Source organism: Magnetospira thiophila, assembly GCF_054657015.1.
The window spans coordinates 1,297,874-1,354,498 of record NZ_BAAHXF010000002.1 but is presented as its reverse complement, the minus strand read 5'-3'; the positions used below and the strand labels follow the sequence as shown (position 1 = coordinate 1,354,498).

Here is a 56,625-nt window from a genome sequence, read left to right as displayed (position 1 = left end):
TGATGACGCCCAGACTGCGCCCGGACAAATCCTTCAAGCTGCTGAAGAATTCCCCTTCCTTGCGGGTGGCGATGACCACCGGAAAGGTGATGTAGGGCTTGGTGAAATTGAGGAATTTCTCTCGCTCAGGGGTTGCCGACATGGCCGGGGAAATATCCACACCATCCCCCTTCAGGCCATCGAGGACTTGCGTCCAGCTTAGGCCATACAGGGGCTGGATTTCGATTCCCAGTCGTTCGGACAGGGCCTCCATGTAGCCCGAGGAAATACCGCTATATTTGTTCTGATTGTCCAAAAATGAAAATGGCGGCCAGGAGAAGTCGTCCCCCAGACGAATGCGGGGGTGTTGCTCAAGCCACCGGGCTTCCTCGGGAGTCAGGGGGACACGTTGAGTCTGATTGCCCTGCGTGGAACGGAGGGGAACCCATTTCTCGCGTAGCCTTCGGCGCTCCTCGTTGGTCAGGGCATCCAGGCCTTTTTGCAGGATATCGCGCATAATGCGGTTGTGCTTCAGGACGCCTATGTGCAGTTCGCTCTCTTCCGGGCGCTTGAGCCAGACTTCATCGACGAAGCGAATATTTGGAATGACCGTCTCGTCGAGAACATGGGAGATCACCCCAAGGCTGCCGATAAAGGCATCCACCCGACCGAAAGAGACCTCCTGGAGACCCTCTTTCACGTTTTTGACCGGGAACTGTCGGATGTCGGGATAGCGCTCGCGCATGATATCGGCGGTGGCAAAACCCTCGATGACGGCGACGGTTTTACCTTTCAGGCCGTCCAGACCGGTGAGGGCTTCATTGCTTTCGTGAGTCACGAGAACCGACGCGTTGCTGGCATAGGGGCTGGTGAAGAGCATGGTTGTCTGCCGCTCAGGGGTCAGATAGACCGCCGGCAGAATATCAATTTCTCCGGCATTGAAGCGCTCTACCAACTCCGTCCAGGTGAAGCCATTGGTGAATTTCAGTTTGGCGCCGACCTTTTCGGCGATGGCGCGAATCATGTCGATGGACAGGCCCATGGGATCGCCATGTTCGGCGAAATCGAACGGCGGCCAATCCAATTCGTTGGCCACGGTCCAGGTGGGGTGGGCGAGCAGCCATTGACGTTCTTCCAAGGTCAACCGCACCCGCTCGGTCGATCGGGCGGCGTCCGCGGCGTCGTATTTGCGGTAGATCTCGTTGACCAGACCGTCCGACACCATCTCATTGAGAGTCTGGTCCAGGGCGGCAAAGAGGCCCGGGTGCGCGGTCTTTTTGGAAACGCCGTAATAGTTGCCGATGGTCAGGGTATGACGATAGGTGGCGAAACTGTAATCGGCGAACCCAAGTCCGACCAGGGCACTTTCCAGGGGAGGACGATCCAACGTGGCGACCGTATCCACCCGCCCGTCGATGAAGGCACGGACCATTTCAAAATCGCCGTCGAGGGAAAGCTTTTCGATGGCCTCGTCACGATCGAAGCGGTCGAAGTAGGCGGTCTTGGGCTTGACCCCCACCTTGAGGCTGTGCAGATCCTCGAAGGACTGGATCTTGCCCTCCTCGCCCTTGTGCACCAGAAAGACGATCTCCTTCTTCTGCATGTCGAGGGGGCCGGCGAAATCGACGAAGGATTCGCGATCCGTCCGACGGATGGTCCGTGGCACGATGTCCACCGTGCCGTCGCGCAGCCCCTCCAGACTTTGGCTGAACGGCACCACGCGCCACTGAACATCGTAACCGTTGAGGGCGGCGGCTTGTTCGAGGATCTCTTTCAGCGGGCCGGAAATCTGCTCGCCCTCGACAATCATCTCCGGCGGGCGATGTCGGAAATCCGCGTGCAAGAGCTTGTCTGCCGCCAGGGCCAGACTCAACGGGCCGAACAGCAACAGAGTTGCGAGCGCCAACCCAAGAAGCCAGCGTCCAGCGATCGGTGCGGCCTTCATCAACGTTCCAATCCCCGGAAATCAATGAGTATTAATAGAACGCCCTGGATGGAAGAGTAAAGTGTCAATACAACGAATCGGATTGAAAAACCGGCTCGAATCGCTCCATCGTGGGGCCAACTTTCTGTAACCCGACACTCGGTATCGGTCGCAAGGAGCCTTGCGGTCCGAGCGCGGATCGTCGAACGTTGCGCCAAGGGCTCTCGTCCCCCCCCCTTGAAGCCATGTTTGGAAAGTCAACGGAACCATGAAAACATTTGCCATCTATAGCGGGGCGGCGCTTGCCGAGATCGCCGGGTGTTTCGCCTTCTGGGCCTGGTTGCGGCTCCATAAGCCGATCTGGTGGGTGGGGCCGGGACTGCTCTCCCTGGCCCTGTTCGCCTATCTTCTGACCTGGATCGATAGTGCCGCCGCAGGGCGGGCCTATGCCGCCTATGGGGGCGTGTACATCGCCTCGTCGTTGCTGTGGCTGTGGGGTGTCGAATCGGTGCGTCCGGACCGCTGGGATATCTCGGGCGTCACGCTCTGCCTGATCGGGGCCGCCCTGATCATCGCCGGGCCGAGATAGGCGGCTGCGGACGATCAGGCGTTCCGGGCCGACAGATGTGCCGCGATGGACGCGAATTCATGGCGTGCATGCCGGTCGAGCCAGTCCTCGACAAAGGACAGGACATGATGGAGGTCCAGAGCTTCAGGCGCCCGCTGCCAGGTGTTGCTGAAAATTTCAAACTGCGAGGCGATATTCCGATGATCCTTCACATGTTCGGAAAAATCCGGGAAATCAATGTGCCGCAGGATATCCTCTTCCCGTTGCAAATGCTTATGCACCAGATCGTTCAGGCGGACCATGAAATGATCAATGGCCTTCAGGTCGGCCTCCGTGCTCAGCAAGGCACGCAACCGGTTTACCAAATCGACCAATGTCCGGTGGTCGAAGTCGATCAGCGGATGGCCGGTCTCCCAGCTTTCGTCCCAAACCAGGGCGCTCATTGGGCGGTCCCTCTCAGGCGGTTCTTGTAAGGATGTCGTTGTCGTCGTGTCATCCATCCGTCATGCTATCATCATCCCGATGGTGGGGGGAAGCGGTGATCGCATGTTGATGAAAACCGAAAATTCGGGACGTCCGTTCTGGCCCTATGTGGTGCATCATGTGGCCCATTGGGCCGGACACACCTATTTCGCCGAAGTGCTGGCGGACATGGAGGTCTGGTGCGAGGAAGATTGCCAGGGCGGATTCCAGGTGGATCTGGAATGGGTCGGCTTCCAATTCCGTGGGGATCGCGACCGCTTCGCCGCCCGTTGGGGCGCTAAATCCCTTCCGGGATGACACCGTTCACGACGATCTGCCAGCCGATCACGCTCAGCGGCGCGGCCCGGTCGGCCCAGGCCTTCAATCCCACCAACTCCTTGGGGGTGATGCTCCAGGCGGCGACCAGCGGGGCCATGACGTCCTGCTCCTGCGGGGCATACTTGTTGTCCGACATGACCAGCACGTAGAGTTCGAGCAAAACGATCAGGCGGGATTGTCGGGTATCGAAAATATCCACATTGGACTTGCCATAGATCTCCTCCGCCGGGGCGCGGACATGGCCGCCCATTTCGGCGATGCGCAGATCCAGGGTCGCTTCTTCTTCCGGGCTGATATGCCCATCGGCCAGAATGACCTTGGTTGCCATGGCGAGAAACGACGCCTTTTGAGGCTCGTTGAGAAGATTCAGGAACATGCTCGGCCTCCACTTTGCACCACTTTAGCGACCTTACTCCGTCTCTCCAAGTCTCTTTTCCGCCAGCCTCTTTTCCGAAAGCGCTGGACGCCCTGGGGCGAGATCGGCGGCCCTCACGCCAAGGTCTTGCAAGTCCTGCGGGATCGGCTGCGCGCACAGCAGGGCCGCCGCCGCGCGTCCGAGGGCCGGAGACGTCATGATCCCGAACCCCCCCTGACCCACCAGCCAGAAAAAACCCGCCCGATTGGGATCGTAGCCGACCACCGGCGTCCGGTCAGGGGCGAAGGTCCGCAATCCAGCCCATTTGCGGCGAATATGCGTGATGGGGGTGCCGGTCGCCTGTTCCGCCCGCGCCACGGCCAGCGCGACGTCCAGTTCTTCCGGTTGCGCATCACAGGGCGGCGAGGGGGTTTCGTCACAGGGCGAGCACAATATGCCACCGGATTCAGGTTTCAGGTAAAAGGCCTCGCTCACATCCAGGTATAAGTTCCAGGAGTCCGGGGCCGGTTCGGGGCGATCATAGACGACGATCGTCCGCCGCAACGGTGTGAGATTGGAAGGCGGCGCGTCGGCCAGGGTGGCCAGATGATCGCCCCAGGCCCCCGCCGCATTGACCAGGATAGGCGCACGCAGGGTCCGGCCCGGAATGTCGATGCACCAGTGTCCTTCCTGCCGCGTCAGACTCCGCACCTCGGCATCGCAGAGCAGTTGCCCCCCCTGGCGGCGCAGACTGCGCAGATAACCTTGATGGATGGCATGGACATCGAGTTCCATGGCGGCGGAATCGAGGACGGCGCGGACGGCGTAACCCTTGCGCAAGGGGGGAAAGCGGCGCTCGATTTCAGGGGCGTCGATGAGGGACAGGGAATCGGTCAAGTCCCGGCTGGTCTCGAAAAGCGCTTCGACCAGGTCCCGCTGATCTTCCCGGCCGGCCTGGACCGCCGGTCGGGGGCGCCACAGGGGCACGTCGGAGAAATCCGCTGGCGGGCCGTCAAAAAAAGCGCGGGAGGCCCGGCTCAAGGCCCGGACCACTCGATTGCCGTAGGTTTCGGTAAAAAAAGCCGCCGAGCGACCGGTGGTGTGGTAGCCTGGATGGCTTTCTCGCTCCAGCAACAGAATCCGCCGGTGCGCCGCCAGGGCATGGCCCAGCGAGGCCCCGGCAATCCCGGCACCGACAATGATCACATCCCAGTTCTGATCCGGCTCAGTCATGCGCGGGGTTTAGGACATGAGGGGAGAAAAGTCCAATGCGTCCTGCCGGAAGTCGGAATAGTGGGCAAGAAAGTCGAAAAATCCGAGATGTCTTGTCGTGAAAGGCTGGTCTTGACGGGCCGGGGGCCTTAGACTTAACAGGAACCAATTGTCGAGGAACGGGGTGGAGACGAATCGCGACGATGAGTGAAAACCCAGCCGAACAGCCGCCTCTGGTGCATATTCTTCTGGTCGAGGATAATCTCGGCGATGCCCGTCTGGTCGAAGAAGTGCTCAAGGAAGGGGCCTATCCTCACGTCATCACCCATGTACGCGACGGTGTCGAGGCCATGGAGTTTCTCCGCCTGGGCGAACAATCCGAGGATCCCGGATTGCCGGACGTGATTTTTCTCGATTTGAACATGCCGCGCATGGATGGCCGCGAGGTGCTGGGGGAAATCAAGTCGGACCCGGTGCTGCGCAGCATCCCGATCATCGTGCTGACGACCTCGACTTCCGAGGCCGACATCATGACCAGCTATGCCCTCAATGCGAATTGCTATGTGACAAAACCGGTTTCCATCGACGCTTTCCTGGAGGTCATGCAGACCCTGGAAACCTTCTGGTTCGGCATGGCGGCTTTGCCGCCCCGGGTCACTTTCAAGGGGCAGACAGGCGTTTCATGACGCAAGCGGACCCGATCCAGATTCTTCTTATCGAGGACAACAAGGCCGACGCCCGTTTGGTCGAGTTGCTGCTGCTTGATGTGCAGTTCAAGTTCGAGATGCACAAGGCGACCACCTTGAAGGAAGGCCTGAGGTTGCTGGCAGACGCGGACGTTCAACCGGATATCGTGCTGCTTGATGTGCAACTCCCGGATTCGACTGGGCTGGATGGCATTCATCATATCCTGGAACAAAATCCCAGCCTGCCCGTCGTGGTGCTGACCGGCAACGATGACGAGAGCTTTGCCGTCGAGGCGGTCAAAAAAGGGGCCCAGGATTATCTGGTCAAGGGCCAGGGGGATGGCGTGCTGATCGCCCGCGCCATCCGCTATGCCATCGAACGCAAGAAGGCGGAATCCAAACTCCATCTGGCGGCGGCGGTCTTCGAGGCGGCCAACGAGGGGATTTTCGTGGTCGATCCGGAAGATCGCATCACGGCCGCCAACCCGGCCTTTTTGAAAATGACCGGCTATTCCGTGGAGGAAATGGTCGGTCGAAAACCGGAATTCATACGCAATGAGATGAGTGCCGACGAGTTGCTGGATGAAATCAATGCCAAGCTCGATGGGCGCGGCAGTTGGGCGGGGGAGGTGACCTGCCACAACAAGAACGGCAATCCCTTCTACGGCTGGATCTCGGTCAGCGGCGTGCGCGATGCCGAGGGTCATCGCACGGAAACCGTCTATGTGTTGCGCGATATCACGGAGAACAAGCAGGCCGAAAACACCATCTGGCATCAGGCCAATTTCGATGCATTGACCGATCTGCCGAACCGGATTCTTTTTACCGACAGGCTGTCGGCGGCCATGGTCCGGGCCCGTCGTACCCACAAGAGCGTGGTGGTCATGTTTCTCGACCTGGATCGCTTCAAGTGGGTCAATGACACCCTGGGGCATCATGCCGGGGATAACCTGTTGAAGCAGGCGGCGGCACGTCTGGTCGAGGCGACCCGGGCCAGCGATACGGTGGCCCGGCAGGGGGGCGATGAATTCACCATCATCGTGGATGAAATCGACGAGGTGCGGAATGCCGAGGTGGTGGCCCGCAAGATCCTGATTGAAATGGCTCGTCCCTTTGATGTGGCGGGCAACGAGGTGTTCATTTCCGGCAGTATCGGATTGACCGTTTTCCCGGACGATGGCGAGACGGTCGAGGAACTGCTGATGAACGCCGATACCGCCATGTATCAGGCCAAGGAGAGCGGCCGCAACGCCTATCGCTTCTTCACGCCGGAGATGAACAACGAGGCCATTGAACGCATTTCCCTGGAATCCGATCTGCGACAGGCCATAGAAGCCAGCGCCATGTCCTTGTGGTATCAGCCGGTGGTCGATCTGGCCCGTCATAAGATCGCCCATGTGGAAGCCCTGCTGCGTTGGGAACATCCGCAACGGGGCATGATTTCGCCGGCCCTGTTCGTGCCCCTGGCCGAGGAAACCGGGCTCATCGCGGAAATCGGCCTGTGGGCCCTTCGCGAAGCCTGCACGCAGATTCATAGCTGGCGGCAGACCGATGCGCCGATCTTCACGGTTGCCGTCAATTTGTCCGCCCGGCAGTTTCTGGACGCGGGATTTGCCGACAAGGTGTTGCGCATTTTGAAGGAAACGGGAGCCGATCCGAGTTGGCTCTCGCTGGACCTGAACGAAGATCTGATGAACGGCAATTCCGTTCAGATCGAGGACACTCTGCGGCAGATTCGCGGGGCGGGCATTCAAATCTCGCTGGATGATTTCGGCACCGGCTATTCGTCGCTCAGTCATCTGCGTCGACTGGCGGTGGATATCCTGAAAATTGACAAGTCCATTGTCGCGGGCGTGACGTCCGATTCCAGAGACGCCAACCTGGTAGAAACCATCGTCGCCATGGGGCATTCCATGGGGGCCACGGTCATCGCCGAAGGGGTGGAAACAGCCGAACAGCTCAAGATTCTCACCTCCCAGGGCTGCGATCTCGCCCAGGGCTTCCTTTTTGGACGTCCGGTCAAAGCCGATTCCCTGCTTGAGGAATGCAAGCGCATTCTGAATTTGGTGGGCTGAATTTTCATTCTTCTCCCATTGACATATATCACTTCGATATATATCAGTCCGTCATAGAGGCGCGGGCCTCCGGGAGAAAGCCATGAAAGCGCATGAAGTCTGTCTTGGCGTGCTGACCTTGGGTGAGGCCAGCGGCTACGAGATTCGCAAGCAATTCGAAGACGGCCCCTTTGCCTATTTTCACGAGGTCAGTCTGGGATCCATCTATCCGGCCCTGTCCAGGCTCAATGCGGATGGATTGGTGAGCTGCGTCCAAATGGCCCAGGATGGACGCCCGGACAAAAAGGTCTATGCCATCACCGAGGCGGGCCGGGCGCATTTCAAGGCCGCGCTGAACAGGTCTCCGGCCCGCGACAGCTTCCGTTCCGAGGCCTCGTTCATGTTGTTTTTCAGTGACCTGCTTTCACCGGCCCAACGGGTGCAGGTGTACGATTTCTATCTCGGTCTGCATCAATCCCACATCAACGAAATGCTTTCTGAAGATTGCGGGCAATCCCTGAAGGACCAACCGAGAGGACGGCAGTTCGTGCATGGGCTCGGCTTGGCCGTTTACCGCGCCATAGTGGACTACATGGAGTCCCAGCGAGACGTCCTGTTACCGGCCGAAGGAAACCGACCATGAAACAATCCTATGTGATCGCGGCTGCGTTGACCCTGGTCGTTGCGGTCTGGATCGGGTCCGGTCTCGGGGCCTCCGAGGAAGAGCCCACGCCACCAGAAATGGCGGCGGCCCCCGTTGAAGCGTCTCCTTTCAAGGTTCGCGTGCGGGAGAGTCAGGCCCGGGATTGGCATCGAAAGCTGTCCCTGTTCGGTCATACGGAGGCCGAACGGTCGGTCGAAATCAGGACCGAAACCGATGGCCGGGTGGAAATGGTCGAGGTGGACAAGGGCGCTTCGGTGGAGGCCGGACAGGTCCTGGTCCGTCTGGTCGCCGACAACCGCAAGGCCCGGCTGGCCGAGGCCCGGGCGCTGCTGACCCAGCGGCAACTGGAGTTTGAAGCGGCGCAGGAACTGGCGGACAAGAACTTCCGTTCAAAAACCAAGCTGGCCGAGGCTCGTGCCGCGCTGGAATCGGCGCGGGCGGCGTTGGATCTGGCGCAGTTGGAACTCGAGCGCATCACCATTGCGGCCCCGTTCGCTGGCATCGTCGACAGCCGCCGTGCGGAGGTGGGCAGCTATCTCAAGACCGGGGATGTGGTGGCGACCCTGGTCGATACGGACCCCTTGCGGGTGGTTGGGGAAATCCCCGAGGCCCAGGCGGTCGATCTGCACCTCGGGGCTCCGGCCACGGCCCAACTGGCCGATGGGCAGACTGTCGAGGGGGTGCTGCACTATTTGGCGGTGACCGCCGATACAAAAACCCGGACCTTTCGCTTCGAGGTTGACGTTCCCAATCCCGACGCTCGGTTGCGCGCCGGGCTGACCGCCCGCCTGATCCTGGATACCGGGGTGGTCCGGGCGCACCTGATTTCCCCGGCCCTGTTGACGCTGTCCGATGAGGGGCAGGTGGGGCTGCGGGGCGTTGACGCCGATGGAACTGTTGTTTTTCATCCGGTCAAAATCATCGACGACACCCAAGACGGCATGTGGGTCGGCGGGTTGCCCGAAAGACTCCGACTCATCATTGTCGGTCAGGAATTCGTCAAGGCCGGACAGACGGTCGAGCCGGTGGCCGGGGACGCCCCATGAAGCATCTGATCGACGCCGCCATCCACCATTCACGGACGGTGCTCTCGACCCTGGTTTTGATCCTGCTGTCCGGGGCTTATGCCTATTCGACCATCCCCAAGGAAGCGGACCCGGATATCAATATTCCGATCATCTACGTTTCGGTGATCCATGACGGCATTTCGCCCGAGGATGCGGACCGGTTGCTGGTCCGCCCCCTTGATCAGGAACTACGCTCCATTGAGGGACTGAAAGAGCTTCGCTCCACCGGCTACGAGGGCGGGGCCAATCTGGTGCTCGAATTCGAAGCTGGATTCGATGCCGACAAGGCGCTGGACGATGTGCGTCAGAAAGTGGATCTGGCCAAGCCGGATTTGCCCGACGAGAGCGAAGAGCCGGTCGTTCAAGAAGTGAATTTCAGTTTGTTTCCGGTGATTGCGGTGATCCTGGCCGGGGAGGTTCCCGAGCGCACCCTGCTGGATCTGGCGCGGGATCTGCAAGATGACATCGAAGGGATATCCACCGTTCTGGAAGCGGAAATCGCCGGGGACCGCGATGAACTGGTCGAGGTTATTGTCGATCCGGTCAAAATCGAGGGCTATGGGCTTTCCACCGGCGGCACAGTCTCTGCGGTGGCGGCGAGCAACCTGTTGGTGGCGGCGGGGGCTCAGGATACCGGGCACGGCCGCTTTTCCATCAAGGTACCCGGTCTGTTCGAGACGGTCGGCGATATCCTGGATATGCCGCTGGCGGTCAGTGGCGACTCGGCGGTGCGTGTGCGCGATGTGGCGGAGGTGCGGCGCACCTTCGTCGATCCGACCGGGTTCGCCCGCGTCGACGGTCGGACGGCGGTGACCCTGGAGGTCAAGAAGCGGACCGGCGAGAATATCATCGAGACCATCGAGGCGGTCCGCGCCGCCGTGGCCCTGGCGCAGCAACAATGGCCTGCGGCCCTGCGCGACCGAATCAAAGTCTCGTTCAGTCAGGACAAATCTGAACAGATCCGCGACATGCTCAAGGATTTGCAGAACAACGTCATCGCCGCTGTATTACTGGTCATGATCGTGGTCATCGCGGCGCTTGGCGTGCGCACCGCCGGTCTGGTCGGGGTGGCCATCCCCGGATCGTTCCTGACCGGTATTCTGGTGCTCGGCGCGCTTGGTATGACGATCAATATCGTTGTGCTGTTCAGCCTTATTCTGGCCGTTGGCATGCTGGTGGACGGGGCCATCGTGGTCACCGAATACGCCGACCGCAAGATGTCCGAAGGCACCCACCGCCGACAGGCCTACGCCCTGGCCGCCAAGCGCATGTCCTGGCCGATTATCGCCTCCACCGCGACGACCCTGGCGGCCTTTCTGCCCCTGGTATTCTGGCCGGGGGTGGTCGGGGAGTTCATGAAATTTTTGCCCATCACCCTGCTGGCGACCCTCAGCGCGTCCTTGTTCATGGCGTTGATCTTCGTCCCCACCCTGGGGGCACAGATTGGCAAGCCGGGCAGTGCCGACCCGGAGACCATGAAGCATCTGACTGCCGGGGAAAGCGGCGACCTGCGCAGTATTCCCGGCCTCACCGGGGGATACCTGCGGGTTCTGGACCGGGTGCTGGATCATCCGGGCAAGGTCTTGCTCATGGCGCTGTTCATGCTGGTCGGGGTTCAGGTCACCTATGCCCACTTTGGCAAGGGTGTCGAATTCTTTCCCGATGTGGAACCGGAAGTGGCCATTCTGCAAATTCGGGCCCGCGGCAACCTGTCGGTCTGGGAGCAGAAGGCGCTGGTCACCCAGGTGGAGAGCCGCATTCTGAACATGAACGAAATCGAGACCATCTATGCCCGCACCGGCACCACCACCCAGAGCGAGGAGGCCGAGGATATCATCGGCACCATCAACCTGGAATTCGTCGACTGGGACAAGCGCCGCAAGGCCGATGTGATTCTGGAGGAGGTCAAACAAAGAACCGCCGATCTGGCCGGGATCATCTTGGACGTGCGCAAACAGGAAGGCGGGCCGCCGGTGGGCAAGCCCATCCAGATGCAGGTGACCTCGCACGATCCCGGCGTGCTGGCCGACACCATTGATCTGTTGCGCAATCATCTGGAACAGATGGCCGGAATCACCGGCGTCGAGGACAGTCGCCCGCTGCCGGGCATCGACTGGGAATTGAGCGTCGATCGGGCTCAGGCGGCCAAATACGGGATCAATGTGCGGATGGTCGGCGATGCGGTGCAGTTGGCAACCAGTGGCATCAAGCTCGGCTCCTATCGCCCCGACGACAGCGATGATGAAATCGACATCCGCGCCCGCTATCCGGAAATCCATCGCACCCTGCGCGAACTGGATCATATCCGCGTCATGACCGACAGCGGCGGCGTGCCCCTGAGCAACTTCGTCGAACGCAGCGCCAAGGCCAAGGTGGGGACGGTCAAGCGGGTCGATGGCGAACGGGTGATGACGGTCAAGGCCGACCTGTTGCCCGGCCTGTTGCCCGATCCCAAGGTGCAGGAACTGCGAGCCTGGCTGAAAAATGCGCCCCTCAATCCGAAGGCCGAAATCGTCTTCAAGGGTGAGGACGAAGAGCAACGCAAGGCCGAGGAATTCCTGGGCCGGGCCTTCATCGTCGCCCTGTTCATCATGGCCATCATCCTGGTCACCCAGTTCAACAGCTTCTATTCAGCCTTTCTGATTCTGAGCGCGGTGATCATGTCGACCATCGGCGTGTTCATCGGGTTGCTGGTCACCGATCAGCCCTTCGGCATTGTCATGGGCGGCATCGGGGTGATCGCCCTGGCCGGGATCGTGGTCAACAACAACATCGTGCTGATCGACACCCACGACCGATTGCTGGAGGTCTCCGGCAACGCCCGAGATGCCATCCTGCGCACCGGCGCGCAGCGTTTGCGCCCGGTGATGCTGACCACCGTCACCACCATGCTCGGGCTGATGCCCATGGTGTTCCGGGTGAATATTGATTTCATCACCCGCGAGGTGACCTTTGGCGCTCCGGCCACCCAATGGTGGACCCAATTGGCCACGGCCATCGTTTTCGGGCTTGGCTTCGCCACCTTGCTGACTCTGTTGGTGACCCCGTCGGCCTTGATGCTGCGGGCCAACGTGAAGGCCTGGCGGGAGCGGCGGCTTCAGTCGGTAGGCTGAACCTTGGAGGTCTCGTCGCCGTCTTCGCCTTCGTCATCCGCGTCGTGCGGATGATGGGTGTCGGCCTCGCGTTTCATGGCCATGAAGGTGCGGACGCTGAACGGCATGGAAATCAGATAGAGGCTGAGAACGATGGTCAGGGTCACCCAGGGGGCGGTGATCAGGGCGGCGATGGTGACGCCAAACACCAGCATCAGCGGCAGTACCCCGTGCTGCGGTATTTTTAGTTTTTTGAACGAATAGGTCGGAATGGGGCTGACCATCAGTCCGGCCACCAGCAGCATGTTGATGGCGACCAGCGCCGGATAGCGCAGGATATCCTCGCCCACCTGTACCGAAATCATCATCGGCAGCAGGGCCAGTCCGGCCGCCGCCGGGGCGGGCACACCGGTAAAGAAGTTCGATGCCCAGGCCGGCATGTCGTTCCTGTCGTCGGCCACGTTGAAACGGGCCAGCCGCAAGCCGCAGGCCAGGGCGAACAACAAGGTGATCATCCAGCCGAAGCGCCCGGCATCCTGCAAGACCCAAAGGTAGAGCAGCAGGGCGGGGGTCACCCCGAAGGAGACGAAATCGGACAGTGAATCCAATTCGGCACCGAACTTGCTGGTGCCTTTGAGCAGCCGCGCGATGCGTCCGTCCAGGGCATCGAGAATGGCCGCCGCCAGCACCGCCAGCAGGGCGATTTCCCATTTTTCCTGAAGCCCCCAGCGGATCGCAGTCAATCCGGCGCAGGTGGCGAGCAGGGTCATCATGTTGGGGATCAACGTATTGACGTTCATCCCCTTGAAACGGCGGCGGCGTGGACGGAACACTAGCGGATCTCCCCTGTGCGTTGGCCCTCGGTGCCGTGCAAATCGGCAATGACCGTCTCGGCGGCGAGGGTTGTCTGTCCTTCGACGACCAGCGGGGCGATGCCCTCGGGCAGATAGACATCCACCCGACTGCCGAAGCGAATCAGGCCGAACCGTTCGCCGGTCTTCATCTCCTGGCCTTCCTGGACGAAACATTTGATGCGCCGGGCGACCAGTCCGGCGATTTGCACAAAGGCAATGTCGCGTGGCGCACCGTGGTTGGTTTCGGCCAGTTGCAGGCGGACCGACTGGCGTTCGTTGAACTCACTGGCCTTGTCCAGGGAAGCATTGAAGAACTTGCCGGGACGATAGGCCAGCTTGAGGATGCGCCCCCCGCAGGGCACCCGGTTCACATGCACGTTGAAGACATTCATGAAGACGCAGACCCGGGGCCGTTCGTCGGGGCCCATCTCCAGTTCCGGCGGCGGCACGGCGCGGTCGATCTTTTGCACCACGCCGTCGGCGGGACTGACGATCAGACCTTCGCGAATGGGCGTCACCCGGTCGGGATTGCGAAAGAAATAGGCGCACCAGGCGGTCAGGATCAGGCCAATCCAGCCCAACGGCTCGGCAATACCACCGAGAATGACAGTGATCACGGCAAACAGCCCGATAAAGGGCCAACCGGCGGGATGGATGGGAACGAGAATCACTTTGAGCATGGATTATTCGGGGCCTTGTGCGGTGGAGGACCGGGGGCGGGGCGAAACGGGAAGCGCGAACACCTGACCAGGATAGATCAAGTTCGGGTCCTTGATCTGTTCCTGATTGGCATCGAAGATAATGGTATAGCTGAAGCCGTCGCCATAGGTCGAGCGGGCCATGCGCCACAGGCTGTTGCCCGGCTGGACCACCACAAAGGCCTCGCCCGGCAGGGCTTCGAGCGGCTCGGCGCGGGAAAAGGGAATGGCGATGCGGGCCAGCACCTTGCCGGCAGCATCCACGGCATCGGCGCGCAGGGTGTACAGGCCCGGTTCGATGGTCGTCTGCGGGATCAGCGACCAGCGGCCCTCGCCGTCGGTCACCGTCTGTCCGAGGAATTGTTGGTTCAGGTAAAGATGGACGATCTCATCGGGACGCGCCCGGCCGCCGACGCTCAGTTGTCCTTGGTCGGTGTAGTCCAGGGAATCGATGGCCAGTCCGCGCGGCCCTTCGACGCCCTTGGAGGGAGTCTGCATGACCCGGGATGGCCCCTGTCCGTTGCGCGGCACCTGGACCACCAACGGTCCACTGTCACCGCCTTGCCGTCCGGCCACGTCGAAGCCCGGTTCCGGCACCACCATTACCACGGCATTTTGTGAGCTTGCTGTGCTGCCGTCGGGGGCGGTGGCGTCGAGGACCAGTTCCCGACTGCCCGGCGGCAGGGGATGGTCGGGCAGAAAGACCCATTCGCCCCGGTCATCGGCGACCACTTCGCCCAGGACCTGATCCTTGTCGCGGATGACCACCTTGGCCCCGGGGCGGGCGCGCCCGGCCATCACCGTATCGCCCTTGGGGTTGATCCGCACCACATCGAAGGTCGGCGAATCGACCGGCGGTTTGTGGTTGATTTTCGGGTTCGGCGACGGGGCGGGCTCTGGGGTTTCGGCCTGAAGCGGCGGCGGGATGACCGGACCCGCCGATTCGACAATCGGTCCCGCTCCCTCATCATCGTTGAGCAGCAGGACATTCAGCCCGATGGCCAGCGCCACCAGAAGAACGCCGATCCCCGCCAGAAGGAGGGGCCGTGCCAGCTTTCCCGAATCGTCGCCCTGGGGCATATCCGTCGTTCTTTCATTTTTGATAATGTAAGGGTAATACCCCGGAAGCGCCGCCGCAACAACGGCCCGATGTTGACCGGTGCGCCGATTTCGCGCAAATAACGGGGCAGATCCAAGAGAGGGAAGAACCATGACCAACGATAGCGCCTCCGCCGCGCGCGGAATCCGGGTCTGGGACCTGCCGACCCGGCTCTTTCACTGGGCCTTGGTGGGATTGGTGGGAGTGTGCATTTACAGCGGTCTGAGCGGCAACGTGAAGCTGATGAGCTATCACATGCTGTCGGGGCAGGCCATTTTGGTGCTGGTGTTGTTTCGTGTGCTGTGGGGGCTGGTGGGGAGTCCGCGCTCGCGCTTCAGTGATTTCGTGCGCGGCCCGAAAGCCATTCTTCAGTATTTGCGCGACCGCCAGTCGCCGACCCCGGGCCATAACCCGTTGGGGGCGGGTTCGGTGCTGGCCATGCTGGCGACGCTGCTGGTGCAGGCGGGCACCGGCCTGTTCGCCAACGATGACATTTTCACCGAGGGTCCCCTGGCGGCCCGGGTCAGCAAGGAACTGAGCGACAGCCTGACCGGCATTCATCACCTGTCGTCGAACCTGCTGATGGCGCTGATCGGCCTGCATCTGTTGGCCATCATCGTCTACCGGCTGAAGGGGGAAAACCTGATCCTGCCGATGATCACCGGGCGGCGCAAGCCGCGCGGCAGTTGGCGCGACCGGCCCTATGCCCCGGGGTGGCTGGCCCTGATCGTACTCGGGCTGGCCGCCGGGGCGGTCTGGGCCGGGGTCACGCTGTAGCAGCGATCTTCCGTTGCAGGTCGGGGGTCCAGGGCCACAGGGGACCGCCACAGGTGGTCGCCAGGGCATGCGGGACCAGTGCCCGCAACAGCAGCCGGTGCGGCTGTTCGCCCGGCATCATGATGCCCTGGGCCGCTGCGGGGGCGAATCCGAAGCGTTCATAGTAGCCCGGGTCGCCGACCAGCAGCACCCGTTCGTGACCCAGGCTCTGCGCCTTGGACAGCGACCGTTCGATCAACTGCCGTCCGATGCCGGATTTCTGAAGTGATGGATCGACCGCCACCGGCCCGAGCAGCAGGGCGGCCTGGACTGAGCGTCCGATGACCACCGGCCAATAGCGGATGGTGCCGACCAGGATGTCCCCGTTCAGGGCCACCAGCCCCAGTTCGGGCAGCGCCGCCACATCCCGCCGATAGGCGTAGGACTGCTTGAGGGTCCGGTCCGGACCAAAGGCGTTGTCGAGCAACGCTTCAATAGGGGCGGCATGTTCCGGCCGCTCGGGGGACAACTGGATCATCTTTCGAATCCTGGCTCAAAGGGGCAAAGCAAAAGGCGCCCGAAGACCGGAAAAACTAAACCTGTAGGGTAATCACAAAACGAGTAGGTCCTGGCGCACGAAGATATAAATCAATCCATGCGTCGTCGGAGGGCGGCAAGACCGCCAATCTGGTTCTTCTGCTCGTTCATGGGCGGCATCATTATCCAAGGCGGGGCTGCTGTCAATGCGGAAAAAAAGGGCGACCGAAGCCGCCCTTTTGCCTTGGGTTTCAAAAGGAAACCTACTTCTTTTGACGGAAATCGTCGTGGCAGGCCTTGCAGGCGTTGCCCAGTTCATTCACCGCATTGCCAAAGTTGGCCCCCTCGGCCTCGGCGACCATCTGGGCACTTTTCCGGAAACCCTCCAATACGACCTTGAAGGCCTCCGGCTTTTCCCAAATCACCGGCAGGGCTCCGGTTTCGCCCATGTCGGAGCCTTCGGGGAACATGCGCGGGGCCTGCATGGCCAGGGCCAGCATGCCCTGGGCGTGCAGCTTGGTTTCCTCGGTATAGGGCGCGCCCTTGGCGACGGCAACCAGGGCACCCATGTGGACCTTTGCGGCGGTGAACATGCTTTGACGGTTTTCGATATCCTTCAGGGTATCGGCCTGCGCCGACGCAACGGAAATCGTCAGGGCGGCGATGGCGGCGAGAGACAATCGAACAAATTTCACGGACATGGCTTTTCCATCCTTGATATATGTGACAAACAGGTGCGCTTGAGAATGGCCCCCAAGATATCTCATATCTAGGCGCTCTCGGGCGGATTTCCACTGGGGTTCGGTCACAGTTGTGTGATTTTTTTGGGGAAAGAGTCATGGAAAACGTCAAAACCATCTGTGTGTTCTGCGGTTCGCGCAGCGGCACCGACCCGGCCCATGCCGAGGCCGCCGCGCGCCTGGGGCAGTTGCTGGCCGAGCGCGGCATCCGTCTGATCTATGGCGGCGGCGGCATCGGGCTGATGGGAATCGTCGCCAAGGCCGCCCTCGACCATGGGGGCGAGGTGGTCGGCATCATCCCGGACTTTCTGTTCAACATGGAAGTGGGCACCCTGCCGCTGACCGAACAGCTTGTGGTCGGCAGCATGCACGAACGCAAGGCCAAGATGTTCGCCCTGTCCGATGCCTTCGTTGCCCTGCCGGGGGGCATCGGGACCCTGGAGGAAACCCTGGAAATCACCACCTGGAAGCAGCTCCGCCAGCACGACAAACCGATCGTCCTGCTCAATACCGGCGGCTACTGGGACCCGCTGACGGCCTTGATGACCCAGGTCATCGACGGCGGCTTCGCCCATCACAAGGTGCGTGACCTGTGGGTCACCGCCGATACCGCCGACGGGGTGTTTGACGCCATTTCCGCCGCCCCACAGCCGGACGCAGTCATCCTGACCAGTCACCTGGAACGGATTTAACAGGCTGCGGAAAAACTCTTCCCTTTGACGACCGGGTATGATTCGATTCCTCCTGAAAGCGACAGGGGGGGCGAGATGCGTGGCAGCGACGTTTGGACGGAGAGCCTGTTTTCGTATGTGAGTTGCGAGGCGCGGGTTCCGGCGAGCCATCCGCTCCGACCGATCCGGGCCATCGTCGATGAGGTGCTGGAGGTCCTGTCGACGGATTTCGAGGGGATGTACGCGAAGGTGGGTCGCCCCTCGATCCCGCCGGAGAAGCTGCTCCGTGCCCTGCTGTTGCAAGCCTTCTATTCGATCCGCTCCGAGCGGCAGTTGATGGAGCAGGTCGGCTACAACCTGCTGTTCCGCTGGTTCGTGGGGCTGTCGATGGATGCGCCGGTGTGGGACGTGACGGTGTTCACCAAGAATCGCGACCGGCTGTTGGAAGGCGAGGTGGCGACCAAGTTTCTGTCGGCGGTGGTGGCGCAGGCGCGTGGCCGCGACCTGCTGTCGGACGAGCATTTCTCGGTGGACGGGACGCTGATCGACGCCTGGGCCTCGATGAAGAGCTTCCGGCCCAAGGATGGCGGCGATCCGCCTCCGGGGCCGGGGCGCAACGGCGAACGCGATTTCCGCGGCGAGAAGCGCTCGAACCAGACCCATGCCTCGACCACCGATCCCGACGCCAAGCTGTACCGCAAAGCCAACGGCCAATCCTCGCGCATGGCCTTCATGGGCCACGTGTTGATGGAGAACCGCAACGGCCTGGTGGTCGGCGCCATGGTCACCCGGGCCACCGGCACCGCCGAGCGCGAGGCGGCCCTGTCGCTGGTTGATGGCTTGGCCGCAAAGGGCCGCATCACCCTGGGCGCCGACAAGGCCTACGACGTCCGCGAATTCGTCCGCGATTTGCGGGTCCGCAAGGTCACGCCCCATATCGCCCGGAACGAGCAGGTGACCGAAACCGGTGACGTGCGCCGCCGTAGCGCCATTGATGGCCGCACAACCCGCCATCCCGGCTACGCCATCAGCTTGCGCATCCGCAAGCGGATTGAGGAGGTCTTCGGCTGGGCAAAGACCACCGGAAATTTGCGCAAGACCCGCCACAAGGGCACCGACCGCGTCGACTGGGTCTTCACCCTGACCGCCGCCGCCTACAACCTCGTCAGGCTGCCGAAGTTGATGGCTGCGGCATGACGATACCCGGACTCTGCCTCAAATCGGCAGAGTCCGGGGAAACCGGCCGCAAAAGCGGCCCGCACCCCCTCGCCGAGGCCACTGAATGGCACCGACCGATGGGGAAAGGGGCCGACCTTCCGCGTTTTTCCGCAGCCTGTTAAGCCGACTTCGAGTTTTTCGGCGCTCTGAGGCTTGACCAACCGCCCGCCGGTTTCAACGACCATCCGTCCTGTCAGGGCGAAGAACCCGACGATGAGTTCCGTTTCGTCGGAGCAGGTCAATGAATCAAGATCCATGGACGGCTCACCAGATGGGCGCCTTGTCGACTCCGGGGGTCATCGCCGCGCTGGAGCCGATCTTGCAGCGCGGAGCGTCGAACCGGGCCACCCAGGCAGCGAAGTCCAGCACCTCCGCCGGGCGCATGACGCAGGCCTCGTTGGCCCAGGGATGTCCCAGTTGCAGGAGTTGGTGTCCCATTTCGTGGGCCACCATGGCTCCGGCATAGGACAGGGCTGCTTCCCGCCCGTAGCTGTCGCCGTTGCGCAGTTCGCGGATCAGTTGGTCTTCCGAGAGATAGGGAAACAGTGTGACCCAGACCGAGGCGCCGAGCCGCGATTGGGGGTTGTATTCGGTCGAGCCGCCGGTGATGCCGCCGCGGATGGAGGTATGGACCGGAATCGACATGTATTCGACGCTGGCCACCAGTTGGTTGGTCAGCACAACCTCCGCCGGAACACCCTGCCGCGCCATAAGAGACCAGTAGCCGTACTCGTTGAGCGGCAGGTCCGGGCGTCCGGGAACGGCCCCAACCACCGGATGGCCGTCCTCCAGGGTGGCGCTGGTCCAGTGAGCCAAACGGGCCTTGAAGGTGTCGATCACCGCGTCGGCGAAGGCGTCGAGGGAATCCTCCACCGGCGGTCGGATGAGGTGCGGGCGGGCGAAGGCGATCTGCTTGTCCAGGGGGTCGGTCTGCTTGCCGATCTGTTCGACCAGCGAGTCGCGCACCGCCGCCCAGTCCACCGCGCCGTGGCGGAAGTCCCCGATCAGGCCGTCCAGGAAGTCCGGCTTCTCGGCCACCAAGCGGGTGAACAAGCCGTCGATGGAAATGGTCGGGATGGTCTCGGGCAGGTCGACCCGGATGCCGAAATGCTCGTCCACCAGCTTGGCCGCGCGGTCCATGACGAAGCGCAGTTCAGCCTGGGAGACCTTGGGGAATCTGGGGTTCTCCACGTAGAGGACGCGGATCGATACCTGCCGGTCGACGATGTCGGGCAGGGCGACGATTTTCTCCTCCGCCTGTGCCGGGCCGGACCACGGAAGAGCGTTCGATCCCAGTAAGGCGAGTCCCAGCAGGGCGATTCGGGTGGCAAGGCCCACGGTAACAATCCATTTCTCGTTGAGCGGCCTCTACCCTATCCGGGAAGCGTATGACCGGCAAACCATTTCGGCCTTTTCGCACCGCGCGTCACTTCAGCCCGATTTCCAACAAGTAGAGGAGCATCCGTTTCTCGAACCCCTCGAAGCGGCTGAACTCCCGGAGCGCACAGCAATGAAAAAAAACGATCCCTTAGGGACCCCGCGACGAGCCCTTGCCGGTTGCGGAAGCCCCACCGGTCTTGCGGCCCGCGCGCCATCCGATTAAGCTTCGCCCGTCCGTGCGAATGACTTCGCCACTGCACGAGGGGCGCACCCCTGCGGATACGCCGCCGTCGATCCGAAAGGGACCGACCGCGCGTACCGTCAACCGGCTGCAAGAGGGACCGAGCATGTCGAAAATCAAAGTCGTGACCCCCGTCGTCGAACTCGATGGCGATGAGATGACCCGGATCATCTGGGATTTCATCAAGCAGAAACTGATTCTGCCCTACCTCGATATTGATCTGAAGTATTACGACCTGAGCATTCAAAAGCGCGACGAGACGGACGATCAAATCACCGTCGATTCGGCGCACGCGATTCAGAAGTACGGCGTCGGCGTCAAATGCGCCACTATCACCCCGGACGAACAGCGGGTCGAGGAATTCAGCCTGAAGAAAATGTGGAAGTCGCCCAACGGCACCATCCGCAACATTCTCGGTGGCACCGTGTTCCGGCAGCCGATCATCTGCAACAACGTGCCGCGTCTGGTGCCTGGCTGGACCAAGCCCATCGTCATCGGCCGTCATGCCTTCGGCGATCAGTATCGCGCCACCGATATGGTGGTGCCGGGGCCGGGCACCCTGACCATGAAGTTCGTCCCGGCTGACGGCGGCGCACCCATTGAGCATACGGTCTATGAGTTCCCCGGCGGCGGCGTGGCCATGTCCATGTATAACCTGGACGAATCCATTCGCGGTTTCGCCCGGGCCTGCATGAATTACGGCCTGGACCTGGGCTGGCCGGTCTACCTGTCGACCAAGAACACCATCATGAAAGCCTATGACGGGCGCTTCAAGGATCTGTTCGAAGAGGTCTTCCAGGCCGAATTCGCCGACAAATTCAAGGCGGCGGGGATCACCTACGAGCATCGGCTGATCGACGACATGGTGGCCTGTGCCATGAAGTGGGAGGGCGGCTTCGTCTGGGCCTGCAAAAACTACGACGGCGACGTGCAGTCCGACACAGTGGCCCAGGGCTTCGGCTCTTTGGGGCTGATGACTTCGGTGCTGATGACCCCCGATGGCAAGACCATCGAGGCGGAAGCGGCCCATGGCACGGTGACCCGTCATTACCGGCAGCATCAACAGGGCAAGGAAACCTCGACCAATCCCATTGCGTCGATCTTCGCCTGGACCCGTGGCCTGTATTATCGCGGCATGTTCGACAATACGCCGGACGTGGTGGCCTTCGCCGAGACCCTGGAAAAGGTCTGTGTCGATACGGTCGAGGCCGGTCACATGACCAAGGATCTGGCGCTGCTTATCGGCCCCGATCAGCCCTGGCTGACCACCCAGAAGTTCCTCGCCAAGCTGGACGAGGGACTACAGGCGGCGATGAAAAAGTAAATTATCAGACGTTCAAAAAAACCCGGAACCCCATGGCTCCGGGTTTTTTCATGTTCAAGCCATGGCCCAGGCCTGGCGAATGACCCGTTTGGCGTTGGCGATGACCAGGGCCGAGGATTCTTCGGCCAGCAAGGGACGCACTTCGGTGCTGACGATGGTCGGGTTATCACTGTTCAGCAATCCCATCTTCAGCAGCAGGCGGAAGAACTCGCCCACCTGCGGGGTGTCGATGGAGCCGCCGGGGACGCCAAAGCGCGGTTGCAGGTCGCCATAGAGGAAATGCCCTTCCTCAACCACGCAGTTGCCGATATGGAACTGCATGTTGAATTTCTTGACCATGTTCAAGGCGGTTTCCGGGTCCTCGCGCAGCAGCGGGAAATGGGACAAGTCGGCCAGCACGCCGAAATTGTCATGCGCCTTGAACACCGGTTTGGCCACATCCCGGGTGTCGGAGAAGGTGCCGATCAGCGCCGCCTTGTCGATGTCGCGGTCGAATACTTTCAAGGTCACCTTCATGTCGCCCTGGGTCTTGGTATAGGCGCAGATCTCGTGCAGGAATTCCTCGAAGATCTTTTTGGCATCCTCACGCTTGTCGTCGCCCGGGTCCTTGCCCGACATCACACGGATGTTGCGGGCCCCCAGTTGGTAGGCCTCATCGACACAGCCCTTGATGATTTTCCATACCCGCTTGCGCTCGGCGGGATCAAAATGGTGGGCATTCAGCTTCTGCGGCAGCACGGTGGGCTGGGTGGCATAGCAGACGGTCATGCCCGAGACTTCGAGCATCTTGCGGGCCCGGTCCCGTTCGCGCACGTCCTTGACGGGTCCCACTTCGACCACCGTCCAGAAATCGTCCTCGCAGATCTGTTCCAGGGTCGCCACATAGTCGCGGCCCTGCATCACCTGTGGAAAAGCCTTGAAATGCACCAGTCCCGGCTGGATGTAGCTATAGAGATTGTCTTTCATCGGGGTGACTCCTTGTCTTGTAGGAAATCGAAATCGCAGCCTTCGTCGGCCTGCAACACCGTGTCGTAATAGAGCTTCTGGTATCCCCGGCGGGGCGGGGCAACCTTCGGGGCGGCGTCGAGTGCGGCCCGGCGTTTGGTCAGTTCCGCCTCGTCCACCAGCAAATCAATGCGCCGTTCGGCGACACTGAGGCGGATGCGGTCGCCATTTTTGACCAGAGCCAGCGGCCCCCCCGAGGCGGCATCGGGGGCCACATGCAAAACGATGGTGCCAAAGGCGGTGCCGCTCATGCGGGCGTCGGAAATGCGCACCATGTCCTTGATCCCGGCCCGGGCCAACTTGGACGGAATGGGCAGATAGCCGGATTCCGGCATCCCCGACGGGCTCTTCGGCCCGGCGTTCTGCAACACCAGGAAATCGTCGGCGGTCACATCCAAGTCTGGATCGTCCACCCGTGCCGCCAGATCGTCCAGCGAGGAAAACACCACCGCCCGGCCTTCCTTCTCGAACAGGGTATGATCGGCGGCGGAGCGCTTGAGGATCGCCCCCCGCGGGGCCAGGGAGCCGAACAGCGCCACCAGACCACCCATCGGCTCCACCGGAGTGGTGGCGGCGGAAATCACCTTGCGGTCCACATAGGCTCCCCGTTCCGCCCCCAGGCGCGCACCAAGGGTCTCGCCGGTGATGGTCAGACAGTCCAGATGCAGTTTCGGTTCAAGTTCCCGCAGCACGGCAGACATGCCCCCGGCGGCGAAAAAGTCTTCCATGTAGGCATGGCCGGTGGGCTTGAGATTGACCAGCACCGGGGTGTCGTCGGACAGCGCGTTCATACGGTCCAGGGAAATCTTGATCCCCAAGCGCCCGGTGATGGCGGCCAAGTGAACAATGGCATTGGTCGATCCGCCGATGGCCAGCAGCACCCGCAGCGCGTTTTCGACCGATTGTTCAGTAATGATCTTGCTGGGCGTGAGGTCGGAGCCGATTAATTCCACCGCCCGCTTGCCGGTGGCTTCCGAGGCGCGCAACCGGTCCGCATGGACGGCGGGAATGGCGGCGGTGCCGGGCAGCATCATGCCCAGGGCCTCGGTGATGCAGGCCATGGTCGAGGCGGTGCCCATGACGGCGCAGGTGCCGGCCGTGGTCGCCAGCCCGCCCTCGATGGTCTGGATTTCCTCCGCCGAGACTTCCCCGGCGCGATATTTGCCCCAGAAACGGCGGCAGTCGGTGCAGGCCCCGAGACGTTCGTCGCCATAGCGGCTGGTCATCATCGGCCCGGCAACCAGTTGGATGGCCGGTTTGCCGGCACTGGCCGCGCCCATCAATTGGGCCGGGACGGTCTTGTCGCAACCGCCCATCAGTACCACCGAATCAATGGGCTGGGCGCGGATCATCTCTTCCGTGTCCATGGCCATCAGGTTGCGATAGAACAGGCTGGTCGGGTTGAGGAACACCTCCCCCAGGGACACGGTGGGGAATTCCAGCGGCAGGCCGCCCGCCGCGATGACGCCGCGCTTGACCGCCTCCAACATCTCCGGGAAATGCCGGTGGCAATTGTTGAAGCCGCTCGGCGTATAGGCGATGCCGACAATGGGCCGAGCCAGCATTTCACCGGAAAAGCCCATGGATTTGGCGAACGACCGGCGCAGATAGACGGCAAATCCGGCGTCGCCGTAGTTGGTCAGGCCTTGTCCGAGGCCGGTCGGTTTTTTTTGATCGCTCATACTATTACAGCTTCATCTTGATGTATTTGGGTTCCAGGTAGTCCATGATGCCCAGGGACCCGCCTTCGCGGCCCATGCCGCTTTCCTTGATGCCGCCGAACGGCGCTTCCGCCGTCGCCAGCAGCATTTCATTGACCCCGACCATGCCGCATTCCAAGGCTTCGGAGGCGATATGGGCGGTGCGCAGGGAGGAGGTGAACACGTAACCGGCCAACCCGAAGGGCAGCGAGTTGGCCCGTTCCAAAACCTCGTCCAGGTCCCGGAAAGTGGTGATGGGGGCGACCGGCGCGAACGGTTCCTCGATCATGATCTTGGCGTCATCGCCGACCCGCCCAAGCACCGTCGGTTGCAGGAAATAGCCCTTCTCCAGGCCCTTCGGGGTGCCGCCCCCGGCCAGCAAATCGGCCCCGCGCCCGGTGGCGTCGGCAATCATCTCCTTGGCGGTGGCCAGCCCGCGCGCGTTGGCCATCGGGCCCATCTGCACTCCGGCATCCAGGCCGCGCCCGACCTTCAGGCCATTGGCGACTTCGGCGAAAGCTTTGGCGAAGGTGTCATAGACATTTTCATGCACATAGAAGCGCGACGGCGAGATGCAAACCTGACCGCAGTTGCGGAACTTGGTGGCGGCACAGGTACGGGCTGCCGCTGCGGCGTCGGCATCGTCGAATACCAGCACCGGACCATGGCCACCCAATTCCATGGTGACCTTTTTGACCCCGTCGGCGGCCATATGCAGGATCTGCTGGCCCACCGGCACCGAGCCGGTCAGCGAGACCTTGCGCACCACATGGGATTTGATCAGGTACGGCGAGATCAGGGACGACTCGCCGGTGACGAAATTAACCACCCCGGCCGGAACCCCGGCATCATGGCAGGCCTGAATCAGCGCCATGCAGGAGCCGGGGGCCTCGCCCGCCGGTTTGACGATGATCGCACAGCCCGCACCCAGGGCGGCGGCGATTTTGCGCGCCGGAAGCAGGGCGGGGAAGTTCCAGGCCGAGAAGGCCGCCACCACACCGACCGGCTGATAGCGCACGGTCATCCGCACATCCGGGGTGCGGCCTTCGATGGTCTGGCCGTAGATACGCTTGGTTTCTTCCGAATACCATTCGAACTGATCGGCGGCGGCGTTGGTTTCCGCCTGCGCCTCGGCCACCGGCTTGCCGGTTTCCGCCGACATGATCTGTGCGATGGCCTCGACCCGTTCGCGAATCAGCACCGAGACCCGGCGGATGATCGCGCCGCGCTCCCAGGGGTTGGTGGTCCGCCAGACCTTGAGGCCCTGTTGCGCCGAGGCCAGGGCAGCATCCAGGTCGCCGGTGGTGGCGGCCGGGATGGTGCCGAGCACCTCCTCGGTGGCCGGGTCATAGACCTTTTTGAGGCCCCCGTCGGATGCCTTGTGCCACTTGCCGTCGAAATACAGTCCGTATTGTTCGTACATGGTTTTTCCTCAAATATCCTGGTCTTGCCAGCGTTTTTGAACGTCGTCGCACCAATTGCCCACATTCCAGGAGCCATAGGCCCCCATACCGCCGCGTTCATCCTCGCCCGCATAAACGGGCACATGGACCACCGACAGGCCGTCATGGGCATGGGCCTCGGACAGGGCGGCGCGCAGAGCATGACCATCGCCGCTGCCATCCACCGCCCGCACCCCGCTCACGGCAGAGGCCATCTGCACATAATCCACGACCACCGAATCGTTGGTTCGGTAGTCGTGGCCGTATTGCGCCCACTGCAAGCCGGAAATGGCGGCCATGCGGCGGTTGTCGAAAATCACCACCATGCCCCGCGCGCCATGCTCCACCGCGTCGATCAGCACCTGCGGGTTCATCATAAACGAGCCGTCGCCGGTGAACGCGATGGCATATTGCGGCGCGTCGGCCAGGCCGCCCGCCGTCACCGCGCTGACCGCGAAGCCCATGTAGGAGGCCCCGGTTTCGGTGTAGGTCTCGCCGGGGGCATCGTCCTCGACGATCTGAAAACCGTTGGCCTGCACGTCCCCGGCGTCGAACAACTTGACCGCCCCCTGGGCCTTGGCGAAGTCGGCGACGATCTTGAGGGCGGCGGGTTGGGTCAGCAAGGGACGTCCGAAGGCCGCATCGACCAACGGCGGCGTATTGTAACGACCGGTTTTGAACGCTGTCCATTCGGCTTTCTTGGCCGCGCAGGCATCGAGCCATTCGGCCCGCTCGGAAAGATCCAGAGACCCGAGAGCAGCCAACAGCTTGTCGATGGTCGCCCCGATATCCCCTTGCAGGGCTATGGTGCGGTTGTAGTGGGCCACGTCGGCCAAATCGGCGTTGATATTAATCACCGCCTCGGCCTTTTCGAAGCCGATGCCGGAGCTGTCCGCCTGACAGACCCCGCGCGAGCCAATCACAACAAGGAGATCCCCGTTGGCCATGGCGTAATTGCCGGAGATGGAGCCCTTGGAGCCGCCCACATGCATGTTCTGCGGATGGGCGTCAGGCAGCACGCCGGTAGCCCCGGGGGAGAGGGCCACCGCTGCCCCGCAGGCCTCGGCCAGTTTGCGGATGTGGTTTGGAGCCGCCCGCCCGCCGCCGCCCACCTTGAAGACGATCCGCTTATGGGCGCGGAGGGCCGCCGCAGCGGCGGCGAAAGCCCCGTCGTCAGCCGAAACCAGAGGCGGCACCGAAAGTTTCTCCGGCAGTGCCGCCAAATTCACATGCAGGGTCTGTGGCTGGGTATTGAGCGGCAACAGGATATAGAACGGTCCGGCCTTGGTCGGATGGTGCACCCGCCCGGTGCCCCGGCGCAGCATGTCGCGCAGGGCCTGCGGCGTATGCATGACATAGCTTTCGCCCATGGTCCGGGTCAGCGCCCCATAGAGTCCCTGCTCGGGCTTGGGGATCTGTTGCATGTTGTAGCCTTCGCCGTGGGTCGTCTCATCGCCATAGATATGATAGACGCCGACCCCGTTGGAAGCGGCGGCCAACGACCCGGCCATGGCCTGCAAACCGCCGGGACCGATGGAGGTGACCACGGCGGGCACCTCGCCGTATTGCCAGGACAGGGCCGTCGCCGCATGGGCCATGGCCACCTCGTTGCGGAAGTTCCAGGTGCGCACTACGCCCGCTTGTTCGTAGATGCGCAACACCTCGCCCAGATCGGTAGAGCCATGGCCGAGAATAGCCAGATACTTGCGCACCCCCTGTTTCAACAGGCCGAGCACCAACCCCTCGGACAGGGTGATGTCCAAATGTTTGTCCAGGTCGCCTGCGGCAACGGCGGCATCCACACCGCCGTGCCGGGCAATGGCCCGGGCACGGTTCTGGATGTTTTGAGAATGATTGCTGTCCATATTCGATGCCTTCACTTAAGGGGCGTTCTTGGTGAATTTCTGTTTCTTAGCCCGCTCCCGACGTGGCTCGAAGACCAGCGACCAGAGGATCGACAGGGCGGCGAGGCTAAGGAAAAAGATGCTGTAGGGGGAGGAGAAAAAGATGCTTAGGTCCCCCTGTGAGGCAGTCAGGGCGACGCGCAGGTGTTCCTCCAACGGCACGCCGAGCACCAGGGCCAGCAACAAAGGCACCACCGGCATGTTGAGCCACTTCATGCCCAGTCCGACCAGGCCGAATGCCAGCATCACCCAGACGTCAAAGAAGGAATTGCGCAGGGCGTAGCTGCCGATGACGCAAAGCAGCCCGATGGTTGGCATCAGCAAGGTGCGAGGGATCGCCAGAACCTTGATCAGAGTGCCGATCCCGGCCAGAGCAATGATCAGGTTGAAAATATTGGCCCAGAAGAAAGAGAAAATCAGCCCGTAGGCAAAATCCCCGTGTTCCAGGAACAGCATCGGCCCCGGTGCCATGCCATGGACCATCAAGGCCCCAATCAGGATGGCTGTCACCGGATCGCCAGGAATGCCCAGGGTCATCATCGGGATCAAGGCTCCACCCGCCACCGCGTTGTTGGCCGATTCCGGGGCAGCGATGCCCTCGACGGCCCCTTCACCGAACGTTTCCGGCTTCGGAGCGGCCTTTTTGGCGTAGTCGTAGCTGATGAAGGCGGCTATGGGCCCCCCGGCCCCCGGCAGCACACCAAGAAAGGAACCGATGGGGGCACCGATGGACATGGGCACCAGCATCCGTTTCAGATCCGACAGCGCCGGAAACACCTGCCGCAGCCCGAAACGGCGGGTCTTGTCGGGCTTGAAGGTGATCTGGGTGCAGACATTCTCGACCAGTTGCGGAATGGCGAACAGGCCGATCATGGCGGTCAGGAAATGAATGCCCGACAGCAGGTCCGCATTGCCGAAAGTGAAGCGGGCCGTGCCCATCATCGGGTCCTGGCCGATGGAGACGATCATCAGGCCCAGGGCAGCCGACAACAATCCCTTGATCAGCGACTTGGCGGCAAAACTGCAAATCACCGTCAGCCCAAAGAACACCAGCGAAAACAAATCGGCGGCCCGGAAATCCAGGGCCACGTCGGCCAGAAACGGCGAAATCAGGTACAGGCAGCCGAAACTGAACAGCCCGCCGACGAAGCTGGCAACAATGGCGACGCCAAGAGCGCGGGCCTGCTCACCGCGTCGGGTCAGCGGATAGCCGTCCATGGCGGTGGCCGAGGCCGAGGGGGTGCCGGGAATATTGAGCAGAATGGCGGAGAAACTGCCGCCGGTCATGCCTGCCACGTAGAGCCCCAGCAGCAAGGCGATGGACAGATTCGGGTCCATGGCGAAGGTCATCGGCAGCACGATGATCAGGCCGGTGCTGATGGTCATGCCGGGGATCATGCCGACCACCAGCCCCAGCAGCACGCCGATGGCGGTGGCGGTCAGGTTGCCCAACTGGAGCGCCTGGAAAAAACCGAGGGTGACGTCGCTCTCCATGACGCCCTCACATCCACTGGGCGTGCGGCAACACGATGCCGAAGCCGTCACGGAACAAATAGAACAGGACCGTCGGGACGGCGACCGACCAAAGCAACAGGCGCAGCCAGCGACGGTTTTCGCACATCAACATCAGGCCGGCGAAAAACGGGATTCCGGCGAACAAAAAGCCCAGATAGGGCAGGGCGAAGATGAACAGCGCGACCCAGATGATCAGCAGGGTTCCCTGCAGGGGGAAGACGATTCCCGGCGTCACCTCCCGAGACGTGCGCAACTCGGTCAGGCCCTTGAAAAACAGCGCCGTGGCCAGCAGAACCATGAAAATGGCGATAAGATCCGGAAAAAAGGCCGGACCGGGAACGGCCATGCCGCTCCGGGCCGGGAGCCCCGAGGCGAGCAGACCATAGCCGATGCCCAACATCGCGAACAAAAGACCGGCGATGATGTTTTTTACGGGCATGGTCATGGTCTCGGCTCCCCTCGTTGCTTTATTGTGGTTGCTTGAGTTTCCTTACTTTTTGGCCTCGGATTGATAGAGTCCGGCGTCGACCATGATCTGCTTCACCTTGGCGTCTTCACGGCTCAGCATGGCGTTGAACTCTTCAGGTGCCATGGTCTCGACGGTGAAGCCGTTCTTGTCGGCGAAATCCACGAAAGCCGGGGAATGGGCGGCCTTGATCATGGCGTCGGCCAGTTTGGCCTTGATTTCCATGGGCGTGCCCTTGGGGACGGAGAGCCCCCGGAACAGATCCAACTCGGCCTTGTAACCGGCCTCCTCGGCGGTCGGCACATCGGGAATCAACGGATTGCGTTTGCTGCTCGGCACGGCGAGGAACCGGATCTTGCCCGCCTTGGCGAGGTTCCGGGTGGAGGAGACTGGGCCGTTCATGGCATCAGCCTCGCCGGAAAGCACGGTGGCATTGCGTCGCTTGACCCCCACCGGCAGATGGATCGCATCACAGCCGATGGCATTCATCACCGCCAGGGACGCCAGATGGGTGGCGCTGCCGGTGCCCGAGTTGGCGATCTTCAATGTGCCCGGGTGTTCCTTGCAATAATCGGCGAATTCCTTAAGCGTCTTCCAGGGGGCGTCGCCTTTCACCGCGAACGGCATCGGCTGGTATTCCACCTGTCCCAGGTGATCCAGGGCGTCATGCTGGAAGGGGACATTGCCCAGATTGGTGGTGGTCAGGATGGAGGTGGAGTTCCAGGCCATGGTGTAGCCGTCGGGCGCGGCATTCTTGACGTAGGTGTAGGTCACGGCACCGCCGCCACCCGGCTTGTTGACCGGCACCACCGGCACGCCGAGAATCTTGCCCATTTCCTCGGCCAGCAGGCGGCCTTCGATGTCGGCGCTACCACCCGCCCCGAAGGGAATAATCAGTTCGATCGGCTTGTCGGGGAATTCGGCCCGGGCCACCCCGGCGAAGGTGCCGAGGGCCACCGTGGCGGCCACGGCGAGCAAGGCGCTGCGTCGGGAAAGTGTCTTGAAATGTGTCATTTGTCGTCCTCCCTTATTGGTTTTCCTGAGATCGTTATGGTCCTACTCCGCCGCATCGCGGTTGGTGCTGTCCATGTTTTTCTGGCGCAAGGCGGCAAGAATTTTCTCCGGCGTCGCGGGCAATGAGGTGATTCGCACGCCGACGGCATCGTAAATGGCATTCAGAATGGCCGGCACCGTCGGCACCAGAGCCGGTTCGCCGATCCCCTTGGCCCCGAGCGGGCTCAAGGGGTCCGGGTCCTCGATGATGATCGAATTGATCTGCGGCACGTCCAGTGACGTGGGCAGGATGTATTTGGCAAAGCTATCGGTAGAGGTATGGCCCTCGGTCAGTTTGTAGTCTTCCATCAGCGCCTGTCCCAGGCCCTGGATGACCGCCCCTTCGATCTGACCCTCGACGCCGCGCGGATTGACCGCCCGGCCCACATCATGGGCCGCCCAGATGCCCAGCACCTGGACCTCGCCGGTCCGGGTGTCCACCTCGACTTCCGCCACCTGAGCCCCGAACACATAGGCCTGCCAGGGTTTGCCAGACCCATTCACAGGGTCGAGGCCAGTATGGTGGGCAGTGTAGTTGCCGGAGCCGACGGGCACGAAACCGCGCTTGGTCTTGCAAACATGCACCGCTTCGGCCATGGTCATGCGTAGGTTACTGTCACGGACCCAAATCTGGCCGTTGGCGGCTTCGATGCGGTCCGGCTCCACATCCCAATGGGCGGCCATTTGCTTGTCGAATTTTTCGCGCGCATCGCGGCAGGCCAGGGCCACCGCGTTGGCGATCATGTAAGTCTGGCGGGTCGCCCCGGCATGGGCCGCCTCTGGGGAGCGGGCGGTGTCGTTGTCGCCGAGGGTGATATCTTCGGGACGAATGCCCAGTTCGTCCGCCGCCACTTGGGCCAGCACGGTCAGAATGCCTTCGCCGATTTCGGTCACCCCGGTCACCACCTTGGCGGTGCCGCCGTCGTCCAGTTCGACCCAGGCTCCGGCCCGGTCCATGGCCGCCGTGCGGGCAATGCCATACCATGAAGCCGCCATGCCGCGACCGCGCACCCGTCCCGAAGCGGTATCGGGGGACGCGCTCAGGCGCGCGCCCAGGGCACAGGGGGCGCGGGTGTCGGCGCGTCCGGTATCGCCGCGCGTGGCGCCGCGCACATGGGGCGGGCCGCTTTCCCAGCCGGAGCCTTCCTTGGCCGCCTCCAGGACCCGGTGCGCGCTGACCGAGTCCAGGCGCTGTTGGGTATGGGTGGTATCGCCGACCTTGAAGGCGTTGATGCGGCGGATTTCGAAGGGGTCCAGGCCCAGATGGGCGGCGCAGAGATCAAGATGGGTTTCGGTGGCGAACTGGCTCTGCATGGCCCCGAAGGTGCGGAAGGCGCCGCTCGGGGTGTTGTTGGTATAGATGCCGAACGTCTCAATTTTGACGTTGGGAATGGCATAGGGGCCGGGGCCAAGAATGGCCATTTTGCGCATCACCCCCTCGGTGGACATGCCATAGGCCCCGCCGTCGCAAATGGCGGTGATGCTGCTGGCGGTGATCCGCCCGTTGCGTTTCAGACCCATTTTGTAGGAAATGCGCGCCGGATGACGTTTAGAGGTGGAGATGATGGATTCCTCACGGCTGAACACCAGACGCACCGGGCGGCCGGTGCGCAGGGCCGCCAGGGCCAGCATGCCTTGATAGATCATGTCTTCCTTGCCGCCGAAGCCGCCGCCGACCGGGCTCATGATCATGCGCACTTTGTTGATCGGCAGGTCAAGAATATCAGACAGCATGTGGCGATGGTGGGTGATATTCTGGCTTGGCGACAAGATGGTCACCACGCCATCCGCATCCACGTAAGCCAGCCCCGCTTCCGGTTCCAGATAGGCATGTTCTACCTGCTGGGTTTGGTAAGTGTTTTCGATGATCACATCGGCCTCGGCAAAGCCCTGTTCCGGGTCGCCCTTGCAGATGGGAATATGCTTGACCAGATTGCCCGGGGCGCTGTCATGCAGTTGCGGGGCATCGGGCAGCATGGCTTGTTCCGGGTCGAACAGGGCGGGCAGGTCTTCGTAGGTCACGTCGATCAGGCGCAGCGCCTGCTTGGCGGTCTCGATGTCCTCGGCCACCACGGCGGCGACGGCCTCGCCCACATAGCGCACCTTGTCCCGGGCCATGATCGGCTGATCATGCACAAACACCCCGAAGCCGTCGATGCCGGGTACGTCGGCACAGGTCAGAACCGCCTCGACACCCGCCAGGGCTTCCGCCCGGGAGGTGTCGAGGCACACAATGCGGGCATGCGGTCGGGGGGAGCGCAGCACCTGCATGTGCAACATGTTGGGCATCACCATGTCACCGGCATACTTGAGCGCGCCGGACACTTTGCCCGGGGCGTCAATGCGGCGCACGTTGCTGCCGACGAAACGGTCTCTCTCCGCTTCGGCGTCGAGGGCCGTCGCCGGAAGGGTGCCGTTGATCACATCGCGGGCCAGTTCGACCGCCTCGACGATTTTTTGATAACCGGTGCAGCGACAAATATTGCCGCCCATGCGTTCCTTGATTTCAGCCTGATCCGCCTGGGGATTGTCGCGCAGGGTGGCGGTGGCGGCCATCACCATGCCGGGGATGCAATAGCCGCACTGGCTGGCCCCGACCTTGTAGAACGCCTTCTGCACCGGGGTCAGGTCGCCCCGTCCGGCCAGACCTTCCACAGTTTCGATGGTTGCGCCATCGGCCTTGGCTAACGGCATCAGACAGGCTTTCATCAGCCGCCCGTCGACGAACACCGAACAGGTGCCGCATTCTCCGGCCCCGCAGCCTTCCTTGGTGCCGGTCAGGTGCAGTTCGTCGCGCAAGAAATCTATCAGCCGCCAATGGGCCTTGGCCTGGCGCTTGACCAGACGTCCGTTGACCGTCATTTCGATGAGGATCTCAGCCATGGGTCGCCTTTCTATCCTCTGTCAGATGCACCCCGGCCTCGGCCAGGGCATGGCGGAGGACCCGTTCAGTGAAGCCCTCGACCACCGCGCGGCGATAATCTCGGCGGGTCCGCGAGGCGACCCGATCCACCGGCATTTGGGCGGCCTGGGCGATGATGTCGGCATTGATTGGCTGTCCGCGCAGGACATCTTCCACATCACGCAGCCGCATGGGCACCGGTCCGACGCCGCCCAGAGCCAGACGGACATCTTCGAAGCGCGTGCCGTCCACCGTCGGTTTGACGCAGCAGGTGGCACAGGCGATGGAGATGACGAGCGAGCGCCGTTGCCCGACCTTTTCGAATGCCCCGCCATATCCGGACGCAGAATCGCAGGTCACGGCGGTGACGATTTCGCCCGGTTGCAGGGTGGTCTTGCCCGGACCGGTAATAAAGGTTTCCAGCGGCTGCGAACGGGTCATGATTTGTCCGTCCTGTAAGCAGGCAATCTCGACGACGGCATCCAGGGCGACCATCGGTGGCACGCCGTCGGCGGCGGGAGAGGCATTGACGATGTTGCCGACCAGGGTGGCCTGGCGACGGATTTGGTCATCGGCGAACCAGACGGCGCAGAACCGCATGTGCGGCAGGTGAGCAGCCAGGGCGGGGTCTTCCAGAAAACGCTGAAACACCAGATTGGCCCCCAGGCGCAGTCGACCGTCGGGGAGGACCTCGTAGCCGTCGCTGTCAGGGAACCGGGAAAGATCAATCAGGGTCGGCACATGGGCGTCCCCGGCCCGGCCCTGGCGAGCCCAGGGCAGGGTATCGGTGGCCCCGGCGAGCAGACGGCTCCCTTGCGGCGCTTCCGACCAGACCTGCAAGGCCTCTTGCAGGGTCCGAGGGGTCAGATAGCGGTCGCAGGTGAGCATGGGCGTTACTCCGCCGCCGCTTTTTGGGTGTTGGCGAAATTGTTTTTCACCACCACCTTGATGGCGTCGTCCACCCGGTCCTTGGCATGGCGGATGGCTTCCGGCAGGTCGTCCATGTCGAAGGTATGGGTATGGATCAGGGTGGCGTCGAAGCGCTTCTGTTCCATGAAGGCCGCCGCCCGATGGGTGCCGCTCTTGCCTTCACCCCTGATGGCGTAAATATAGATGTTGTTGCGCACCAGATAGGCCACATCCACCGGCACCGGTTCGCCAGGGAAGGCCTGCAAACAGATCTTGCCGCCCCGGTTGACCATCTGCGCCGCGTCGTTCAGGCCGGTCGCGCCGCCGGAACATTCCAGCACGTAGTCGGCCCCGATGCCGCCGGTATAGTCGCGGACCTTGGCCACCGCATCTTCGTTGCGCACATTGATGGTATGGTCGGCCCCCAGCCTCTTGCCCATCTCCAGGCGGTTATCCCGGGTGCCGGTCAGGATTACCGGCTGCGCGCCCAGGGCCTTGGCCACCGCCACCCCGAGCAGCCCGATGGGGCCGGGGCCAATCACGGCCACACTCTCTCCGGCGATCAGGCCGCCCACCTCGGTCAGGCCATACATGGAGGTCCCGGCGGTGACCACCAGGGTGGCTTCCTCGTCGCTCATGGTTTCGGGCACATGGATCAGCGTGTTGATGTTGTTGACCGCATATTCACAAAAGCCGCCGTCGGTGGAGAAGCCGTTGGCCCGATGGCCCTTGTCCACATCGCCGTAGTTCTTGCCGTAGTTATGGCAGGACGTATACATGCCCTGGCGGCAGCGTTTGCATTGGCCGCAACCGGCGTGAATTTCCACCGTCACCCGATCACCAATGGCATATTCATCGACCCCCGGACCGAGGGCGACCACAGTGCCCATGTATTCATGGCCCGGCGTGAAGTTCTTGTTGAACGGCTGGCCGCCTTCAATGAGCGCGGGCGGCCCCTTGTAGATGATTTCCAGATCGGTGCCGCAGACGGCGATGGCGTCGATGCGCACCAGCGCCTCGGCCTTGCCCGGCACCGGAACCGGTTTCACGGTCTTGCGCAATTGGCCGGGATCATCGAGCACCCAGGCCTTCTGGGTTTCGGGGATCGGGAAGTCGGGGCTGGTCTTCACATTATTTGGCATAGCCATGCCGCAGCACTCCTTACGTGTTTGTCATGGGGTGTCGGAGGGGGGCGGGGAAACGCGGCCCGTCGTTCCGCCCAGGTTGTCGGAAATGGCGCGCGCCGTGGCCTTCACATCGTCCTCGATGGCCCGAAGATAGTCCTTGCTGGCGCGCATGGACGGCAGCGAACAACTGAAGGAGCCGATGACGGCACCGGATGAGTCGCGGATGGCGGCCCCGACACAGACCACGCCGGGCTGAAACTCCTCCCGGTCCAGAGCAAAACCGTTGCGACGCACCAGACGGCGCTCTTCGGTCAGCAGGTCCCGGTCGGTGATGGTCTTGTCGGTAAAACGCTCCAGGCCGGTGCGCTGCAACAGCCGCTCGACCTCGCGCTCCGGCAACCAGGCCAGGATGGCCTTGCCGGTGGCGGTGGCATGGAAGGCGCTGGATTTGCCGCCCGCGCCGGAGACCACGCGCACCGTGTGACGTGACTCCAGACGGGACAGGGTGACCAACTCGTCCCCTTGCAGGGTGGCCAGGTGGACGGTCTCGCCGGTCCGCTCGTTGAGGTCGCGCAACGGGGCCATGGCCACGTCGGACAGGTCGAACTGGCGCAGCCGCGACCCGCTGAGTTCCGAAACCATGTTGCCGAGAAAATAGGCGCGGTCCCTGCCGGACTGGGCCACATAGCCGCGATCCATCAGGGTGCTCAGGAGATGGTGGCAGGTGCTAACGTTGAGGCCCAGGTCCTGGGAAATCTGATTCAGCCGCGCCCCCCCATGGGCGTTGGCGAGCAATTCCAGCAACGACAGGGCCCGGTCGACCGATTGAATGCGGCGCCGAACAGGAGGTTCTGTCTCGACGACGGTCGATGACAAATCCTGCGCTGCCATCAGTGCCTGCGATGATTTGTTCATGCCCACTCTCCCAATCGGCCCAGGTCGTTTCTTGCGCACGATCCCGGCTCACCCCCAAGGGTAACGTGGAATGGGATATTTTTGCAATGGGAAATCTACATTTCACATTATGAAATCATTTTGAGGCCCCCTCGAAGTCCCTTGGGCTGTCCAGATCCCTCAGGATTCCGTCGTCGGTGACCGACACCGTGCGGACCTGTGCCGAATGACCGGCGAGCAGGGATCGCGCCCCCTGGTCGCCGGTCAAGTCACCGATAGCGGGGAAAAAAGCTCGCGGCCACAGCACCGGGTTGCCCCGATGTCCCTGATACATGGGCAGGCAGATGCCGCCGCTTTCCTCGAAGCAGGTGAGCAGGGCCGTCACGGTCTGCGGTTGCACGAAGGGCATATCACCGAGCATCACCAGCACCCCCGCCCGGTCATCGGGGAGGGCCTCGATGCCGACTTTCAGCGACGTGCTCAGGCCGTCCTTGAAACGCGGATTATGCACGAAATGGAGGCCCTGCCCGCCGAGGCTGTCGCGTACCCGCGCCGCCTCAAATCCGGTAACAATCCAAATGTCCTGGCGCAGGGTCGTCGGGATGCCATCAAGCACATGGTGCAACACGGGCTTGCCGTTCAGCGGGGCCAGCAGCTTGTTGACGCCGCCCATGCGCCGCGACTGTCCGGCGGCCAGAACCAGCACCGCGACTCGAGGTTTGGCCGCTGCGGGCAGCGCCTCCAGGGTCATCGGCGAGGGTCCTTGCCATGCTGCACGGCGATCACTTCGGCCAGAATGGAAATGGCAATTTCCTGCGGCGTGCGGGCCCCGATATCCAGCCCGACGGGACCATGCAGCCGGGCCAGATCGGTCTCCGAATATCCGGCCTTGCGCAGGCGGTTGAGGCGCTTTTCCTGGTTTCGGCGACTGCCCAGACAGCCGATATAGAAGGCCTTGGACTCCAGGGCCAGGCGCAGGGCGGGATCATCGAGCATCGGATCATGGGCCAGGGCGACCACGGCACAGCCGGCGTCGAGTCCCAGCCTTGGCAGCGCCTTGTCCGCCGTGTCGGTGAGGATGGTCACCCCGGGCAGCCGCTCGGGACGGGCAAAGGCCGGACGGGGATCTATGACGAAGGTCTCGAAGCCGACCTGCGCGCCCAGGGGGGCCAGGGTCTGAGCGATATGCACCGCGCCGATGACGATCAGCCGACGGGGCGGGGCGTAGACGACGACCATCAAATCCCGTCCCTCGGCCTGCAAGGGACCGCATTCCGCCGCATCGCGCATGCGCAGGGCCGCCGCCCGGGTCGTCTCGTCGAGGCATAGTGAGCCATCGGTTTTGCTCTCCCCGAGCAGGGCCCAATGGCCGTTGGCGAGGTCGATCACCCGGGCCACGGGACGAACGTCGATCAAATCGGCGATCAGGCCGGGCGCGGTGAGGGGTTCGACGAAAACCCGCAACGTCCCGCCGCAGGCCAGGCGCACCTCCTGGGCCTGTTCGGTGGTGATGCCGTATTCGAGCACTCGCGGCTGACCCTCGGCCATGATGTCCAGGGCCTCGGAGACCAGAAATCCCTCGATACAGCCGCCGGAGACCGATCCGGCGAAGGCCCCCTTGTCATTGACCACCAGATGACTGCCCAGCGGGCGCGGGGCCGAACCCCAGGTGCCGACCACGGTCGCCAGGGCCACGCCGTGCCCCTCGTCCAGCCAGTCGCGGGCCACTTTCAGAGGATCGTCGGCGGGGGTCATGGGCGCTCTCCTTGGGTTGGTTTTTTTTATCCTCGGGGGAGCTTCGGGTCTGCGTCAAGCCAATCCGGGCTCGCCTCAGGGGGATCTCGATGATACAAGATACCGATACATGACCAGCAGGGGCACCCGATCATGACCCGTGAAATCCGCAATGCCTGGGGCCTGATGGGCATTGCGGTGGTGTTCTGGGGCCTCAATTGGCCGGTCATGAAAATCGGCATTGATCATATCGGGCCGCTGTGGTTCGCCGCCTTGCGGGTGCTGTTGAGTGCCATCGTGCTGTTTGCCTTCCTGGGTCTGCGCCGACGAGTAAGCCTTCCAACCCGGTCCGAATTGCCGGTGCTGTTGAGCGTCGGCGGGGTCCAGATTGGCATCTGCATGGCTTTGTTGCATGCGTCCCTGCTGTTCGTCGATGCGGGGCGGGCCGCCGTTTTGGCCTATACCATTCCCCTGTGGGCGGCGCCCATGGCGATCCTGTTCCTGGGCGAGAAACTGACGGCGCGCAAGGCCCTGGGTATCGGCCTCGGCGGGGCCGGAATCGCCGTGCTGTTCAATCCGCTGAGTTTTCCTTGGGGTTGGAATGCTCCGACTTTCGGCAATGCCCTGCCCTTGATTTCTGCCGTTTTATGGGCTGCCGTCCTGGTGCATGTGCGGGCGCACGGCTGGCGACGGCCACATCTTTCCCTGTTGCCCTGGCAATTGTTGATTGGCGGGATTGTCCTGAGCGGAGTCGCCCTGGTCGGCGAGGGTCTGCCGCGCCTCACACCAAGCTTCGATCTGCTGTGGATTCTAGGCTACAACGCCCTGGTGGCAACGGTCTTGTGCTTCTGGTGCTATATCGGCGCGGCGCGGGTGCTGCCCGCCAACACCACGGCCATTTCCTCCCTCGGCATTCCGGTGGTCGGGTTGATCTCCTCGGCGGTTTTCCTGGGAGAGCCCCTAACCCCGACCACCCTGGGCGGCATGGCGTTGATTGCCGCCGGAATCGTGGCCTCCTCGCTGGACAGGGGAAAACCGCTTATTCATACGAAGGTGTGATATTGCGCACAGTTTTTTGTATGAATTTGACTAAAATTTAAGTCCAAGGGGGAGAACACGGCAAGCGTCCTCACATAAAAAACGACTGGGTTTGTTTGGGAAAACTGGGTCATGCCTGGGTCAGCGGGGCCGCAAGGGTGCGAGGGGTTATGCCAAACAGAAACATGAGGACTACTGTTTATTGGTTCCTGGTGGCGTCGTTCTGGGGGGCGGTGGTTTATGCCGCTTATCTGTGGAATGGGCGGAATGCCGTGGAGCATGGCCGGGAAATGGCGACCATGCGCGGACGTCTGGTTTTTGAATTGATCCAGACCACCCGACAGTGGAATGCCCGGCACGGCGGGGTCTACGTGCCGCTGACCGAAGAGACACCGGACAATCCCTATCTGATCACCTTCGAGAAGAACATCCAGACGCCCTCGGGAATCCGGCTGACCAAGGTCAATCCGGCCTATATGACTCGCCAATTGGGCGAACTCCTCTCTACGAGCCAGGTCAATATTCATCTGACCAGCCTCAATCCGCTCAATCCGGGCAACCGGGCCGATGCCTGGGAAACGGAGTCCTTGCGGGCGTTCGAGACCGGTGCCCGGGAACGCATCACCATTGAGAATGTCGGGACCGATGGCGTGTTTCGGTTCATGGCCCCGTTGAAGGTCGAGAAGCCTTGTCTGGCCTGTCACGAGGCCCAGGGCTATCGGGTCGGCGATGTTCGGGGAGGGTTGAGCGTGTCCTTTTCCGCCGGTTTCATCACCGATTACGTGGAAAATCGGCGACAGGCGGCCATTGCGCCGCATCTGATCGCCTTTCTCGCCCTGACCGGCCTGAGTTGGTTGAGTCTGGCCATCTTCCGGACCCGCGTGGTGGCCCTGGAGAAGGAAAAGCAGGCGCGTGAGCGAATCATCGAACAACGCACCCGTGATCTGGAAAACGAAATCAGCGCCCGCCGTCACTCGGAGCATGTGTTGGCCGAGCGCGAGGAAATGATTCGCTCGATTCTGGAGACCGCCGGGGAAGGAATCTATGAGATCGACCCCGACGGCATTTGCCTGATGGCCAATCCGGCGGCCGTCCGCATGCTCGGCTATGACAGCGTCGATGATCTGGTCGGTCATCCGATTCATGACATGATTCACTATAAAAATGGGGATGGCGCACCTCTGCCGTTGCACCAGTGCGCGCTGCACGAGGTCGCCCGGACCGGCAAGGCGGTCACCCTGGTCGACGAACAGTTGGTACGCCGGGATGGCACCACCTTGCCGGTGGAATGCTATTCCTACCCGGTGATGCAAGGGGGCAAAGTGGCGGCGGCAGTGGTCAGCTTTTTCGACGTGACCCGGCAGAAGCACCTGGAGGCCGAACTGCGCGCCCTGGCCATTCACGACTATCAGACGCAGATCTTCAATCGCCGCTATTTCATGGAGCGGGTGACCGATGAAATCGAGCGCACCCATCGTTATGACGTGTCCCTGTCCCTGCTGCTGTTCGACCTGGATCACTTCAAGAACGTCAACGACACCTATGGTCACGCCGCCGGGGATGCGGCCCTGGTGACCTTCGTCGATGCGGTCAGGCCGCAACTGCGGACCAGCGATACGTTCGGACGCCTCGGCGGCGAGGAATTCGCCCTGCTGTTGCCCAATACGTCGCTCGCCCAGGCCATGGTGCTAGCCGAGCGGCTGCGTGATCTGATTTCCATGGTCGTGGTGACGGCGGGGGGCGACAGCTTCGGATTCACGGTGAGTGTCGGGGTGACCAGCGTGGCGGGCCGCAAGGGGTTGAGCGTGCACGACCTAGTCAACGAGGCTGACGAGGCTCTGTATCAGGCCAAGCGACGGGGCCGGGACCGGGTGGAAATCTACGACGGCACCTCCACGGAGTCACGGGAAAAGTCGGTCAGTCGTCCAGCTTGACGGTGCGCAGCAAAAAGGCGGGCACGTGATCGCCCAGGCCGACCACCGGCTTTTCCGGCGCATTGTCGCGGCTGCGGCTACGGGGATTTTCCTTGCGCGGGCGCGGCGCGGCGGCGGCGGCTGTCGCTGGTTTCGAGGCGGGCTTGGCCGCGCGGTCAGGCTTGGCGGGCGGAGCGGTTTCTGCGGCTTCTTCCGTCTTTGCCGGTGCCGGGCTTGGGGCCGGGGCCTTTTCGGCGGCCTTGGAATGTTGCGTGCGCCGGGCGTGGCGGCCCACCATGTCGCCGGTTTCGACACCGGTGAACTCCATGCGCTCAATGGAGCGGTTCAAGAGTTGCTCAATGGCGTCGATGTATTTGGTTTCTTCGGGAATGGCCAGGGTGAAGGCGCGGCCTTCCTTGCCGGCCCGACCGGTGCGGCCAATGCGATGGATGTAATCCTCGGCATGGGTCGGCACATCGAAGTTGAACACATGGCTGAGGTCGGAAACATCAATGCCACGCGCCGCCACGTCGGAACAGACCAGCAGACGGACTTCGTCTCTCTTGAAGCGGGCGAGCATTTCGCTGCGCGCCGATTGGGTCATGTCGCCGTGCAACTGACCGACACTGAAGCCGGATTTTTCCAGCGAACGGAAAGTCACGCCCACATCCCGTTTGCGGTTGCAGAAGATAAAGGCGCTGCGTACGTCTTCCTGGCTCAGGATGGCCCGCAGGGCGGCCCGTTTCTCCTTGTGGCCGTTGGTCGTCCCGCCGCGTCCGCGCCCGGGGAGGTCGGGGGTCTTGATGACCACCAGTTTCTGGGTCACGGTATCGGCTGCCGAGGAGGGTGCGGCAACACTGATTTCCTTGGGATTGGTCAGGAAAGCATCGGCCAGACGGCGGATTTCCGGCGGCATGGTGGCAGAAAAGAACAGCGTCTGACGCAGCGGCGGCAACAGCGAAACAATGCGCTCCACATCGGGAATGAAGCCCATGTCGAGCATGCGGTCGGCTTCGTCGATGACCAGAATCTTGACGTCGCGCAGCAGCAACCCGCCGCGCTCGAACAAATCAATCAGCCGCCCCGGGGTGGCGATCAGCACATCGACGCCGCGTTCCATGATCTTTTTCTGCTCGTTCATGGACTCGCCGCCGATGAGCAGCACCTTGTTGAGCTTGTGATATTTGCCGTACTTGTCGAAATTTTCGGCCACCTGGGCGGCCAGTTCGCGGGTCGGTTCGAGAATCAGGGTGCGGGGCATCCGCGCCTTGGCGCGGCCATGGGCCAGAATGTCGATCATCGGCAGGGTAAAGGAGGCGGTCTTGCCGGTGCCCGTTTGGGCGCAGCCGAGGATGTCCCGGCTCATCAGCACATAGGGGATGGCCTTTTCCTGGATCGGTGTTGGAGTCTCGTAGCCCGCATCGGCCACGGCGCGCAGCACGTCTTCTCCTAACCCGAGATCCGCAAAACCCATATGAAGTCTATCCTGTCCTGATCAAGTGTGATTATCCTCCATTGGAGAACCAGACTTGAAACGATACCATAACGCAAGTGCACAAGTGGAGCGGATACTAGGCCCTTCCTGGCCTGAGTCAATGAAAGGTCGGGTTTGGGCGTGTCATAATGTCACAGTGTTGCTGTGATATCACATAGCCGGGGGCGGCAAGGAGGGTGTCATGTTGATGCGGACAGATGAATCGGTGCTGTTGCTGATTGATGTGCAGGAAAAGCTGTTGCCTGCCATGGCGGACCGGGAAGCGGTGGTGGCCAATGGCCGCAAGCTGCTCGCCGGGGCCGCCGCCCTGGAGGTGCCACGGCTGGTGTCGGAACAATATTCCAAAGGGCTCGGGCCAACGGTGGCCGGTCTGGCGGACGGCATCGAAGGGGCGGCGCGGATCGAGAAAATGACTTTTTCCTGTGCCCGCGATCAGGTCTGGTCGGAAACCTTCGCGGCCCTGGATCGGCGGCAGGCCGTGGTGGCCGGGATCGAGGCGCATGTCTGTGTCCTGCAAACGGTGGCCGACCTTTTGGAAAGCGGGGTCTCGGTGTTTCTGGTCGCCGACGCCATTTCATCGCGACGCCCGGAAAACAAACGGCTGGCCTGTGAGCGGATGGCGCGCATGGGGGCGCAGGTGGTGTCCACCGAAATGGTTCTGTTCGAATGGATGGAACGGGCCGGGACCCCGGTATTCAAGGATATTCAACCGCTGTTGAAAGATTAATAATCAGGAGTTCGCCCATGACACCGCTCATTCTGCCCTTTGAAGACAGTGCGCCGCAAATCGCCGACAGCGCCTTCATCGCCCCCACGGCCTGTGTGCTGGGGGATGTGACCATCGGCGAAGACAGTTCCATCTGGTACGGGGTGACGGTGCGTGGCGATGTGAACTGGATCCGTATCGGCGCCAGGTCCAATATTCAAGACAACTCCATGGTCCATGTGACCACCGCCAAATGGCCGACCACCATCGGCGATGACGTGCTGGTCGGTCATATGGCCATGATCCACGGGGCAACCCTGGAGAACGGCTGCTTCATCGGCATGAAGGCCTGTATCATGGATGGCGCGGTGGTCGAAAGTCGGTCCATGGTCGCCGCCGGAGCGCTGGTCGGTCCGGGCAAACGTATCCCGGCCGGAGAACTCTGGGCCGGTATCCCGGCGCGCAAGGTGCGCGACTTGACCTCCACGGAAATGGCAGATTTCAAGCGCGGGACCCATCACTATGTGACACTGGCCCATCGGCATAGGGCGATGCTGGCCGAGCAATAGATCAAGGGGTGGGGGGGCTCATCCGACCGGCCAGGGTCGTCACGTCGGTCGGATGCAGAAACCGGATGCCATCCACATCCCCCGAGCGGACCACACGCACGACCCCATGATCGGGGGTCACGCCCAGTTGGGCGCGCGGGGCATGTTCCTGGATCTCCAGGATTTCCGGCGCACCCCCAGCGGAGGGTTGGTTGCGCCAGCCGACGATTCGACGGGGCGTTCCGGTGGTTTCCCGGTTCAGGCTATAGGACGGCGGCCCGAGACGTGCCTCGAAATAGTCCCGCACAGCCGCATAGGCCGGGCTGGGGAAAAACCCGTGCAGGGCGGCCACCTTGTGGTCAGGATCGTAGCGGACCAGGGCCCGCGTTCCTTTAACAGGCTGCGGAAAAACTCTTCCCTTTGACGACCGGGTATGATTCGATTCCTCCTGAAAGCGACAGGGGGGGCGAGATGCGTGGCAGCGACGTTTGGACGGAGAGCCTGTTTTCGTATGTGAGTTGCGAGGCGCGGGTTCCGGCGAGCCATCCGCTCCGACCGATCCGGGCCATCGTCGATGAGGTGCTGGAGGTCCTGTCGACGGATTTCGAGGGGATGTACGCGAAGGTGGGTCGCCCCTCGATCCCGCCGGAGAAGCTGCTCCGTGCCCTGCTGTTGCAAGCCTTCTATTCGATCCGCTCCGAGCGGCAGTTGATGGAGCAGGTCGGCTACAACCTGCTGTTCCGCTGGTTCGTGGGGCTGTCGATGGATGCGCCGGTGTGGGACGTGACGGTGTTCACCAAGAATCGCGACCGGCTGTTGGAAGGCGAGGTGGCGACCAAGTTTCTGTCGGCGGTGGTGGCGCAGGCGCGTGGCCGCGACCTGCTGTCGGACGAGCATTTCTCGGTGGACGGGACGCTGATCGACGCCTGGGCCTCGATGAAGAGCTTCCGGCCCAAGGATGGCGGCGATCCGCCTCCGGGGCCGGGGCGCAACGGCGAACGCGATTTCCGCGGCGAGAAGCGCTCGAACCAGACCCATGCCTCGACCACCGATCCCGACGCCAAGCTGTACCGCAAAGCCAACGGCCAATCCTCGCGCATGGCCTTCATGGGCCACGTGTTGATGGAGAACCGCAACGGCCTGGTGGTCGGCGCCATGGTCACCCGGGCCACCGGCACCGCCGAGCGCGAGGCGGCCCTGTCGCTGGTTGATGGCTTGGCCGCAAAGGGCCGCATCACCCTGGGCGCCGACAAGGCCTACGACGTCCGCGAATTCGTCCGCGATTTGCGGGTCCGCAAGGTCACGCCCCATATCGCCCGGAACGAGCAGGTGACCGAAACCGGTGACGTGCGCCGCCGTAGCGCCATTGATGGCCGCACAACCCGCCATCCCGGCTACGCCATCAGCTTGCGCATCCGCAAGCGGATTGAGGAGGTCTTCGGCTGGGCAAAGACCACCGGAAATTTGCGCAAGACCCGCCACAAGGGCACCGACCGCGTCGACTGGGTCTTCACCCTGACCGCCGCCGCCTACAACCTCGTCAGGCTGCCGAAGTTGATGGCTGCGGCATGACGATACCCGGACTCTGCCTCAAATCGGCAGAGTCCGGGGAAACCGGCCGCAAAAGCGGCCCGCACCCCCTCGCCGAGGCCACTGAATGGCACCGACCGATGGGGAAAGGGGCCGACCTTCCGCGTTTTTCCGCAGCCTGTTAAAGGCGGGCAGGTCGGTCACCTCGAACAGCTTTGCTGGCGCGGCGTCCCAGTCCACTGTTTCCAGGCAAAACAGCATTTGTTGACGTTGGATGCAGGAGGCCGGGACCTCCCGTTGCTGCCCCAGATACAACGGCCCCAGTCCCAATATGGCACCGTCAAGCAGGCGCGCCGGTGCCGGAGGCTGGGCCGTCATTTTCGGGGCCGGAGCGGGGGCAGGGGCGACAGGAGCCGGATCCTCGCCAAAAACGTAATTAGACATTCGTTCAAAAAAACCGGGGGCGGCCACCGGCGCAGCGGCTGGGGGCGTTTCCGAGGGTGTCGGGGGCATGGGCGTGACGGGTGCCACGGGTGCGACCGGTTCGATCACCGGCAGGCCTTGGCCGGACAGCGCATCCTCGATGGTTTCCGGCACCGGCGGGGCGGGCGGGGCGGCGGGTGCGACCGGGGTCACGGGTGCCGCCTGAACGGGTGTCGCCGAGGGGGGAGGGGCGGCTGTCGGATCGACCTTCGGTGGGGCGGGGATTTCCGAAATCTGTTGCGGCGGGCTCGGACTCCGCACCACCTCGGCCCTGGGGAGGGCCGGGGCGGTCGGCATGTCCGCAGGCAGAATCTGCGCTGGAATCTGATCCAGGTAGTTGTCGATGCTGGGCAGCACCGGCTGGTCCTGGGGCAGCGGCTGATCGGGCTTCAGGACCAGGGCTTCCTTGAGCGGCCCCCGTTGGCTTTTCTGGGCGGCGGCAATCAGTTCGGCGATTTTCGGGCGTTTGAGAAAGTGCGCGATATCCAGCGGCGTCAGGCCATGGACGTCCTGGAGGGATGGATCGGCCCCGCGCCGCAGGGCCAGGAGCGCGCCGTCCGCATCGTCTTCGACGATGGCCCGGATTAATTGCAGGATCGGTTCGGCGTCGGGGCCTTGCCCCGGGCCGGGCTCCTGCGCCGCCGCTGGCCCCAACCACAAGACCGCAGCCAGCAGGATCATGCATCCCCTTGTGATCCCACGCATGAGACTTGGTCCTCGATCCTTCGAAACGTCGACGCAGTTGTGCGCCACCCTGTCTCCGCCGTCAATATATCAACCGGAACAAGGCCACGGGCAGGGGTCAGTAATGGGGCGGCGGCTTGTCGTCCGTGGCCGCCGATTCCAGGTGGTGTTCGGCCGATTGCAGGCGGTCCCGGAGGATCAGCACTTCCCGTTTGAGAGCCTCGATGGTACGCCAGTGGTCGGCCAGCACATCGGACAGTTCATGGACCAGCCGTTCCTGCTCGGCCGCATGGGCCTCCAGGGCGTCGATGCGGTCCGACAATTCGTTCATGTCCGTGCTCCTGATGTTAGGGGGCGGATTTTAGCGGGATCCGCCCCGACAACGCGATAGAAAACGACACCTTCGCCGGTCGCCCATGCCATCGCCTCTTGTTTCCTGTGGGCGGTCCGTGTTGAACTCCTGTCATGCATGAGATGTCGCTGACCGAGAGCATGGTGCGGATCATGGAAGACCAGGCCTTGGCCCAGGGCTTCAAGACGGTCACCACTGTATGGCTGGAACTGGGGGAACTCTCCCACGCCGAGCCGGAGGCCATGCGCTTCTGCTTCGAGGCGGTGACCCGGGGCACCCTGGCCGAAGGGGCGGTACTGGAAATTATTCGCACGCCGGGTCAGGCCTGGTGCATGGACTGCGCCCAAAGCGTGGTGATTGCCCGGCGCTATGATCCCTGCCCCACCTGCGGCGGCCACAAACTTCAAGTCACCGACGGCGAGGATATGCGAATCAAGGAACTGGAAGTGACGTGAGCGATAGCGTGATCGAGACCGTGCTGGAGGTTCCATCTCTGGCTGGGACGCCGCCGGTGCTGGCACTGGGAGCCTATCTGAAGGCCACCGCCTGCGTGATCCAAGAGGGCGTGGCCTATATTTCGAAGACTCTGGGCGATCTGGGCGACCCCGAGGTCATCGCCGCCTACGACGACACGGTGGCCCGGTTGCTGGCTGAAACCGGGGCGATGCCGGTGCTGGCCGCCCATGACCTGCATCCGGATTTCCATTCGACGCTGATCGCCCCAGACTGGGCCGCCGAGACTCTGCCGGTGCAGCATCATCACGCCCATATGGCTGCCGTGGCCGCCGAGAACGGGCATCGCGGGCCTCTGCTGGGGCTGGCCCTGGATGGGTTTGGGCTGGGACCGGACAATGAGTCCTGGGGCGGTGAACTTCTGCGGGTGGAGGGAGACTCCTTCGTGCGGCTGGGGCATTTGAAACGGCTGCTCCAGCCGGGGGGAGACGTGGCGGCGCGCGAGCCCTGGCGCATGGGCGCGGCGGCGCTGCACGGGATGGGACGTGGCGGCGACATCCCGACCCTGTTCCGGGATCAAAAACACGCCGCCCTGATGCCGCAACTGCTGGAGCGGGGATTCAACTGTCCGCCGACCAGTTCCTGTGGCCGCCTGTTCGATGCGGCTTGTGGGTTGCTCCAGGTCCGTCCCGTGGCGGCCTTCGAGGGGCAGGCCCCGATGGAACTGGAAGCCCTGGTGCGGACTCCCCGCGTGCTGGACAATGGTTGGCGCATTGATGCCGAGGGCGTGCTCGACTGTGGGCCGCTGCTCAATGTGTTGCCGGGGATGGACCCGACGGCCGGAGCGGAACTGTTTCATGGCACTCTGGCGGCGGCCCTGGTGGATTGGGTGCGCCAGGCCGTCGCCCGGGGCGGGCCGTCGGTGGTCGGGCTGTCGGGGGGCTGCTTCTTCAACCGTGTCTTGACCGGGGCGGTGAGCGCGGGCTTGCAAGATGCTGGTTTCCGGGTGCTGCGTCATGCCCGGGTCTCGGCGGGAGATCCGGGACTCAGTCTGGGGCAGGCCTGGATCGCCGCCCATCATCTCCGAACGCGGGCCGGTTGAACCTTGTGAGCGACGGCAAAAAGCGCAACAGTGGCCCGGGACTGGCTGCAAAGGATTCGAGGGGATATGGAAACCATCAACGACCTGATGGACCGTTCGCAGGTCAAGTTCGGCACCAGCGGGGCGCGCGGGCTGGTGGCGCGGATGACCGACCAGGTCTGTTACACCTATACCCGGGCCTTCTTGCAGCATTTGCGTGACCATCGGGGTTTGGCGGCGGATGCGGCGGTGGCCCTGGCCGGGGATCTGCGTCCCAGCACGCCGAGAATCATGACTGCCGTGGCCCGTGCGGTGACCGATCACGGGGGCCGTACAGTGAACTGCGGATTCATCGCTTCGCCCGCCGTGGCCTATTTCGGACTGCAACAGGGCCTGCCGTCGATCATGGTCACCGGCAGCCATATTCCCGACGACCGCAACGGCATCAAGTTCAATGGCGTTGACGGGGAAATCACCAAAGACGACGAGGAAGGTATTCGCAACCAATCGGTCAAAATCCCGGAGGGGCTGTTTGATGCAGCGGGAAAATTCATCGAAGCGCCGTCGCTGCCGGAGCGGGAACCCAAGGCGGAAACGCAATACTTGACTCGCTACCTGGATTTTTTACCGGCGGGTTGTCTGGCTGGAAAGCGGATTGGGATCTATGAACATTCCGGGGTGGCGCGGGACCTGTTGGGGGAGCTTTGTGAACGGTTGGGGGCCGAGGTGGTGCGCCTGGGCCGTTCCGAGACATTTATTCCGGTGGATACGGAGGCAATTCGCCCGGAAGATGTGGCGCTGGCCCGCGACTGGGTGCCGTCCCTCGGGCTGGATGCGCTGATTTCCACCGACGGCGATGCCGACCGGCCATTGATCGCCGACGAGACCGGCACCTGGATGCGCGGCGATGTGGCTGGAATCCTGTGCGCCCGTTATCTGGGAGCCAAGCAGGTGGTGACCCCGGTCAGTTCCAACAGCGCATTGGAGAAAAGCGGCTGGTTCGAGCGGGTGGTGCGGACCCGCATCGGCTCTCCCTATGTGATTGCCGGGATGGCGGAATGCCTGGCCGCCGGGGGGCAGGGCGTGGTCGGATACGAGGCCAACGGCGGGTTTCTGATCGCTGATTCCATAACCCTCGAAAGTCGCACTCTGGCCCCTCTGCCGACCCGCGACGCGGTGATCGTGCCGCTTTCCATTTTGCTGCTGGCGCAACAGTATAATTCTACACTGTCGGAATTATTGACAATTCTTCCGCGCCGGTTCACGGCCAGTAGTCGATTGAAAGATTTTCCCACCGAACGCAGCCGGGAAATCCTGGAACGGTTCAACGGATTGGGGGCTGAACAGGCCATCGCGACAGTTTTTAGGGGGATATTTGGCGAGGTTGCCGCCATTGATCATACGGACGGCACGCGGATAATCTTCGAAAATCAGGAAATCGTTCACTTGCGCCCGTCCGGCAATGCCCCGGAACTGCGCTGCTACAACGAGGCGGGCTGTGCCGCGCGGGCCGCCGAAATGAATCGTATCTGTTTGGAAATCATGGAAACATGGAGGAGCCGGTGATCGTTCCCGTCATTCTGTCCGGAGGTTCGGGGACGCGCCTTTGGCCGTTGTCCCGTCAGGCCTATCCGAAACAGTTCCTGCCGCTGCTCGGTACGGACTCGCTGTTTCAGGCCACGGTGCTGCGGGTGTCCTGCCTCGCCGACTACGGCAATCCGCTGGTGGTGTGCAACGAGGCGCACCGATTCCTGGTGGCCGAACAGTTGAAGCAGTTGGGGGTCGAGGCGGCAGGCATCCTGCTCGAACCCATTGGCCGCAACACCGCACCCGCCGTCGCCTGCGCCGCCTTGCAGGCCTGTGCCACCGACGAAGAGGCGCTCCTGCTGGTGATGCCGTCCGACCATGTGATCGGCCGCCATGAGGCCTTTGTGACCGCCGCCGCTGCCGCCGCGCGGGCCGCCGCAAAGGGCGCCCTGGTGACCTTCGGCGTGGTGCCCGGCGGTCCGGAAACCGGATATGGCTACATCCGCGCCGACCGGAAGGGGCAGTCCCTCGATGAAGCCGGGGACCTGCCGGTCTGGCCGGTGAAGCAGTTTGTCGAGAAGCCGGATCTGCAAACCGCTGAAAAATATGTCTCATCCGGCGATTACTTCTGGAACAGCGGCATGTTCATGTTCCGCGCCCGCAGCTATCTCGATGAGTTGGAACGGCACGCGCCGCAAATGATCGGGCCGACTCGCGACAGCGTCAATAAGGCGGTGGTCGATCTGGATTTTATTCGATTACAGGCCAAGGCATTTGCGGAATGTCCATCGAATTCAATAGATTATGCGGTGATGGAGAAAACCGACCGGGCGGTGGTGGTGCCGCTGGATGCCGAGTGGAGCGATGTGGGGTCCTGGTCGTCGTTGGCCGATGCGTTGCCCGCCGATGCGGGGGGCAATGTCACCAGCGGCGATGTGCTGCTGCGGGATAGCAAAAACAGCTATCTGCGCAGCGAAAACCGGCTGATAGCGGGGATCGGGCTGACCGACATGGTGGTCATCGAGACGGCGGACGCGGTTCTGGTGGCCGACAAAAGCCAGGTCCAGGAGGTCAAAGAGATCGTCGCCCAGTTGAAGGCCGCCGGGCGTCCGGAGGAAACCCATCATGTGCGGGTCTACCGGCCCTGGGGCTCTTATGAGACCATTTCCGAATGCCAGCGGTTCAAGGTCAAGCGCATCCTGGTCAATCCCGGCGCGGCCCTGTCGCTGCAACTGCATCACCATCGGGCGGAACATTGGGTGGTGGTGGCCGGAACCGCCCGCGTCACCCGGGACAAGGAGGAACTGCTACTGACCGAGGATCAGTCGGTTTACCTGCCGTTGGGGACCCTGCACCGATTGGAGAATCCCGGCAAGATTCCGCTGGAAATCATCGAGGTGCAGACTGGAAGTTATCTGGAGGAAGACGATATCGTCCGCTTCTCGGATGTGTACGGACGGGAAAAAATTGCCTAGCTTCGGGTATGGCCGCGGAAATTAACCGTAATTACAGATTTTATCGGTAAATATAGGACTTCCGGGCGGATTGCCGCGGAAAGACACCTGTTCGATGGGGGCGATCCAAGGCATCTGGCGGCCATGCCCTTGTAAAATCCGTTAAACTGAGACGGTTAAAAGTGTCAGTTCTTTTTACAAAATGTGTCCATCTCGAACAGGGGGTTCCGCCTAACGCTATACGGCAGAATAGGTTATTGAGTTGGCACATGATTTGCTAGTATCACTCCGAGCAGTCGTTTGGCGTAAAATCTCTGAGGATTTTGTCAAAAACATGCTGTGACGTCGCGGTCGGTATTGGGAGGTACGGGGCGCGGATGGAAGAGGAACGAGATTTGCAGTCGATCGCGTGTGGGGCGCGGCATCTGTTAGGTGACAATGGGGATGGCCAAAGCCGCCCAAGAGCATTTGAGAGAGGAATTGTGATGGAAAATTCGACAGATCCTGGGAGCCGTTGGTCCGGTCGTGCTGCGATCGGCTTCGTCGCCACGCTTTCCGTTGTGGGCTGGCTTTCCATCAGCGCGGCTGTCTCTTTTTTATTTCCCGGTGAAGGGGGAACGTCGCAGATGGCCAACGACGAAATGTCACCGGATCAGCTCAATAATCTCGCGACCGCAGCCGGTGGGCCCGACTGCATGACGATGACCGCCGAGGAAATCAAGGCTCTGCCCATTGATGCGAAGATCGACCCGGCCTGCTCGGAACGGGTTCGCACGTCCGGGGCTGCCGCCGAATAAGGCGGTGGCTGCCCGGCGGGTGTTGCCGCTTACGATCCTGGGGCACGAGCGATTCGTGCCCTTTTTCATGCGGATACGCTTGCGGATCGGGGCCTGAAAACCGCCCTTTGCGGGGAGCGGTGGAGAACGCCGTCTTTTTGTGATGTTTTTGCAACGCTCCTGTCCCGTTCTCCAGCATTTTGATGGCGCCATGGCCGCGAAAGCCAGGGCTCCGCTGGCGCTTCACGAATCTGTCATAAATCCTGACATGCTCCCGAAACTTCATAATCGCGCCCGGACGTTCGCCTTTGGGGTGTTTTTTGTCGAAAGAAGCTCTTGCTGCTTTCCCAGGCGTAATCCCTGAGTCCCGCCCAAGGTTATTTTTTTAAAGACCCACGTCCGAAATTTGATATAAACGGGCGGCTTGGGGAATGAGTGCTTTGGGATGTATGTGCCGAAGAGTGGTGCAGTGAGTTGCGACACCCTGCAAAACGGGGGTGCGCGTTGAGTCTGTTTCAATTGACGTCGGAAAAGGGAGAGCGGTCGTGATACGACTGTTCGGGCATCACATTGCGTTTCATGCGATTGTCATGGCCGTGCTGGAAGCAGGCACGTTCTATCTGCTATTGATCGCCGCCGAAATGGCGCAGGCCTGGTATTGGGGGCAGCCGGTCCGCTTTCATCCCAAAATCCCATCGCTGACCCTGGCTTTGCCGGTCATCGCGTTCATGGTCATGGCCGGGCTGGGGCTCTATAACCGGCAGATTTTTGCCGATATCCGTACGTCCATGAAGTACGCGATCATGGCTTTTCCGCTGATCTACGTGGCCATGAGTCTCTATGTTTTCATCTATTCCCGGTTCATCGACATAGACCCGGCGCCCTATTTTACCATCTGCATTCTCATGTTGCCGGTGGCCTTTGGGGTGATTTTCGGAATGCGGGCGCTGTTTATCGAGGTGCTGGGTTTCGAGGTTTTCAAGCGGCAGGTCCTGGTGCTCGGGACCGGCGGTCTGGCGGCTCGGATCGCCCGTCTGGTGCATCATTCCGGACGTCATCATTTCGCCATTGCGGGCTTCATCCATATGGGTGAGGAATTGAGCGAGGACCCACCACCCGAGGTGTCGCCGGTGTTGCCCTTAAGTCTGGTCCAGGAGCGCGGGGCGTTAAAAAAATACGTTCTGGAAAAGGGCATTGATGAAATCGTTTTCGCCTCCCGCGAGCGGCGGCGCTCGAAGAAGAATGCCGCATTCGGTCTGCCGGTCTGGGAACTGCTCGATTGCAAGATCGCCGGGGCCCAGATCACCGATTACCCCTCGTTCTGGGAACGGGAGGCGGGGGAACTGGACCTCGACGAATTGCAGCCAGGCTGGCTGTTGTCCTCCAGTGGATTCCGCATTGCCCCCTCGCGCAAATTGATGAAGCGGACTTTCGACATCGTTGTCAGTTTGCTGATTCTGGTGTTCAGCCTGCCGCTCTCGTTGCCCGCCGCCATCCTGGTCAAGCTGACCAGCCCGGGGCCGGTCTTCTATCGTCAGGAGCGGGTGGGGCTGGATGGTAAGCCTTTCGATGTGCTGAAACTGCGCAGCATGCGCAATGACGCCGAGAAGGACGGGCCGCAGTTTGCCAAGAAGGGTGACGCCCGCGTGACCCCGGTAGGTCGGGTCATCCGGTTGACCCGGATTGATGAGATCCCCCAGATCATCAACGTGCTGCGCGGCGACATGAGCTTCATCGGCCCGCGTCCGGAACGCCCCTTTTTCGTCAATACCTTGTGCGAGAGCATCCCGTTTTATAACGAGCGCCATACGGTCAAGCCGGGCATCTCCGGCTGGGCGCAGATCAACTATCCCTATGGGGATTCCCTCGAAGACGCCAAGCGCAAGCTGGCCTTTGATCTGTACTACATCAAGAACGGCAGTAGCTTTCTGGATTTCCTGATTCTGTTGCAGACCGTCCGGGTCGTCTTGTTCCCCGGCGGGGCCGGAGCCCGTTAACGCGCATCCGGGTTCGCCTTCAGGTGGGGTTCGAGAATGCGGGCCAACTCGATGATGTGGGGGTCCTGGAACATCTGATCGTGCCAGCCGGTGACCGGTTCGGTGTTGCGCAGATCCGGGATCAGTCGCTCCCAGGGGCGGAACAGCAGATATCGCAGACGCCGCGCGGTGGTCGACATGATCAGCACTACCGGTCCGTCGTAGGGGGCCGGGGTGAAGCGGCACATGGCTTCCACCTGGGCGGTCAGACCTTGATCGGTGAAAATCTGCTGCAACGGTCGATGAAACCATTTTTCCGCCGGTTTGCCGATGGCTAGGGCGAGGGCACGGACCATCCGGAAAATGCCGTGACTGAGCCGGGGCAGATAGGGAAAGAAGGTGTCGAGCAGGATCACCGGAGCCACCGTGCGGCCCTGGGCGCGCAACAGCCGCGCCACCTCCAGAGCCACCACGCCGCCGAGGGAGAATCCGGCGATCACATAGGGACCGTTGGGCTGGCGAGTGCACATTTCCGTCACGTAGCGCTGGGCCAGTTGGTCGATTTCCAACCGCAGGTCCTCGCCGGGACGGCGCGGCGGCACCAGGGCATAGAACGGCCGGGAGGGGTCGATGCGCCGGGCCAGGACGCTGAAGCTGACCAGATCCCCATGCCCGGGGGCGACATAGAACACCGGCAATCCCCGGTGTCCCGCCTGGACCTGCACCAGATGGCCGTGGAAGCGTTCCTCGGCCCGTTGCATCTCCTCGGCCAGGGCTTCGATGGTCGAGGTCTGCATCACCGCCATGGGGGAGACGCGCTGTCCCAGTTGCTCCTGAATGCGGGTCACCAGCCGCAGGGCCATCAGGGAATGTCCGCCCAGTTCGAGGAAATTGTCCCGCACCCCGATGTTCGACTGGTGCAGGACCTCTTCCCAGATTTGCACCAGGGCCGTTTCCATGTTGGTGCTGGGCGCCACATAGGGGGCCCGCAACCCCTCCTCGGTGCCGGTGGGCTCGGGCAGGGCGGCCATGTCCACCTTGCCGCTGGGCAGCAGGGGCAGGGCTTCCATGGGAATGATATGGGACGGCACCATATAGGACGGTAACCGTTCGGTCAAAAACCCGCGCAGCAGGGTGGGGCCCACGTTCGGGTCGGTGAGCACCACATAGGCGACCAGACTGCCTTCGCTGCCGCCCGGGGCATGGACCGTGACCACGGCTTCGGCAATGGCCGGATGGTCGCGCAGTTTGCCTTCGACGGCCCCCGGTTCGACCCGGAAGCCCCGCACCTTGACCTGTGAATCCAGGCGTTCGAGAAATTGCAGGGTGCCATCCGGTCGCCACATGACCAGATCGCCGGTCCGGTACAGGCGGGCCTCGAAATCCGCCTGGAAGGGGTCGGTGACGAAGGCCCTGTCGGTCAGGTCCGGTCGATGCAGGTAGCCGCGCGCCAACCCCGCACCGCCGAGCACCAGTTCGCCCGGCACTCCCACCGGCTGCGGGTGCAGTTGCGCATCGACCACATGGGCGGTGGCTCCGGCCACCGGACGGCCGATGGGCAGGCGTCCGCTTTCACCACGCCCACAGAGCAGATGGGTGGCGTAGATGGTGGCTTCGGTCGGTCCGTAGAAGTGGTGCAGCCGGGCCGGATTGCGATTCTGGAAGCGTTCGGCCAGTTCGCCGGTCAGCGGTTCGCCACCGCAGATCACATGGCGCAGGGCCTTGCATTGGCTCAGATCCGGGTCTTCGCACAGATGCGCCAACAAAGACGGAACGCAAGAGATCGCGGTAATCTTGTAGTGGCGCAGGGCGGCGACCATTTCCGACGGGTCCTGTTGAATGCCGGCCCGGGGCAGCACCACCCGCGCCCCGGCGATCAGCGGCGCAAACAGCTCCCACACCGAAGGATCAAAACTCAGCGGAATGGTTTGCAGCAGGCGGTCGTCGCTCCCCAGGCCCAGGGTTTGGACCTTCCAGAGCAGCCGCTGGCTGGCCGCCCGGTGGGAAATCATCACCCCCTTGGGGCGCCCGGTGGAGC

General features: G+C 62.4%; 51 protein-coding genes (2 of these 51 only partly in view). 22 read left to right on the top strand and 29 right to left on the bottom strand.

Annotated features, from left to right (window positions below; translation table 11 throughout):
- A protein-coding gene (locus ACYQ1P_RS16105; RefSeq protein WP_460021362.1) for a transporter substrate-binding domain-containing protein crosses the window boundary here: on the bottom strand, window positions 1-1,924 show its 5' portion. 980 nt of this gene lie to the left of the window's left edge; 1,924 of the gene's 2,904 nt are visible here — the first part of the coding sequence; it begins with the start codon at window positions 1,922-1,924; its stop codon lies off the left edge, out of view.
- A gap of 247 nt (window positions 1,925-2,171) precedes the next feature.
- Here ACYQ1P_RS16105 and ACYQ1P_RS16100 point away from each other — a divergent pair, with 247 nt between their 5' ends.
- The gene (locus tag ACYQ1P_RS16100; protein WP_460021361.1) at window positions 2,172-2,492 is read left to right on the top strand and encodes a YnfA family protein; all 321 of its coding nucleotides are present in this window, start codon (window positions 2,172-2,174) and stop codon (window positions 2,490-2,492) included.
- Between the two features lie 14 nt (window positions 2,493-2,506).
- Here the strand turns inward: ACYQ1P_RS16100 and ACYQ1P_RS16095 are convergent, their stop codons facing one another.
- A complete protein-coding gene (locus ACYQ1P_RS16095) occupies window positions 2,507-2,914 on the bottom strand; it encodes a bacteriohemerythrin (protein WP_460021360.1) in 408 nt (135 codons plus the stop codon).
- Between the two features lie 103 nt (window positions 2,915-3,017).
- On the opposite strand from ACYQ1P_RS16095, the gene ACYQ1P_RS16090 reads away from it, so the two are divergent.
- Window positions 3,018-3,251, top strand: a complete 234-nt coding sequence (locus ACYQ1P_RS16090) for a hypothetical protein (RefSeq protein ID WP_460021359.1) — start codon at window positions 3,018-3,020, stop codon at window positions 3,249-3,251.
- On the opposite strand, the gene ACYQ1P_RS16085 is transcribed toward ACYQ1P_RS16090, so the two are convergent.
- A complete protein-coding gene (locus ACYQ1P_RS16085; protein ID WP_460021358.1) occupies window positions 3,232-3,648 on the bottom strand; it encodes a hypothetical protein in 417 nt (138 codons plus the stop codon). The two genes, ACYQ1P_RS16090 and ACYQ1P_RS16085, sit on opposite strands and share 20 nt — an antisense overlap.
- A gap of 33 nt (window positions 3,649-3,681) precedes the next feature.
- On the bottom strand, window positions 3,682-4,860 hold the full coding sequence (locus tag ACYQ1P_RS16080) for an NAD(P)/FAD-dependent oxidoreductase (protein WP_460021357.1): 1,179 nt from the start codon (window positions 4,858-4,860) through the stop codon (window positions 3,682-3,684).
- Between the two features lie 182 nt (window positions 4,861-5,042).
- Here ACYQ1P_RS16080 and ACYQ1P_RS16075 point away from each other — a divergent pair, with 182 nt between their 5' ends.
- From ACYQ1P_RS16075 to ACYQ1P_RS16055, 5 genes are all read left to right on the top strand, one after another.
- On the top strand, window positions 5,043-5,525 hold the full coding sequence (locus tag ACYQ1P_RS16075; RefSeq protein ID WP_460021356.1) for a response regulator: 483 nt from the start codon (window positions 5,043-5,045) through the stop codon (window positions 5,523-5,525).
- Window positions 5,522-7,600 (top strand): putative bifunctional diguanylate cyclase/phosphodiesterase, encoded by a 2,079-nt coding sequence (locus ACYQ1P_RS16070; RefSeq protein ID WP_460021355.1) that lies wholly within the window; start codon window positions 5,522-5,524, stop codon window positions 7,598-7,600. Before ACYQ1P_RS16075 ends, ACYQ1P_RS16070 begins: the two co-directional genes overlap by 4 nt.
- Window positions 7,601-7,682: 82 nt before the next feature.
- Window positions 7,683-8,222 (top strand): PadR family transcriptional regulator, encoded by a 540-nt coding sequence (locus tag ACYQ1P_RS16065; protein ID WP_460021354.1) that lies wholly within the window; start codon window positions 7,683-7,685, stop codon window positions 8,220-8,222.
- Window positions 8,219-9,289, top strand: coding sequence for an efflux RND transporter periplasmic adaptor subunit (locus ACYQ1P_RS16060; RefSeq protein WP_460021353.1), 1,071 nt, complete (start codon window positions 8,219-8,221; stop codon window positions 9,287-9,289). The genes ACYQ1P_RS16065 and ACYQ1P_RS16060 overlap by 4 nt, the downstream gene beginning before the upstream one ends.
- On the top strand, window positions 9,286-12,423 hold the full coding sequence (locus tag ACYQ1P_RS16055; protein ID WP_460021352.1) for an efflux RND transporter permease subunit: 3,138 nt from the start codon (window positions 9,286-9,288) through the stop codon (window positions 12,421-12,423). The genes ACYQ1P_RS16060 and ACYQ1P_RS16055 overlap by 4 nt, the downstream gene beginning before the upstream one ends.
- Here the strand turns inward: ACYQ1P_RS16055 and pssA are convergent.
- From pssA to ACYQ1P_RS16040, 3 genes are read right to left on the bottom strand one after another with little or no spacing between them, the layout of a single operon-like run.
- Window positions 12,408-13,235, bottom strand: coding sequence for a CDP-diacylglycerol--serine O-phosphatidyltransferase (gene pssA, locus ACYQ1P_RS16050; protein ID WP_460021351.1), 828 nt, complete (start codon window positions 13,233-13,235; stop codon window positions 12,408-12,410). The genes ACYQ1P_RS16055 and pssA overlap by 16 nt on opposite strands.
- A complete protein-coding gene (locus ACYQ1P_RS16045; RefSeq protein ID WP_460021350.1) occupies window positions 13,235-13,936 on the bottom strand; it encodes a phosphatidylserine decarboxylase in 702 nt (233 codons plus the stop codon). The genes pssA and ACYQ1P_RS16045 overlap by 1 nt, the downstream gene beginning before the upstream one ends.
- A gap of 3 nt (window positions 13,937-13,939) precedes the next feature.
- A complete protein-coding gene (locus ACYQ1P_RS16040) occupies window positions 13,940-15,034 on the bottom strand; it encodes a LysM peptidoglycan-binding domain-containing protein (protein ID WP_460021349.1) in 1,095 nt (364 codons plus the stop codon).
- A 130-nt stretch (window positions 15,035-15,164) separates the two neighbouring features.
- On the opposite strand from ACYQ1P_RS16040, the gene ACYQ1P_RS16035 reads away from it, so the two are divergent.
- The gene (locus tag ACYQ1P_RS16035) at window positions 15,165-15,830 is read left to right on the top strand and encodes a cytochrome b/b6 domain-containing protein (RefSeq protein ID WP_460021348.1); all 666 of its coding nucleotides are present in this window, start codon (window positions 15,165-15,167) and stop codon (window positions 15,828-15,830) included.
- On the opposite strand, the gene ACYQ1P_RS16030 is transcribed toward ACYQ1P_RS16035, so the two are convergent.
- Window positions 15,820-16,347 carry a GNAT family N-acetyltransferase gene (locus tag ACYQ1P_RS16030; RefSeq protein WP_460021347.1) on the bottom strand — a complete coding sequence of 176 codons (528 nt, stop codon included), beginning with the start codon at window positions 16,345-16,347 and terminating at the stop codon, window positions 15,820-15,822. The two genes, ACYQ1P_RS16035 and ACYQ1P_RS16030, sit on opposite strands and share 11 nt — an antisense overlap.
- A 262-nt stretch (window positions 16,348-16,609) precedes the next feature.
- On the bottom strand, window positions 16,610-17,047 hold the full coding sequence (locus tag ACYQ1P_RS16025; protein WP_460021346.1) for a c-type cytochrome: 438 nt from the start codon (window positions 17,045-17,047) through the stop codon (window positions 16,610-16,612).
- Between the two features lie 137 nt (window positions 17,048-17,184).
- Here ACYQ1P_RS16025 and ACYQ1P_RS16020 point away from each other — a divergent pair, with 137 nt between their 5' ends.
- Window positions 17,185-17,778 (top strand): LOG family protein, encoded by a 594-nt coding sequence (locus ACYQ1P_RS16020; RefSeq protein WP_460021345.1) that lies wholly within the window; start codon window positions 17,185-17,187, stop codon window positions 17,776-17,778.
- 75 nt (window positions 17,779-17,853) lie between these two features.
- Window positions 17,854-18,954 carry an IS5 family transposase gene (locus ACYQ1P_RS16015; RefSeq protein ID WP_460018622.1) on the top strand — a complete coding sequence of 367 codons (1,101 nt, stop codon included), beginning with the start codon at window positions 17,854-17,856 and terminating at the stop codon, window positions 18,952-18,954.
- Here the strand turns inward: ACYQ1P_RS16015 and ACYQ1P_RS16010 are convergent.
- Together ACYQ1P_RS16010 and ACYQ1P_RS16005 are read right to left on the bottom strand one after the other, a co-directional pair.
- A complete protein-coding gene (locus tag ACYQ1P_RS16010) occupies window positions 18,912-19,232 on the bottom strand; it encodes a hypothetical protein (protein WP_460021344.1) in 321 nt (106 codons plus the stop codon). The two genes, ACYQ1P_RS16015 and ACYQ1P_RS16010, sit on opposite strands and share 43 nt — an antisense overlap.
- 7 nt (window positions 19,233-19,239) lie before the next feature.
- Complete coding sequence (locus ACYQ1P_RS16005) at window positions 19,240-20,313, bottom strand: hypothetical protein (protein WP_460021343.1); 1,074 nt, start codon at window positions 20,311-20,313, stop codon at window positions 19,240-19,242.
- 389 nt (window positions 20,314-20,702) lie between these two features.
- Here ACYQ1P_RS16005 and ACYQ1P_RS16000 point away from each other — a divergent pair, with 389 nt between their 5' ends.
- Window positions 20,703-21,920: an NADP-dependent isocitrate dehydrogenase gene (locus ACYQ1P_RS16000; RefSeq protein WP_460021342.1), complete on the top strand. Its 1,218-nt coding sequence runs from the start codon at window positions 20,703-20,705 to the stop codon at window positions 21,918-21,920.
- Window positions 21,921-21,974: 54 nt separating this feature from the next.
- Here the strand turns inward: ACYQ1P_RS16000 and ACYQ1P_RS15995 are convergent, their stop codons facing one another.
- The 13 genes from ACYQ1P_RS15995 to ACYQ1P_RS15935 form a co-directional block, all read right to left on the bottom strand.
- A complete protein-coding gene (locus ACYQ1P_RS15995; RefSeq protein ID WP_460021341.1) occupies window positions 21,975-22,886 on the bottom strand; it encodes a sugar phosphate isomerase/epimerase family protein in 912 nt (303 codons plus the stop codon).
- On the bottom strand, window positions 22,883-24,607 hold the full coding sequence (locus tag ACYQ1P_RS15990; protein WP_460021340.1) for an IlvD/Edd family dehydratase: 1,725 nt from the start codon (window positions 24,605-24,607) through the stop codon (window positions 22,883-22,885). Before ACYQ1P_RS15990 ends, ACYQ1P_RS15995 begins: the two co-directional genes overlap by 4 nt.
- Before the next feature lie 4 nt (window positions 24,608-24,611).
- The gene (locus ACYQ1P_RS15985) at window positions 24,612-26,048 is read right to left on the bottom strand and encodes an NAD-dependent succinate-semialdehyde dehydrogenase (RefSeq protein ID WP_460021339.1); all 1,437 of its coding nucleotides are present in this window, start codon (window positions 26,046-26,048) and stop codon (window positions 24,612-24,614) included.
- Between the two features lie 9 nt (window positions 26,049-26,057).
- The gene (locus tag ACYQ1P_RS15980; RefSeq protein ID WP_460021338.1) at window positions 26,058-27,932 is read right to left on the bottom strand and encodes a thiamine pyrophosphate-dependent enzyme; all 1,875 of its coding nucleotides are present in this window, start codon (window positions 27,930-27,932) and stop codon (window positions 26,058-26,060) included.
- A gap of 15 nt (window positions 27,933-27,947) precedes the next feature.
- Window positions 27,948-29,465 (bottom strand): tripartite tricarboxylate transporter permease, encoded by a 1,518-nt coding sequence (locus tag ACYQ1P_RS15975; RefSeq protein WP_460021337.1) that lies wholly within the window; start codon window positions 29,463-29,465, stop codon window positions 27,948-27,950.
- A 7-nt stretch (window positions 29,466-29,472) separates the two neighbouring features.
- Window positions 29,473-29,931 carry a tripartite tricarboxylate transporter TctB family protein gene (locus ACYQ1P_RS15970; RefSeq protein WP_460021336.1) on the bottom strand — a complete coding sequence of 153 codons (459 nt, stop codon included), beginning with the start codon at window positions 29,929-29,931 and terminating at the stop codon, window positions 29,473-29,475.
- Window positions 29,932-29,976: 45 nt separating this feature from the next.
- A complete protein-coding gene (locus ACYQ1P_RS15965; protein WP_460021335.1) occupies window positions 29,977-30,966 on the bottom strand; it encodes a tripartite tricarboxylate transporter substrate binding protein in 990 nt (329 codons plus the stop codon).
- Between the two features lie 42 nt (window positions 30,967-31,008).
- On the bottom strand, window positions 31,009-33,888 hold the full coding sequence (locus tag ACYQ1P_RS15960; protein ID WP_460021334.1) for a molybdopterin-dependent oxidoreductase: 2,880 nt from the start codon (window positions 33,886-33,888) through the stop codon (window positions 31,009-31,011).
- Window positions 33,881-34,795: an FAD binding domain-containing protein gene (locus tag ACYQ1P_RS15955; RefSeq protein ID WP_460021333.1), complete on the bottom strand. Its 915-nt coding sequence runs from the start codon at window positions 34,793-34,795 to the stop codon at window positions 33,881-33,883. The genes ACYQ1P_RS15960 and ACYQ1P_RS15955 overlap by 8 nt, the downstream gene beginning before the upstream one ends.
- 5 nt (window positions 34,796-34,800) lie before the next feature.
- Complete coding sequence (locus ACYQ1P_RS15950) at window positions 34,801-35,964, bottom strand: zinc-dependent alcohol dehydrogenase (protein ID WP_460021332.1); 1,164 nt, start codon at window positions 35,962-35,964, stop codon at window positions 34,801-34,803.
- Between the two features lie 24 nt (window positions 35,965-35,988).
- The gene (locus tag ACYQ1P_RS15945) at window positions 35,989-36,858 is read right to left on the bottom strand and encodes an IclR family transcriptional regulator (RefSeq protein WP_460021331.1); all 870 of its coding nucleotides are present in this window, start codon (window positions 36,856-36,858) and stop codon (window positions 35,989-35,991) included.
- A 115-nt stretch (window positions 36,859-36,973) separates the two neighbouring features.
- On the bottom strand, window positions 36,974-37,588 hold the full coding sequence (locus ACYQ1P_RS15940; protein ID WP_460021330.1) for a nucleotidyltransferase family protein: 615 nt from the start codon (window positions 37,586-37,588) through the stop codon (window positions 36,974-36,976).
- Window positions 37,585-38,592 (bottom strand): XdhC family protein, encoded by a 1,008-nt coding sequence (locus tag ACYQ1P_RS15935; RefSeq protein ID WP_460021329.1) that lies wholly within the window; start codon window positions 38,590-38,592, stop codon window positions 37,585-37,587. The genes ACYQ1P_RS15940 and ACYQ1P_RS15935 overlap by 4 nt, the downstream gene beginning before the upstream one ends.
- Before the next feature lie 132 nt (window positions 38,593-38,724).
- Between ACYQ1P_RS15935 and ACYQ1P_RS15930 the strand changes: the two genes are divergently transcribed.
- Window positions 38,725-39,630 (top strand): DMT family transporter, encoded by a 906-nt coding sequence (locus tag ACYQ1P_RS15930; RefSeq protein WP_460021328.1) that lies wholly within the window; start codon window positions 38,725-38,727, stop codon window positions 39,628-39,630.
- 164 nt (window positions 39,631-39,794) lie between these two features.
- Window positions 39,795-41,543, top strand: a complete 1,749-nt coding sequence (locus ACYQ1P_RS15925; protein WP_460021327.1) for a diguanylate cyclase — start codon at window positions 39,795-39,797, stop codon at window positions 41,541-41,543.
- Here ACYQ1P_RS15925 and ACYQ1P_RS15920 read toward each other — a convergent pair.
- Window positions 41,527-42,996 carry a DEAD/DEAH box helicase gene (locus ACYQ1P_RS15920; RefSeq protein ID WP_460021326.1) on the bottom strand — a complete coding sequence of 490 codons (1,470 nt, stop codon included), beginning with the start codon at window positions 42,994-42,996 and terminating at the stop codon, window positions 41,527-41,529. The two genes, ACYQ1P_RS15925 and ACYQ1P_RS15920, sit on opposite strands and share 17 nt — an antisense overlap.
- Before the next feature lie 202 nt (window positions 42,997-43,198).
- Here ACYQ1P_RS15920 and ACYQ1P_RS15915 point away from each other — a divergent pair, with 202 nt between their 5' ends.
- Entirely contained in the window at window positions 43,199-43,744 is a 546-nt protein-coding gene (locus ACYQ1P_RS15915; protein WP_460021325.1) for a hydrolase, read from the top strand.
- Between the two features lie 17 nt (window positions 43,745-43,761).
- Entirely contained in the window at window positions 43,762-44,292 is a 531-nt protein-coding gene (locus ACYQ1P_RS15910) for a gamma carbonic anhydrase family protein (protein WP_460021324.1), read from the top strand.
- A gap of 1 nt (window position 44,293) precedes the next feature.
- Here ACYQ1P_RS15910 and ACYQ1P_RS15905 read toward each other — a convergent pair whose 3' ends face one another.
- A complete protein-coding gene (locus ACYQ1P_RS15905; RefSeq protein ID WP_460021323.1) occupies window positions 44,294-44,623 on the bottom strand; it encodes a hypothetical protein in 330 nt (109 codons plus the stop codon).
- Between the two features lie 119 nt (window positions 44,624-44,742).
- Here ACYQ1P_RS15905 and ACYQ1P_RS15900 point away from each other — a divergent pair, with 119 nt between their 5' ends.
- Window positions 44,743-45,843, top strand: a complete 1,101-nt coding sequence (locus tag ACYQ1P_RS15900) for an IS5 family transposase (RefSeq protein ID WP_460018622.1) — start codon at window positions 44,743-44,745, stop codon at window positions 45,841-45,843.
- A gap of 18 nt (window positions 45,844-45,861) precedes the next feature.
- Here the strand turns inward: ACYQ1P_RS15900 and ACYQ1P_RS15895 are convergent, their stop codons facing one another.
- On the bottom strand, window positions 45,862-46,989 hold the full coding sequence (locus tag ACYQ1P_RS15895; RefSeq protein WP_460021322.1) for an ankyrin repeat domain-containing protein: 1,128 nt from the start codon (window positions 46,987-46,989) through the stop codon (window positions 45,862-45,864).
- Between the two features lie 97 nt (window positions 46,990-47,086).
- Window positions 47,087-47,299, bottom strand: a complete 213-nt coding sequence (locus ACYQ1P_RS15890; protein ID WP_460021321.1) for a SlyX family protein — start codon at window positions 47,297-47,299, stop codon at window positions 47,087-47,089.
- 134 nt (window positions 47,300-47,433) lie between these two features.
- Between ACYQ1P_RS15890 and hypA the strand changes: the two genes are divergently transcribed.
- The 6 genes from hypA (at window position 47,434) to ACYQ1P_RS15860 (ending at window position 54,608) form a co-directional block, all read left to right on the top strand.
- A complete protein-coding gene (gene hypA / locus ACYQ1P_RS15885; RefSeq protein ID WP_460021320.1) occupies window positions 47,434-47,775 on the top strand; it encodes a hydrogenase maturation nickel metallochaperone HypA in 342 nt (113 codons plus the stop codon).
- Window positions 47,772-48,875, top strand: a complete 1,104-nt coding sequence (locus ACYQ1P_RS15880) for a Kae1-like domain-containing protein (protein WP_460021319.1) — start codon at window positions 47,772-47,774, stop codon at window positions 48,873-48,875. Before hypA ends, ACYQ1P_RS15880 begins: the two co-directional genes overlap by 4 nt.
- A 66-nt stretch (window positions 48,876-48,941) precedes the next feature.
- Complete coding sequence (locus tag ACYQ1P_RS15875; RefSeq protein ID WP_460021318.1) at window positions 48,942-50,420, top strand: phosphomannomutase; 1,479 nt, start codon at window positions 48,942-48,944, stop codon at window positions 50,418-50,420.
- Window positions 50,417-51,856 carry a mannose-1-phosphate guanylyltransferase/mannose-6-phosphate isomerase gene (locus tag ACYQ1P_RS15870; RefSeq protein ID WP_460021317.1) on the top strand — a complete coding sequence of 480 codons (1,440 nt, stop codon included), beginning with the start codon at window positions 50,417-50,419 and terminating at the stop codon, window positions 51,854-51,856. Before ACYQ1P_RS15875 ends, ACYQ1P_RS15870 begins: the two co-directional genes overlap by 4 nt.
- Window positions 51,857-52,320: 464 nt before the next feature.
- Window positions 52,321-52,632, top strand: a complete 312-nt coding sequence (locus tag ACYQ1P_RS15865) for a hypothetical protein (protein ID WP_460021316.1) — start codon at window positions 52,321-52,323, stop codon at window positions 52,630-52,632.
- Window positions 52,633-53,156: 524 nt separating this feature from the next.
- Window positions 53,157-54,608, top strand: coding sequence for a TIGR03013 family XrtA/PEP-CTERM system glycosyltransferase (locus ACYQ1P_RS15860; RefSeq protein WP_460021315.1), 1,452 nt, complete (start codon window positions 53,157-53,159; stop codon window positions 54,606-54,608).
- On the opposite strand, the gene ACYQ1P_RS15855 is transcribed toward ACYQ1P_RS15860, so the two are convergent.
- Window positions 54,605-56,625 carry the 3' end of an amino acid adenylation domain-containing protein gene (locus ACYQ1P_RS15855; RefSeq protein WP_460021314.1) on the bottom strand. It continues 3,913 nt past the right edge of the window, so the window shows 2,021 of its 5,934 coding nt (coding positions 3,914-5,934); its start codon lies beyond the right edge, outside the window; it ends in the stop codon at window positions 54,605-54,607. The genes ACYQ1P_RS15860 and ACYQ1P_RS15855 overlap by 4 nt on opposite strands.

Excerpts from the sequence above, each read along its gene's own strand:
- ACYQ1P_RS15930 (WP_460021328.1), top strand. The coding sequence starts at position 38,725 with ATGACCCGTGAAATCCGCAATGCCTGGGGCCTGATGGGCATTGCGGTG.
- ACYQ1P_RS16025 (WP_460021346.1), bottom strand. The coding sequence starts at position 17,047 with ATGTCCGTGAAATTTGTTCGATTGTCTCTCGCCGCCATCGCCGCCCTG.
- ACYQ1P_RS16070 (WP_460021355.1), top strand. The coding sequence starts at position 5,522 with ATGACGCAAGCGGACCCGATCCAGATTCTTCTTATCGAGGACAACAAG.
- ACYQ1P_RS16040 (WP_460021349.1), bottom strand. The coding sequence starts at position 15,034 with ATGCCCCAGGGCGACGATTCGGGAAAGCTGGCACGGCCCCTCCTTCTG.
- ACYQ1P_RS16095 (WP_460021360.1), bottom strand. The coding sequence starts at position 2,914 with ATGAGCGCCCTGGTTTGGGACGAAAGCTGGGAGACCGGCCATCCGCTG.
- ACYQ1P_RS15920 (WP_460021326.1), bottom strand. The coding sequence starts at position 42,996 with ATGGGTTTTGCGGATCTCGGGTTAGGAGAAGACGTGCTGCGCGCCGTG.
- ACYQ1P_RS15975 (WP_460021337.1), bottom strand. The coding sequence starts at position 29,465 with ATGGAGAGCGACGTCACCCTCGGTTTTTTCCAGGCGCTCCAGTTGGGC.
- ACYQ1P_RS15945 (WP_460021331.1), bottom strand. The coding sequence starts at position 36,858 with ATGAACAAATCATCGCAGGCACTGATGGCAGCGCAGGATTTGTCATCG.
- ACYQ1P_RS15955 (WP_460021333.1), bottom strand. The coding sequence starts at position 34,795 with ATGCTCACCTGCGACCGCTATCTGACCCCTCGGACCCTGCAAGAGGCC.
- ACYQ1P_RS16075 (WP_460021356.1), top strand. The coding sequence starts at position 5,043 with ATGAGTGAAAACCCAGCCGAACAGCCGCCTCTGGTGCATATTCTTCTG.
- ACYQ1P_RS15995 (WP_460021341.1), bottom strand. The coding sequence starts at position 22,886 with ATGAAAGACAATCTCTATAGCTACATCCAGCCGGGACTGGTGCATTTC.
- ACYQ1P_RS16000 (WP_460021342.1), top strand. The coding sequence starts at position 20,703 with ATGTCGAAAATCAAAGTCGTGACCCCCGTCGTCGAACTCGATGGCGAT.
- ACYQ1P_RS16035 (WP_460021348.1), top strand. The coding sequence starts at position 15,165 with ATGACCAACGATAGCGCCTCCGCCGCGCGCGGAATCCGGGTCTGGGAC.
- ACYQ1P_RS15990 (WP_460021340.1), bottom strand. The coding sequence starts at position 24,607 with ATGAGCGATCAAAAAAAACCGACCGGCCTCGGACAAGGCCTGACCAAC.
- ACYQ1P_RS16080 (WP_460021357.1), bottom strand. The coding sequence starts at position 4,860 with ATGACTGAGCCGGATCAGAACTGGGATGTGATCATTGTCGGTGCCGGG.
- ACYQ1P_RS16015 (WP_460018622.1), top strand. The coding sequence starts at position 17,854 with ATGCGTGGCAGCGACGTTTGGACGGAGAGCCTGTTTTCGTATGTGAGT.
- ACYQ1P_RS15915 (WP_460021325.1), top strand. The coding sequence starts at position 43,199 with ATGTTGATGCGGACAGATGAATCGGTGCTGTTGCTGATTGATGTGCAG.
- ACYQ1P_RS15895 (WP_460021322.1), bottom strand. The coding sequence starts at position 46,989 with ATGCGTGGGATCACAAGGGGATGCATGATCCTGCTGGCTGCGGTCTTG.
- ACYQ1P_RS16045 (WP_460021350.1), bottom strand. The coding sequence starts at position 13,936 with ATGCTCAAAGTGATTCTCGTTCCCATCCATCCCGCCGGTTGGCCCTTT.
- ACYQ1P_RS15875 (WP_460021318.1), top strand. The coding sequence starts at position 48,942 with ATGGAAACCATCAACGACCTGATGGACCGTTCGCAGGTCAAGTTCGGC.
- ACYQ1P_RS15940 (WP_460021330.1), bottom strand. The coding sequence starts at position 37,588 with ATGACCCTGGAGGCGCTGCCCGCAGCGGCCAAACCTCGAGTCGCGGTG.
- ACYQ1P_RS15970 (WP_460021336.1), bottom strand. The coding sequence starts at position 29,931 with ATGACCATGCCCGTAAAAAACATCATCGCCGGTCTTTTGTTCGCGATG.
- ACYQ1P_RS15865 (WP_460021316.1), top strand. The coding sequence starts at position 52,321 with ATGGAAAATTCGACAGATCCTGGGAGCCGTTGGTCCGGTCGTGCTGCG.
- ACYQ1P_RS15935 (WP_460021329.1), bottom strand. The coding sequence starts at position 38,592 with ATGACCCCCGCCGACGATCCTCTGAAAGTGGCCCGCGACTGGCTGGAC.
- ACYQ1P_RS16065 (WP_460021354.1), top strand. The coding sequence starts at position 7,683 with ATGAAAGCGCATGAAGTCTGTCTTGGCGTGCTGACCTTGGGTGAGGCC.
- hypA (WP_460021320.1), top strand. The coding sequence starts at position 47,434 with ATGCATGAGATGTCGCTGACCGAGAGCATGGTGCGGATCATGGAAGAC.
- ACYQ1P_RS16060 (WP_460021353.1), top strand. The coding sequence starts at position 8,219 with ATGAAACAATCCTATGTGATCGCGGCTGCGTTGACCCTGGTCGTTGCG.
- ACYQ1P_RS16010 (WP_460021344.1), bottom strand. The coding sequence starts at position 19,232 with ATGGATCTTGATTCATTGACCTGCTCCGACGAAACGGAACTCATCGTC.
- ACYQ1P_RS15890 (WP_460021321.1), bottom strand. The coding sequence starts at position 47,299 with ATGAACGAATTGTCGGACCGCATCGACGCCCTGGAGGCCCATGCGGCC.
- ACYQ1P_RS15900 (WP_460018622.1), top strand. The coding sequence starts at position 44,743 with ATGCGTGGCAGCGACGTTTGGACGGAGAGCCTGTTTTCGTATGTGAGT.
- ACYQ1P_RS16055 (WP_460021352.1), top strand. The coding sequence starts at position 9,286 with ATGAAGCATCTGATCGACGCCGCCATCCACCATTCACGGACGGTGCTC.
- ACYQ1P_RS16090 (WP_460021359.1), top strand. The coding sequence starts at position 3,018 with ATGTTGATGAAAACCGAAAATTCGGGACGTCCGTTCTGGCCCTATGTG.
- ACYQ1P_RS16085 (WP_460021358.1), bottom strand. The coding sequence starts at position 3,648 with ATGTTCCTGAATCTTCTCAACGAGCCTCAAAAGGCGTCGTTTCTCGCC.
- ACYQ1P_RS16030 (WP_460021347.1), bottom strand. The coding sequence starts at position 16,347 with ATGATCCAGTTGTCCCCCGAGCGGCCGGAACATGCCGCCCCTATTGAA.
- ACYQ1P_RS15910 (WP_460021324.1), top strand. The coding sequence starts at position 43,762 with ATGACACCGCTCATTCTGCCCTTTGAAGACAGTGCGCCGCAAATCGCC.
- ACYQ1P_RS15980 (WP_460021338.1), bottom strand. The coding sequence starts at position 27,932 with ATGGACAGCAATCATTCTCAAAACATCCAGAACCGTGCCCGGGCCATT.
- ACYQ1P_RS15950 (WP_460021332.1), bottom strand. The coding sequence starts at position 35,964 with ATGGCTATGCCAAATAATGTGAAGACCAGCCCCGACTTCCCGATCCCC.
- ACYQ1P_RS15985 (WP_460021339.1), bottom strand. The coding sequence starts at position 26,048 with ATGTACGAACAATACGGACTGTATTTCGACGGCAAGTGGCACAAGGCA.
- ACYQ1P_RS16020 (WP_460021345.1), top strand. The coding sequence starts at position 17,185 with ATGGAAAACGTCAAAACCATCTGTGTGTTCTGCGGTTCGCGCAGCGGC.
- ACYQ1P_RS16100 (WP_460021361.1), top strand. The coding sequence starts at position 2,172 with ATGAAAACATTTGCCATCTATAGCGGGGCGGCGCTTGCCGAGATCGCC.
- ACYQ1P_RS15960 (WP_460021334.1), bottom strand. The coding sequence starts at position 33,888 with ATGGCTGAGATCCTCATCGAAATGACGGTCAACGGACGTCTGGTCAAG.
- ACYQ1P_RS15925 (WP_460021327.1), top strand. The coding sequence starts at position 39,795 with ATGAGGACTACTGTTTATTGGTTCCTGGTGGCGTCGTTCTGGGGGGCG.
- ACYQ1P_RS15965 (WP_460021335.1), bottom strand. The coding sequence starts at position 30,966 with ATGACACATTTCAAGACACTTTCCCGACGCAGCGCCTTGCTCGCCGTG.